This window comes from Pseudomonas sp. GL-B-26 (assembly GCF_019947405.1).
GTDB lineage: Bacteria > Pseudomonadota > Gammaproteobacteria > Pseudomonadales > Pseudomonadaceae > Aquipseudomonas.
This window is the reverse complement of sequence record NZ_JAGYGJ010000006.1, coordinates 114,637-172,307: the sequence shown is the minus strand read 5'-3', so window position 1 is coordinate 172,307 and position 57,671 is coordinate 114,637. Positions and strand designations below refer to the sequence as shown.

Here is a 57,671-nt window from a genome sequence, read left to right as displayed (position 1 = left end):
GGACTTGAACTCTTCGTGAACGATGCAGGCACCGTCCCACAGCAGCATGTCTGCACCGGTCTGGCGCTGGATGTAGGTGCCCAGGTGTTTGTCCGGGCCCCAGATGATGGTTTCGCCGTTATCCATCAGGCTTTCGACGATCTCCAGCGCACAGCTTGAAGTCACCACCCAATCCGCCCGGGCTTTGACCGCCGCCGACGTGTTGGCATAAACCACCACGGTACGTTCCGGGTGCTGATCACAGAACGCCGAGAACTCGTCCACCGGGCAACCCAGGTCCAGCGAGCAGGTCGCTTCCAGGGTCGGCATCAGGATGCGTTTTTCAGGGTTGAGGATTTTGGCGGTCTCGCCCATGAACTTCACACCGGCGACCACCACGGTCTTGGCCGGGTGAGCACTGCCGAAGCGAGCCATCTCCAGCGAGTCGGAGACGCAACCACCGGTTTCTTCGGCCAGGGCCTGAATGACCGGATCGCAATAGAAGTGAGCAACCAGCACCGCGTTCTGAGCCTTGAGCTCGGCAGCGATGGCGGCACGGTAATAGGCCTCTTCCTCGGCAGTCAGCGGCTTGGGCTGTTTGGCGTCGAGGTGGGCTTGAACCAGAAGGCGTTCGGAAATCTGCGTCATGTTCGCAAGACCTGCAGGCGCTTTCGCGCGAAAGTCGAGTATACACCCGGCTCCGACCCCTTCAGGGTACCGCCGGGAAAGTGAGTATCATCAGGCACGGACAACGTTGAAGCTGCGCAAGGCTACAGAATATCCCGTGGATGCAAAAGATGATTCTGACCTGCGTCACGGGCTGCAGCCCGGAACCGGGCAAGCTCAAATCGCGAGCAAAAAAAAATCCGGAAATCCTCACTTGCGTGGGCCTTCCAGACTTTTAAAACTGCTACAAAAATGGTGGGTCGTGTGGGATTCGAACCTACGACCAATTGGTTAAAAGCCAACTGCTCTACCAACTGAGCTAACGACCCGCTGTGTGGTGGCGCGTATAATACTGATTTTTAAGGACTATTCAACACCTAATTTGAAATAAATCAAAAATAAGGTGTTGGGTCGCTGATTCCGGCCGCCGCGAAGCCTTCTGCACGCAGGCGGCAGCTGTCGCATTTGCCGCATGCACGGCCGTTATCGTCGGCCTGATAGCAGGAAACAGTCAGCCCGTAATCAACACCCAGCTTCACGCCTGCCTGGACGATCTGTGCCTTGCTCAGGTTCTGCAGTGGCGCCTGAATACGGAAACCATTGCCTTCTACACCGGCCTTGGTCGCCAGATTGGCCATGCGCTCGAAGGACTCGATGAACTCGGGACGGCAGTCCGGGTAACCGGAGTAATCCACCGCGTTGACACCGATGAAGATGTCGCGGGCACCGAGCACTTCAGCCCAGCCCAACGCCAGCGACAGGAATACCGTGTTGCGCGCCGGCACGTAAGTGACTGGAATGCCCTCCCCCAGCTCCTCCGGAATGTCGATGCTGCTGTCAGTCAGTGCGGAGCCGCCCATACCGTTCAGGTTGAGACCGATCACCTTATGCTCGACCACACCCAGGTCACGGGCAACGCGTGCAGCGGCGTGCAACTCTGCTTGAGACCGCTGACCGTAATCGAAGCTCATGGTGTAGCAGCTGTAACCTTCAGCACGAGCCATCGCCACGACGGTCGCCGAGTCGAGGCCGCCGGACAGCAAGATGACTGCACGTTTTTCTGTAGTGTTCAGTTGTTCAGTCATTTCAGCGCCCCGGCTCGTCATTCCACAGATATTTATGCAACTGCAATTGCAGACGCACTGGCAGGTTGTCCGCCACCACCCAGTCAGCCAGATCCCGAGCATTAAGGTCATGGTGACTTGGCGAGAACAGGACTTCACCCGCTCGCTGATCCAGACCGTACTGGATCAGCTTGGACACAGCCCAGTCATAGTCTTCCCGCGAGCAGATGACAAACTTCACCTGATCGTTGCGCGTGAGCAGTTCGATGTTCTCGTAGCGGTTGCGGTGGGCTTCTTTCGAGCCTGGGGTTTTCAAGTCGACAACGCGACTGACCCGAGGATCGACCGCCGAGATATCCAGGGCACCGCTGGTTTCCAGCGAGACCTCGTAACCGGCGTCACACAACTGCTTGAGCAATGGGATAGCGTTGGGTTGTGCCAGCGGCTCGCCGCCGGTGACACAGACGTAACGCGGACGAAAGCCGGCCACTTGCTCAAGAATGTCGTCGAGCGTGCGAATGGTGCCGCCAGTGAATGCATAAGCGCTGTCGCAGTATTGGCAACGCAATGGGCAACCGGTCAGGCGCACAAAAACAGTGGGCAGCCCGGCAGTCCGCGTTTCACCCTGCAACGAGTAGAAAACTTCGGTGATTCTCAATGTGTCTTGCATAGTCGCCACGGGCATAACAGCTAAACAGGCTGTCCGCCTCCGTCAGGCACTTCAAGGAACCCCGCCACCGCGTAGATCCCAAAAAGCGTGTTTCATAAAAAGGGCGTGAATTCTAACGAAAAAACCCGCGACAAGCGCGGGTTTCTTCAAAACGGGTCAAGCTGCCCTTACATTTTTTGCAGATCACGCTGGGCCAGCTGAGCGGCGGAAGTGCCCGGATATTGGGACACAACCTGTTGCAGAATGCCTTTGACCTTGTCGGGATGACCGAGGCGGCGTTCTACATCAGCGAGCTTGTACAGCGAGTCAGGCACTTTTGGATGCTTGGGATACAGTTGCGAAACCTTGGCAAAAGCCTGACCTGCACCTTGCAGATCGCCTTTGGCCAAATTCACTTCGCCCAACCAGTACTGGGCATTACCCGCGTACTGACTGTTCGGGTACTTGCGCAGGAATGCGGCAAAAGCCTGGCTGGCCTTGTCGAAATCCTTGGCTTTGATCAGGTCGAAGGCTGCATCGTAATACAGTTTTTCCTTCGCCGGATCAGCCGGTTCGCTACCCGCGGCAGGTGCTTGAGCGGCTGCCGCTCCTGCGGCTGCGCCCGCTGCTGCACCGGGGGCATTCAAACTGCCACCGGTGGAAGAATTATCAGGAGTCGCGGCTGGTGCAACGCCGGTTCCTATGCGCCGATCAAGATCCTGATATCGCTCCAGGTTCTCTTGCTTCATGCGCGCTACATCATTTTGCAGAACTTCGATGATGCCTTGTTGGCGCGATATCTGCTCCTGCATTGATTGCAGTTGGTTGAACAGCTCGCCCTGTGCCGAGACAGGGGCCGAAACCCCTCCCCCGGCATAGGCGCCGTTCGTACCGTAACCCGCAGGCGGATTACTAGTCCCGCTATTGTTATAGCCGGAGTCGTTATCGACCACAGGAACCGCAGCCCACACCGCAAGCGGTGCGAGGCTGAGAGCCAAAACAGTTACAGCACGACGGCACGTTCGCATGACGAATTACTTACGCAGTTCGACGCGACGGTTTTGAGCCCAGGACTGCTCGTCGTTGCCGGTAGCAACTGGACGCTCTTCGCCGTAGGAAACCAGTTCCAGCTGAGCTGGGGAAACACCTTGCAGTACCAGGTAACGCTGAACGGCTTTCGCACGACGCTCGCCCAGTGCCATGTTGTACTCACGAGTACCACGTTCGTCGGTGTTGCCTTCCAGAACAACGCGAGCGCCGTTTGCTTTCAGGTCCTTGGCGTGAACGTCCAGAGCGCGCATGGCTTCTGGCTTCAGGTCCGAACTGTCGTATTCGAAGTAGAAAGTGGTGATTGCGCGCAGAGCAGCTTCTTCGCTCAGGGAGCCGTCAACTGCGCCAGTGTTTGCGCCGTAACCAGCGTTTGGATCTACAGCGCCTTCACCGGCATTGTCGCCGCCTTTGGACGAGCAACCTACAGCTACAGCCATGGCCAGAGCCAGCGCAGCAAATTTACCAAACTTCAGCATTTCCATCGTGAAACTCCTAATGAACCCCAATGTGTTAAGTACAACGTGTAGCGCCGCGTCAGTTCAGGTAAGGGGACCAGGAAGGTTCTCTGACTTCGCCTTGTGCGGTAGGAAGCGGGAGCCTTACGCGTCCATTAATGGACACGAGCATCAAGACTCCCCGGCCCTGCTGGCGGGTGGCGTAGATTACCATGGTGCCGTTGGGCGCAACAGTAGGCGACTCGTCCAGAGTGCTATCAGTGAGGATTTTTACGCTTCCGCGCTGCAAATCCTGGGCCGCCACCTTGAAATTAGTGAAACCTTCCTGACGATGGATCATCACCAGGGTCTTTTCGTCAGCCGAAAGCTTAGGGTTGGCGTTGTAGTTACCGATAAAGGTCACACGTTCCGCACCACCACCGCCTGCGCTGGTTTTGTAGATCTGCGGCTTGCCGCCACGGTCAGAGGTGAAATAGATGGTCGAACCATCTTTACCCCAGAACGGTTCAGTGTTGATGCCAGGACCGTTAGTGACACGCGTGATCTGACGCGAACCCAGGTTCATCACGTAGATGTCCGGGTTACCGTCTTTCGACAGTACGAATGCCAGACGATTGCCATCAGGCGACCATGCTGGCGCGCCATTCAGGCCTTCGAAGTTGGTGATCTGCTCACGGCGACCGGTGTCGATGTTCTGCATGAAGATACGCGGACGCTTCTGCTCGAACGACACATAAGCGATGCGCTTGCCGTCCGGTGCGAAACGCGGCGACAGGATCGGCTCGCGCGATTGCAGCAGGGTCACGGCACGGGCACCGTCATAGTCCGAACGTTGCAGCGTGTAGCGAGTGTTCTTCTCGGAGAAACGCTCAGCCGTCACGTACAGCAGACGAGTCGAGAACGCACCTTTGATACCGGTGAGTTTTTCGAACGACTGGTCCGCAATGTAGTGCGACATGTCGCGCAGTTGATCGACGCTACCCGACACGCTGCCGGTCAGCACTTGCTGCTCGGTGGCGACGTTGAACAGTGCATATTGGACCTGCAGGCGACCGCCCGCAGGAGCAATGCTGCCGACCATGACGTACTGGGCGCCCAGCGCCTTGAAGTCACGGAAGATGATTTCGCTGGCCTGGCTTGGCTGGCTGATCATGTTCTGTTTTGGAATCGGCGAGTAGTAACCCGAGTTGCGCAGGTCGTTACCGATGATTTCGGCCATGTCGTCCGGCAGCACGCTGCCGCCCTGGTTGCCAAACGGAACGACTGCGATCGGGGTGGCCCGATCACTGCCGCTGGTGACCAGAATGTTTTTTTCATCGGCTGCCGCTATCCCTGCCATGCAGCAGATAACGACAAGCATTCCTCGAAGAAGGTTTCTCACAAGGCTAGATCCTCAGGTGTGAATGTCATCTTGAATGAACGATACGGAGCGAAATCGCTCGGCTTCATTCCCTGCATTTCTGTCAAACGTCCAATATTCTTCACCGCTGCTACAGCCGAAGCGTCGAACGGACCATCGCCACTGGACTTGGCCACGCCGACCGAAGTCACCGTACCGTCCGGCAACATGCCGATTTGCAACACGACCGTCATGCCTTTGCGGGCCGAAGGTGGACGAGCCCAGCCTTCCGCTGCACGAGCACGGATCAGATCATCGAAACTACCGGCGACTTCGTCACCCTGCTCATCCGCCAAGGCCTGCTGACGCTGCGGCGTGTCGGAAAGCAAATCTGCCAGGGCCTGAGCCTTTTTCTCTTCGGCGGACTTACGCGACGCTTCCTGCGATTTTTTCTTCGCAGCATCGGCAGCAGCTTTCTTCTTCGCGTCTTCCGCGACTTTCTTCTTCGCGTCTTCAGCTTCAGATTTCTTCTTGGCGTCTTCCGCGGCTTTCTTCTTCGCGTCTTCGACGATCTTTTTCTTCGCTTCTTCAGCGGCCGCTTTCTTGGCCTCTTCTTCAGCTGCTTTCTTGGCTTCTTCTTCAGACTTCTTCTTGGCTATATCAGCCAATTGTTTCTCTTCGGCCTTTTTGGCTTCGGCGGTCTTCTTCGCTTCATCGGCTTTCTTGGCTTCATCAGCCTTTTTAGCCTCTTCCGCTTTCTTCGTCTCGTCGGCCTTTTTGGATTCTTCGGCTTTTTGAGCCGCATCTTCCTTCTTTTGTTCCGCGGCCTTGATCGCTTCCTGCTCGATCTTTTTCTGTTCCATCTGTTCGACTTCGGTCTGGCGCGCAGCAGATTTCTGCGCCTCACCCGCAATCTTCTGATTGGTCTGGGTGGTCGCCCGACTTTTCGATTTCAGCTGGTACAGGGTCGCCTGCACGATCGGCTTGGCCGGCGGCAGTTCGGGCGTGAAGGCGAAACTGACAAACAGCATGCCGAAAACCAGCACGTGCAAGACAAGCGCCCAGACACTAGGCCAGAAGTAGCTTTCCGAGGCGGACGGCTCTCGCATTTGCTGCATCAGGGTGCCTCGGTAATCAAGCCAACATTACCGACCCCGGCTTTCTGCAACCCGCCCATGGCGCCCATGACGGAACCGTAGTCGACGGTCTTGTCGCCGCGGATGAACACCTGGGTACGCTTGCCACCTTCAGTGCCGGCGCGAATGATTTTGGTCACGGCGTCAGTCATCTGCGGCAAGGTCATGGCCTTGTCCTGTTGCTTTTCAGTGTCGACTTCGCTGCCAAGATTCCAGTAGTAGGTCTTGTCAGCCTTGATCGAAATGGTCAGGACCTGGGTGTTGTTGTCCTGCGGCAAGGCTTCACTGGAAACCTTGGGCAGATCAACTTTCACGCCCTGATTGAGCATCGGTGCGGTCACCATGAAGATGACCAGCAGCACCAACATCACGTCGATGTAAGGCACCACGTTCATCTCGGCAACCGGCTTGCGCTTTTTGCGAGCTCGAGCGATTAAAGCCATTGGAAATTACCTGCTTATTCTTCGCTGGTGTGCACTTTGCGGTGCAGGATCGCCTGGAATTCATCGGCGAAGGTGTAGTAACGGCCCAGCAGGGTTTCACTGCGAGCAGCAAAACGGTTGTAAGCGATAACGGCCGGGATGGCGGCGAACAGACCGATCGCGGTTGCAATCAGTGCCTCGGCAATACCTGGAGCCACAGTGGCCAGGGTTGCTTGCTGGGCAGTTGCCAGACCACGGAAGGAGTTCATGATCCCCCAGACGGTACCGAACAGACCGATGTACGGGCTGACGGAACCTACGGTCGCGAGGAACGGCAGGCTCTGCTCGAGCTTTTCTTCTTCGCGGGAAATGGCGACGCGCATGGCACGGGCCACGCCTTCCATGACCGCTTCCGGGTCAACGCCTGGCTGCTGGCGCAGACGGGAGAATTCCTTGAAACCGGCACGGAAGATCTGCTCTACGCCCGAATCCGGATCAGGGTTGCTGCCGGCCTGACGGTAGAGTTTGGACAGGTCGATACCCGACCAGAAGCGCTCTTCAAAGCTCTCCAGGGCACGTCGACCGGCGCGCAGCAGGTTGCTGCGCTGAAAGATCATGATCCATGAGGTCACCGATGCGGCTACCAGGATCAGCATTACCAGTTGCACCACGATACTGGCATTGCTGACCAGGCTCCACATGGAGGAATGGTCGACGACGTTAGCTTCCACGCTTTATCTCCTGCTTTGAGTGTGTACCCGCGCCGCTCACGTCGGCAAAGGCCGCACGTAGAGCTTCGGGAATGGCCCGGGGTTTTAAACTTTCAGTGCGCACACAGGCCACCAGAAACTGCCCTTCGCAGAGCAGCGCATTATCCGTGGCTCGCCTGACCTGCTGTTTGAAGCGCAGGCTGACACGGTTCAATTCGATTACTTCAGCGCTTACCAGCAGTTCGTCATCCAGTCGCGCCGGCGCGTGGTAGCGCGCTTCGCTGGAATGCACGACGAACAACAGGTCCTCGCCTGCAAGCTGGGATTGGGCAAAGCCCAGCTCCCGGAGCCGCTCGGTTCGAGCCCGTTCCATAAACTTGAGGTAATTGACGTAATACACGATGCCGCCCGCATCGGTGTCCTCGTAATAAACGCGACAACGAAGTGCGAAAGGCTCAAGCCCGTTTTGCGCGCGCATACTCTAGTGCTTACTCCTCAGGTTGCCAATCCGGCCAGGCAACTGTTTTTCATTGATTCACGGCTTTCTGGCGAAAGTACGGTCCTGAGACCGCACAAACCCCGAATAAATCAGCGCGCAAAGGTTATTAATCGTCCACGGCATCGAGGAACTCGTCTACCACGGGCATCTCGCCCAATCGTGACGGAATGTTTAAACCGAAGTGCAGGTACGCATGCCGGGTCACCACCCGCCCCCGCGGCGTACGCATGATGTAGCCCTGCTGGATCAGGTACGGCTCCAGCACGTCTTCAATGGTGTGGCGCTCTTCACTGATGGCTGCGGCGAGGCTATCGACCCCGACCGGCCCACCGTCGAACTTCTCGATCATGGTCAACAACAGACGTCGATCCTGGTGATCGAAGCCGCGCTCGTCGACATCCAGCAGGTTCAATGCCAGGTCGGCGATCGGCTTGGTGATGTGGCCCTTGGCGCGAACTTCGGCAAAATCCCGAACCCGGCGCAGCAAGCGGTTGGCGATCCGCGGCGTACCACGGGCACGGCGGGCGATTTCGAAAGCACCTTCCGGGTCCAGGGGCAAGCCGAGGATATTCGCCGAGCGACTGACAATCGTTGCCAGGTCGGCGGTGTTGTAGAACTCCAGGCGCTGGACGATGCCGAAACGGTCGCGCAGCGGATTGGTCAGCATCCCCGCCCGCGTCGTCGCACCGACCAGGGTGAACGGCGGCAGATCAAGCTTGATCGAGCGCGCGGCCGGCCCTTCGCCGATCATGATGTCGAGCTGGAAATCTTCCATGGCCGGGTACAGCACTTCTTCGACGATCGGCGAGAGCCGATGGATTTCGTCGATGAACAGCACGTCGTGTGGCTCAAGATTGGTCAGCAGCGCAGCCAGATCACCCGGACGCTCAAGCACCGGGCCCGAAGTACTCTTGATCGAAACCCCCATTTCCTGGGCGATGATGTTGGCCAGGGTGGTTTTACCCAGACCCGGCGGACCGAAAATCAGCGTGTGGTCCAGGGATTCATTGCGCCCACGGGCAGCCTGGATGAACAACTCCATTTGCTCGCGAACGGTCGGCTGGCCAATGTATTCGGCCAGGCTGACAGGACGAATCGCCCGATCCTGGACTTCCTCGCGGTCACGAGGGCCAGGTGTGGCGGTAATCAGACGATCAGCTTCAATCACTTAGATCATTCCCTTCAGGGCACGACGAATCATGTCTTCACTGCTCAAACCTTTCTCCTTGATCGCAGAAATCGCCTTGCTGGCTTCCTGCGGCTTGTAGCCCAGGGAGATCAGCGCGCTGACCGCGTCATTTTCAGCGGTGGCGACCGGCGTCGTATCTGGCCCACCCGGCTGGTTTGGTACCAACGCGAACATCGCCGGTACAGTCTCCCACGCCTTGAAGCGATCCTTGAGTTCCACCAGCAAACGCTCGGCAGTCTTCTTCCCCACGCCCGGCACCTTGGTCAGTGCCGAGGTGTCCTGGGACTGTACGCAGCGGACCAGTTCATCGACTTCCAGGCTCGACATCAGGGCCAGGGCCAGTTTCGGCCCTACACCATTGAGACGGATCAACTCGCGAAAAAAGTCTCGCTCGCGCTTGCCGAAGAAGCCATAGAGTAACTGCGCGTCTTCGCGTACGACCAAATGGGTGTGCAAGGTCAGCGGTTCACCGACCGACGGCAAGCGATACAGCGTGGTCATGGGCACTTCCAGCTCATACCCCAGACCGTTTACATCCAGAATCAGGTGCGGCGGCTGTTTCTCAGCCAGTGTGCCGCGCAAGCGTCCAATCACGTTTCAGATCCTTGAGCGTTGGCCAGAGCAGTGCTGGCGACTGACAGAACAAGGGTTTACGCCGACGACACAGGCGCAAAACCCTCGTTCCATAAAAAATGATTGCTGATGCTATCAGAGACGCAGGCGCCCGCCACGACTGCGTGCCGTACCCAAGCCATGGGGTAACAGGCTGGAACGGGTGTGAGCATGGCAAATGGCAATGGCCAGGGCGTCCGAGGCATCGATTTGCGGTTTGCTGGTCAGTTTCAACATGTGCATGACCATCATTTGCACCTGTTCTTTATTCGCCGCGCCGGTCCCGGTCACCGCCTGCTTGACCTGGGTCGCGGTGTACTCAGCGATTTCCAGGCTTTCTTCAGCGCCGGCGACGATGGCTGCGCCGCGGGCCTGGCCAAGTTTCAGCGCAGAATCGGCGTTGCGCGCCATGAAGACCTTTTCGATGCCCATGGTCACCGGGCCGTAGGTCTGGATGACTTCGCGCACGCCACGATAGACGATTTGCAGACGTTCATGCAGCTCGCCGGAACCTGTGCGAATGCAGCCCGACGCCACGTACACGCAACCACGCCCGGTATCACGCACCACGCCATAACCGGTAATGCGCGAACCGGGGTCGATACCAAGAATTAAAGTCATAACGCCTGCGGATCAAGTAAAAGCACGATATTCAATACAACGAATAACAAATGTGGGAGCGGGCTTGCTCGCGAATACGGTTTCACATTCAGCAACTATGTTGCCTAAAAATCCGCATTCGCGAGCAAGCCCGCTCCCACATTGAATATTAGTTGCCCTTAACCGAGCTGTGCGGCCACCGACTCTGGAATGTCGGCGTTGGAATACACGTTCTGCACGTCATCCAGGTCTTCAAGCATGTCGATCAGCTTGAGAACCTTCTCGGCGCCTTCCAGATCCAGTTCGGCACTGGTCGTCGGCAGCATCACGATTTCCGCGTCATCACCTTTGAAACCGGCCGCTTCCAGCGCGTTACGCACCGAGTAGAAACCGGCGAACGAGGTGAATACGTCGATGGAGCCGTCTTCGTGGGTCACCACGTCATCGGCATCGGCCTCCATCGCCGCTTCCATCAGCGCATCTTCATCGACGCCCGGCGCGAAGGAAATCTGCCCCTTGCGCTCGAACAGATAGGCCACCGAACCGTCTGTACCGAGGTTGCCGCCGCACTTGCTGAACGCGTGGCGAACAGCGGCGGCGGTGCGATTGCGGTTGTCGGTCATGCACTCGACCATCACCGCCACGCCGCCCGGGCCGTAGCCTTCGTAGCTCAGCTCGACCATGTCGTCGGTATCGGCAGCACCGGCGCCGCGGGCGACTGCGCGATCAATAATGTCGCGGCTCATGTTCGCACCGAGGGCCTTGTCCAGCGCCAGACGCAAACGCGGGTTGGAACCCGGATCACCACCGCCCTGACGGGCAGCAACGGTCAGTTCACGAATCCACTTGGTGAAAATCTTGCCCTTCTTGGCATCCTGACGTTCTTTGCGGTGCTTGATGTTCGCCCACTTGGAATGACCCGCCATATCTCGCTCCGAATTCTCTTTGAAACATTGCCCGCCACGCCATGACGCGCCAGCCGGCAAATAAAAATCTCGACCACTCTATAAAGAAAGGGCGCATCCGAAGATGCGCCCTTCTGGTCAGCCTTACTCAGCTTTAGGCGTTTCGCGCAGACGAATGTGCAGTTCGCGCAATGCCTTGGCATCTACCACACCCGGCGCCTGAGTCATGACGCAAGCGGCGCTCTGGGTTTTCGGGAAGGCGATCACTTCACGGATCGACTGGGCACCGGTCATCAGCATCACCAGACGGTCCAGACCGAAGGCCAGGCCACCGTGCGGCGGCGCGCCGTATTTCAGGGCGTCGAGCAGGAAGCCGAATTTCTCTTCCTGTTCCGCCTCACTGATACCCAGCAGACGGAACACCGACTGTTGCATTTCCTTGCGGTGGATACGGATCGAACCGCCACCCAGCTCAGTGCCGTTCAGTACCATGTCGTAGGCACGGGACAGAGCGGTCGCCGGGTTGGCTTCCAGTTCTTGCGGGGTGCACTTCGGCGCGGTGAACGGGTGGTGCAAGGCAGTGAAGCTGCCGTCGTCGTTCTCTTCGAACATCGGGAAGTCGACAACCCACATCGGTGCCCACTCGCAGGTCAGCAGGTTCAGATCGTTACCGACCTTGATCCGCAGCGCGCCCAGGGCTTCGCTGACGATCTTGGCTTTGTCGGCACCGAAGAACACGAGGTCGCCGTCAACCGCGCCAACGCGATCAAGGATCACATTGAGGTTGGCTTCAGGGATGTTCTTGACGATCGGCGATTGCAGACCTTCAACGCCTTTGGCGCGCTCGTTGACCTTGATGTACGCCAGGCCCTTGGCACCGTAGATGCCGACGAACTTGGTGTAGTCGTCGATCTGCTTGCGCGGCATGCTTGCCGCGCCTGGAACGCGCAGAGCGGCAACGCGGCATTTCGGGTCGTTGGCAGGGCCACTGAACACCTTGAAGTCGACTTCTTTCAGTTGATCGGCAACGTCAACCAGTTCCAGCGGGTTACGCAGGTCCGGCTTGTCGGAACCGTAACGACGCATGGCCTCTTCGAAGGTCATGTGCGGGAAGTCGCCGAATTCCAGATCCAGCACTTCCTTGAACAGGTTGCGGATCATTTGTTCGGTGATGCCCATGATCTCTTTTTCATCGAGGAAGCTGGTCTCGATGTCGATCTGGGTGAATTCCGGCTGACGGTCGGCGCGCAGATCTTCGTCGCGGAAGCACTTGGCGATCTGGTAGTAACGGTCGAAGCCGGCGACCATCAGCAGCTGCTTGAACAGTTGTGGCGATTGCGGCAAGGCGAAGAAGCTACCTGCGTGAGTACGGCTCGGCACCAGGTAGTCGCGAGCGCCTTCTGGCGTGGCGCGGGTCAGAATCGGCGTCTCGACATCGAGGAAGCCGTTCTCGTCCAGGAAGCGACGGATGCTGGTGGTCATGCGCGAACGCAGACGCAGCTTCTCGAGCATTTCCGGACGACGCAGGTCGATGAAGCGATAACGCAGGCGGGTTTCTTCGCCGACGTCGGAGAACTCGTTGAGCGGGAACGGCGGGGTTTCCGCTTCGTTCAATACTTCCAGCTCGTAGCCCAGCACTTCGATCATGCCCGACGCCATGTTGGCGTTGCCGGCACCGGCCGGACGCAGGCGAACCTTGCCGGTGACCTTGACCACGTACTCGCTGCGCACACGATCGGCGGCGGCGAAGGTTTCAGCGCGGTCCGGGTCGAACACCACCTGGGCCAGACCGTCACGATCACGGATATCGAGGAAAATCACCCCACCGTGGTCACGGCGACGGTGAACCCATCCGCAAAGGGTAATTTCCTGGCCTTCCAGGCTTTCGTTCAGTTGGCCGCAATAATGGCTGCGCATCATGGTAGTGGTTTCGCTTCTCGTAATTCGAAATTCGGTTGGAGACCTTGCTCATATCCTGCCCTTGTGAAAGGCGCCAGATGATGCAAGAGCTCGCACGTGTCGTTCAACTCAGGTTCAAGACCCTAGTCAGCTTTGTCGCCGCCGGCCAGATTCTTCTTGGAACCGGTCTTGAAATCGGTTTCGTACCAGCCGGTGCCGCTAAGGCGAAAGCCCGGCATGGACAGCATCTTCTTAAGCTCTGGCGCCTGGCAGGCAGGGCAGTCGACCAGCGGTGCTGCGCTGATCTTTTGAATGGCTTCCAACTGATGACCACAGGAAGCACATTGATAGTCGTACATCGGCATGGGGGTTGTCTCGGCGATCAGATTGCTACCGCACACGCTGGGTTTTGCGGCAAAGAGCGGGATTATATCCATTAAATGCAGCCTGTGCAGCCGTAAGACTGCACAGACCGACACTCTACCCATTCCACCCCTGTGGCTAAGGCATGGCGACGCAGCCGCCTTCCTTCAGGCTGTGCACGACGCACACAACCCGCACCAGCCCGGTGAAGTTCTTGACCCCGCCGTGACGTAAATGCACCTCGCGGTCCACATGGGACAACAGCGCACTGACCGTACAGCAGTTGACCTTGGCCATGTCACCCAAAATATCCCAATAGACCTGCTCAAGCCGCAAACAGGTTGCAAAACCATTCAACCGCACTGATCGGGATAAAGGCTGGGCCAGGCCCATATCAAATTCACTGACAAATGGATCGATCCTTATCTCCTTGACCGGACCGCCACCCCCCTCGCTTCGCCTGTCTTCGTAATCCATATCGTTGACACTCCTTTGCCATCCTTGCTTTTTTATATGAGCAACAAGCTGTTTCTCTATAAAAGCGCAGGCGCAAAGTTATATCCAGATGACTTTATGACCATCAACGTAGGATAAGCCAACAACTGAAGGGCGATCATGGAGACCGTCCTACTCCAGATAATTTCCTACACGCCTGGGCGTAATATCATTCGACAGAAAGACATTTAAAGTCACGAGAAGACAGGGCGCGCAGCATCCACGCGGTTTTCTCGTGGACTTGCATACGCTGGGTCAGGCAGCCCGGAATTCTCCAGCTACCTGCGACAAATCGACCCTCACAGCACCGCTGGACTGCCTGATTTGAGTAGCCGCAGGCTTTGCTGTTAAATAGGCAGTGTGTCGCTACCGCCTATTTTCCGGGGGCTGCGCATAGGCTGGTACCGGGTACGTGTCCAACGCCTCTTATTGTTCTGAAGCGAACCGTGCTCAATCAGCTCTTCCTTGTGATCCGTCTTAACGTGAGTTACTCAAAATGTTGAAAATTGTCCACCTGCTAATGGGCGCAGCAGCCTTGCTGTTGTCCTTCATCCCTAGCCTGCGATCCGAAGCCGTACCTTACCTGCAACAACCTGATGCGCTGTACCTGGCCTTTTTCGGCCTGCTCAACCTCACCCTCGCTCCTGTTATCCCTTACTGGAACAAAGGCCCGCGTCATCAACTGCAAAACCTGGTCAGCGCCCTGCTGGTTCTGGCCGTCGTCCTGCAAACCCTGACGCTGATCGCGCCGATGCCTGTCATTGCCGGTCAACCTGCTGTTCTGTTCAGCCTGGTCGCTGCCCTGATTGCCGTTTTTCTGCACCTGGCCATCAGTTTCTACAAATCTTCACCGGCCGCCGCCTCGCCAAGCTATGACATGAGCAACCGCGATACCGGTACCGTAAAGTGGTTCAACACCTCTAAAGGCTTCGGCTTTATTTCCCGTGATTCCGGCGATGATATTTTCGTGCATTTCCGGGCCATTCGTGGCGAAGGTCATCGTGTTCTGGTCGAAGGCCAGCGTGTTGAGTTCTCTGTCATGAACCGTGACAAGGGCCTGCAAGCCGAAGATGTGATCGCCGCTCTGCCGCGTCGCTGATTCAAGGCTAAAAAAAACCGCGAACAGCCTGGCTGTTCGCGGTTTTTTGTTGCCCGTCTGCTGGTCACACTCAGTAGTGCGGCGGTGGCGCTTCTTCTTCAAACGTCTCGAATTGACCGGCCATTTCTTCTTGCCGCTTGAGCAATGCCGCCATTTGCAGTTGCAGGCGCTCAACCGCACGCTGCTGCGTCGCCAGCACATCACTCAATGCCTGGATTGTGTCATCCTGAAACGCCAGCTGGCTCTCCAGATCGGTAACGCGATCTTCCAGGCTCATGATTCAACCCTCCAGAAACGTAAAATCATCAGTCAATACCAGGCGCAACCGTTCGCGAATCAACGCGATCTGCTCTGAGTTATAAGGCTTGGCCGGGTGTTTACCCCAGACTGGCGCCGGCCAGGCGGCGTCCTCACGCTTGCGCACAATCACATGCATGTGCAACTGACTGACGACGTTACCCAGGGCCGCGACATTCAACTTGTCCGCGTCGAACGAGTCCTTGAGCATTTCCGCCAGTGCGGTCGTTTCCTGCCACAGCTGCTGTTGATCTGCGACATCCAACTGAAATATCTCACTGATATCGTCGCGACGTGGCACCAGAATGAACCAGGGGTAGTTCGAATCATTGGACAGCAGCAGCCGGCACAATGGGAAATCCCCGATCGGTAACGTGTCTTGTTGAAGTCGTGGATCTAAAGCGAACACTGCGCGCACTCCCGCCTGGTTATCATTTTCAGCTTAGCGTCCCTCCCGAGAGACGGCGCACCAAGCGACAGGACGGCAGCATACCTGCGAACGCCGCTGGCTTCACGACGAACCATTGTCGAAGCCACCCCGAGAAAACACAAACGACCGGTCGCGCGCCCCGACATGAGTCATTTTCGCGCAGGACGCACCATTACAGAACCGACGTCCACGCAAAAAGTACCGAACTGACTGATAAACAACGACGCGTTCGAATTTGGCAAACGGCCGCACTGTATGAATTCAGTACAGCGATTAAATTTTTTTGCACCAAAACCGCACAGTGCGTCTACGCTGAGTCGGTCAGGTATCCGCCATTTACTCACTGGCGGGGTGAACCGGTAACGTTTGGGGTTGTCACGCAGTCGACCACGAGGGTACAACACGATGCAAACCATGGCGTCAAGCCCGAACAAAACGTGCTTGAACACCCCGGTTTTATGAGGTTTTTACAGTGACAGGCAGGCTTTCAGAAAAAAAAACAGCAGGATTCTGATTTGTGCACGCTTGTTGCATTCACACCCACATCGCCTCTAAAGCGTCCGCTGGAAGTGGACGCCTTAAGGCAAATAAAAACAGTGGCAGGGTTGCCCGATGGAGATTCAAGCGTTTCACCAGGGACTCTTTTTACCGATGCTCAGGCCTTGGAAAACAACGTTAAAAGTTGTCAGTCCGCTTGCGTCGAGGCTGTAAATTTGCGACATCTACCAAGCCGTTTGCGACAGGGTCGTAAAGAAGCTGAAACGTTAGATGCGCAAGTATCGCCAACATGGTCGGCGTGATATAAGTTTGCGCCGACACAAAAAGAAAGAGCCGCCCAGATAATAAATCAGGTGGGACGGCAGTACTCTTCTAAAACCAAAGGAGCAAATCACGATGCGCGTGATGAAGTGGAGCATGATCGCACTGGCAGTTGCAGCAGCAGCCAGTACTCAGTTGGCAGTAGCCGCACCTTTCGTAAGCGACCAGGCAGAAGCCAAAGGTTTTGTTGAAGACAGCAAGCTCGACTTGCTGGTTCGCAACTACTACTACAACCGTAACAAGACCGACGGCGCAACCGACGACAAAGACTGGACCCAGGGCATTCAGGGCATGTTCAGCTCTGGCTACACCCAAGGTCTGATCGGTGTTGGCGTTGAAGCTTGGGGCCAACTGGCCATTAAGCTGGACGGTTCCGACAAATATGCAGGCACCGGTAACATGTCGGTGGACTCTGATGGCGAAGTCAACAACAGCCAGGGCAAAGCCGGCGCTGCCGCCAAGTTCCGCATCTCCAAGACCGAGCTGAAAGTCGGCGACATGCAGCCAAGCACCTCTCCGGTGTTCGCTGTTGGCGGTTCCCGTATCCTTCACCAAACTGCCAGCGGTATCCAACTGCAGAGCAGCGAAGTCAAAGACCTTGACCTCGAAGGCGGCCACTTCTACTCGGCGACCAGCCAGGACAGCAACGCCCGTGACGGCGACCTGTGGGCTACTTACGCTGGCGTGAAAGCCAACTCCATCGACTACTTCGGCGGCAAATATGGCGTTACCGACAACCTGAGCTTCTCGCTCTACGGTGCCAAGCTTGAAGACGTCTGGAACCAGTACTACGCCAACGCGAACTACACCCTCCCACTGGGTGGCGATCAGTCGCTGAACTTCGACGGCAACTACTACAACACCAAGGACACCGGTAACGCTAAAGCAGGCGAAATCAGCAACAACGCCTACTCCCTGGCTGCTGCTTTCTCGTTCCTGAAAGCGCATACCCTGACCCTGGGCTTCCAGAAAGTGAACGGCGATACCCCGTTCGACTACATCGGTGTGGGTAAAAACAACCGCGGTGGCGACTCGATCTTCCTCGCCAACTCCATCCAGTACTCTGACTTCAACGCCCCTGGCGAGAAGTCGGTACAAGCCCGTTACGACCTGAAAATGGCCGAATACGGCGTACCTGGTCTGAGCTTCATGACCCGTTACGTGAAAGGTTGGGACATCGACGGCACCAACACTCCAGCAGGCAGCGCTTACGCTGGTCTGTACGGTGCAGACGGCAAACACCACGAAACCAACGTGGAAGTTAAATACGTCGTTCAATCCGGCCCGGCTAAAGATCTGTCGTTCCGCATCCGTCAAGCATGGCACTCCGCCAATGCTGACGAAGGCGAAGGCGATATCTCTGAGTTCCGCCTGATCACCGACTACCCGCTCAACATTCTGTAATTGCAGAAAGTTAGTTCGCGGTAATCAAAAAAAGGCCCATCTTCGGATGGGCCTTTTTTCGTTGGCTACAAACAATGCGTTAAAACGATCAAATCCGTGAGGAACTTGCCTGACCAAAGAGTCAGACATGATCAAAAAACAATCACTGCACCGCAGACTCCTGAACCACACGAATCATCCGCTGTGGCAACGGAACATCAACACCGGCAGTTTTCAAACGATCACGGGACTGTTCGTTAAACATGAACATTACGTCCCAATAATCCGCAGTCTTTACCCAGACCCGAAGCGAAAGCGTGATTGAACTGTCACCCAGAGTAGAAACCACTGCTTGAGGTACCGGATCTGCCAATACGCGTGGATCTTTGGCCAGTTCCAACAACACCTCACGGGCCTTCTGCAAGTCCGCTTCGTAATCCACACCCACGTCGAACACTACTTTGCGCGTCGGTTGACGGTTAGTGTTGGTGATGATGCCGTTCGACAGGTTGCCGTTCGGCACGATGATGGTTTTGTTATCGCCGGTGCGCAGGACGGTGTGGAAGATCTGAATACTGTCGACAGTGCCGGCAACACCTTGAGCTTCGATCCAGTCACCAATGCGGAACGGGCGGAACAACAGAATCAACACACCACCCGCGAAGTTCGCCAGGCTGCCCTGCAAGGCCAGGCCGATGGCCAGACCTGCCGCACCGATGGCCGCGACGAACGAAGTGGTTTCCACCCCGATCATCGATGCCACGCTGACGATCAGCAGAACCTTGAGAATGATGTTTGCCAGGCTACTGATGAACCCTTGCAGCGCGAGGTCGGCGTTACGCAGCGCCAGCAGGCCGCCGAGCTTTTGCGCCACCTTGTTGATCAGCCACCAGCCGATGGCCAGGGTGATCACCGCCAGCAGCACGCGGCTGCCGTATTCCATGATCATCGGAATCCAGGCTTGAGACGCCTTGACCAGGTTGTCCACTTCAGTATTCAAATCCATCTACATTCTCCTGGGTTAAGCACAATCCGGGTGGGAGCGAGACCGGCTCGCCGGCGAAGAGGGCCGGTCTCGCTCCCACAAGGTTCCCGCCTGAAAGGTCAGTCGCGGAAGTTGTTGAACTGCAGCGGCATATCGAAAGTCTTGGCGCGCAGGGCCGCGATGGCTTCCTGCAAGTCATCACGCTTCTTGCCGGTAATGCGCACCTGCTCACCCTGAATAGCAGCCTGAACCTTGAGCTTGGCGTCTTTGACATGAGCGACGATTTTCTTCGCCAGCTCTTTGTCGATGCCTTCCTTGAGGACCGCTTCCTGCTTCATCAGCTTGCCCGACGCATAGGCATCCTTGACTTCAAGGCACTGCACGTCGATTTTGCGCTTGACCAGGGCCAGCTTGAGGATCTCAATCATCGCTTCGAGCTGGAAATCGGCTTCAGCGGTCAGGTTGACGGTCAGGTCCTTTTCCTTGAACTCGAAGGTGCCTTTGCCTTTCAGGTCATAACGACGATCGAGTTCCTTGACGGCGTTCTCGACCGCGTTGGTGACTTCGTGTTTGTCCAGTTCGGATACCACGTCGAACGACGGCATGTAATCTCTCCAATAAAAGGGCATGCTCGATCACGATGGAGCACGCCTGGCTTGCGGTTAAAATCCGCGCTGATTATAACGGGTCTTTCCCATCATTCACTGCGAGCCTCCCATGCGCGCGATAAACAGAGCAAAAAGCTGATGTCCACCACCTGGCATGTTCTGGGCGCCGGCAGCCTTGGCACCTTATGGGCCACTCGACTGGCGCGGGCCGGCGTGCCGGTCAAGCTGATCGTGCGGGACGCTGCACGCTTAGAGGCGTATGAGGCGACGGGTGGGTTGACGCTGGTCGAACACGGTAAAGCGCAGTGCTATCCGGTGCCCGCCGAGACACCCGACAGCGGTGAACCAATCAACCGCCTATTGGTGGCCTGCAAAGCCTACGATGCCGAGAAAGCCGTGGCCCAACTGGCACCGCGCCTGGCCCCCGACGCCGAGCTGATCCTGTTGCAGAACGGTCTTGGCAGCCAGGACGCCGTCGCCACGCAGGTGCCGCAGGCTCGCTGCATTTGTGCGTCGAGCACCGAAGGTGCCTTTCGCGATGGCGACTGGCGCGTGGTGTTCGCTGGCCACGGTTACACCTGGCTGGGGGATGCCGGGCATCCCGTGGCGCCGATCTGGCTGGATGACGTGAGCGCCGCCGGTATTCCCCACGAGTGGAGTACCGACATTCTGACCCGGCTGTGGCGAAAACTGGCGCTCAACTGTGCGATCAATCCGCTGACCGTGCTGCACGATTGCCGTAATGGCGGTTTACAGGAACACCACTGCGAAGTCGCCACCCTTTGCGTCGAATTGACCGAGTTGCTTGAGCGGTGCGGTCAGCCAGCAGCGGCCGAGGACCTTCAACAGGAAGTCGAACGGGTGATTCACGCGACCGCCGCCAACTACTCTTCGATGTACCAGGACGTCGCGAACCAGCGCCGAACCGAAATCAGCTATCTATTGGGTCATGCCTGCAAAGTCGCCGCGAGGCATCAGTTGAACCTGCCGCACCTCAATCAACTTGAGCAAAGGTTGATCACCCATCTGCACAGCCTTGGATTGCCCAGCGACTGAGCAGCGGCTACGCTGGCCACTTGTTCCTTTTCAGCGATGAACCTGATGCCATTGCGCCAGCGCCTTGAAAACCTTCCGGTCGGCCAGAAATTGCTGGCCGCCCTGCTGGTGCTGTTGACCACCGTCCTGTTGGTCGCCAACCTGACCTTTATCAGCGCCGCGTACTATATCTCCCAGGAAAGCATGGCACCTCAGGCCTTGCAGACCATCGGCCGCCTGGTGTCCAACCCCAGCCTGGTGTCCGAAGCCTTGCAGTCACCGCAAAGCGCCGAACGTCTGCTCAATGAACTCAACAGCTATTCACCGCTGCGCGCGGCGGCCCTTTATAACGGCAAGGGCGAGCGTCTGGCGCAGTTGCAGCATGGCGAAAATCTGAGCCTGCCGGAGCGCTACCGGCACATCGAATCCTGGCAGGCCACCGAGTTTCGCAGCAACCAAGTGATCACCCTGCCCCGCCCCGGCACCGCGCCCGGCCACCTGTTACTGGTGGCCAGCAGCGAACTCCCGATGGCGTTCTATACCGGCACCCTCACCGCCAGTCTCGGGATTCTGATCTTCAGCGTGCTGTTGTGGCTGGTGATCGCCCGGCAGATCAAACGCCTGATTACCCGGCCGATTCATCAGCTGGAAGAGTTGTCCCGGCAAGTGACCCGGGAAGAGAACTATGCCCTGCGCGCCTCCCGCGGCAACCATGACGAAATCGGCAGCCTCGCCGAGGCGTTCAACACCATGCTCTCGCGGATCGAGGCCCGTGAGCAGCAACTCAAACGAGCCCGGGACGATTCCCAGGCTGCGTATGACCAGGCTCAAGGCCTGGCCGAAGAAACCCGTCACACCAATCGCAAACTGGAACTCGAAGTTCAGGTGCGCAGCAAGATCGAGAAGAAGCTCACCGGTTTCCAGAACTACCTCAACAGCATCATCGACTCCATGCCCTCGGCGCTGATCGCCCTTGATGAACAGCTCTACGTGACGCAGTGGAATCAGGAGGCCAGCGCCCTCTCCGGTACACGCCTTGACGAAGCCTTGAACCAGCCGATTTTTCTCGCTTTCGAACCGCTCAAGCCGTTTCTGCCGCAACTCAAGCAAACCGTCGAGCAGCACACGGTGGCCAAGATCGAGCGTGTCACCTGGTTCAAGGACGAAGAACCCAAGCACTACGCGCTGACGTTCTACCCGCTGATGGGCGGTGCCGGGCGTGGCGTGGTGATCCGGATCGACGACATCACCCAACGCCTGTCGCTGGAGGAAATGATGGTGCAGTCGGAAAAAATGCTCTCGGTCGGTGGCCTCGCCGCGGGCATGGCCCACGAGATCAACAACCCGTTGGGTGCGATCCTGCACAACGTGCAGAACATTCGCCGACGCCTTTCGCCTGATCTGCCGAAGAATCTCGAACAAGCCGAGCAAACCGGGATCGCGCTGGATACGGTCAACAAATACCTGCAAGCGCGCGAAGTGCCGCAGTTGCTCGACGGCATTCAACAGGCTGGCGCCCGGGCGGCAAAGATTGTCACGCACATGCTCAGTTTCAGTCGCCGCAGTACCCGGCAAATGGCCCCGTGCGACCTGCCGGCGCTGATCGATCAGGCGGTGGAAATCGCCGGCAACGACTTCGACCTGGCGATCGGTTTCGACTTCAAGGGCCAGGCGATCATTCGCCAGTTCGATCCAGCGTTGGGCCCGGTGCCCGGGACCGCGAACGAACTGGAGCAAGTGCTGCTCAATCTGCTGAAAAACGCCGCTCAGGCGATTCACCAACGCGAAGACGACCGCGAGCCGGGACGGATCATTCTGCGCACCAAACTGAATCCGCCCTGGGCGGAAATCCAGGTGGAGGACAACGGCATCGGCATGAGCGAGAGCGTGCGCAAACGCACCTTCGAGCCGTTCTTCACCACCAAGGAAATCGGTCAGGGCACCGGCCTTGGCCTGTCGGTCTCGTATTTCATCATTACCAACAACCACAAGGGTCAGATGGAAGTGCAATCGACCCTGGGCCAAGGCACGTGTTTCACCTTGCGCCTGCCCTTGGCGGGCACCCCGCTCGTCTCTCAAGAACTCAATCAGCTATCGAGGTAACCATGGGCTTTCGCTTGTCGAAGATTTACACCCGCACCGGCGACAAAGGCGAAACCGGGCTGGGCGACGGCCGCCGCGTGCCCAAGGACCATCCGCGGATCGAAGCCATTGGCGAGGTCGATACGCTGAACAGTCAGGTGGGTGTGCTATTGGCCGGGTTGGCGGCGGAAAGTGGCGAGTATCCGGGGTTGAACGAAGTGATCGAGGTTTTGGCGCCTTGCCAACATCGGTTGTTCGACTTGGGTGGCGAGTTGGCGATGCCGGTGTATCAGGCACTGAACACGGCAGAAGTCGAACGTCTGGAGGCGGCGATCGATGTGTGGAATGAAGAGCTGGGGCCGCTGGAGAATTTCATTCTGCCGGGTGGTTCGGCGTTGATTGCCCAGGCCCATGTGTGCAGATGCCTGGCACGCAGTGCCGAGCGACGGTGTCAGCATTTGAACGCCGTCGAACCGTTGGCCGGGGTTGGGTTGGCGTACATCAATCGGTTGTCGGACTTGTTGTTTGTAGTGGCGCGGTTAATTGCCAAGCGGCAGGGGATTGCCGAGATACTTTGGCAGCCGGCGACCAAACCAGAGGTTTAATCGGCGGCTGTCAGGCCGCTTTCGCGAGCAAGCCCGCTCCCACAGTTGACCGAGTTCTTCCAGAAGGAACGCGATCCACTGTGGGAGCGGGCTTGCTCGCGAAGGGGCCAGCGGCTTCACCGCAGAATCAGGCCTGAGGCCAAAACGCCCGGATCCCCGCCGCACCCTGCGCGCCTGCTTCCCAGGCTTTCTGAAGATCCGCCGGGCCAACACCACCGAGCAAGAACACGGGTTTGCTGAAACCTTCGATCAACGCGCAAGCCTGCTCCCAACCCAGCGGCTGAGCCCCCGGATGAGTCAGGGTCGGCTGCACCGGTGACAGGGTCACAAAATCCACACCCATCTGCTCGGCCAACGCCAGCTCTTCAGCGTTATGGCAGGACGCCGCCAGCCAGCGCGACGCCGGTAACGGGCGGCCAGCCGCTGCGTGCTTGCGCAGTTGCGCGGAGGTGATGTGCCAACCGGCGGACGGGAAATCTCCCAGCCACTCGAACGGCCCCTTGATCATCAACTGCGCCTTGCCCGCACACAGCCCCGCCGCATCCACCGCCAGATCGCGGTACTTCGGATCGTAGCCGTTGGGTGCCCGCAACTGGATCAGCTTGATGCCGCCGGCAATGGCTTTCTGGATACCCCGCAGCAAGGCCGGGGTTTCCAGATCTTCCGGGGTAATCAGGTACTGCGCCGGTAACCGTGCAGCCGCAACGATCGGCTGGTTGGCCGCCGGAAACTCGTAGTTCAGCAGATCGCGGGGCGCGACCCATTCCAACGGCTGGCCTTCGGCGCCGTGCGGTTCGCCGGTAAAGGCCGACACTTCCCAAACGTCCAGCAACACTTGCTTGTCCGGGTAATCGTGCCGGACCTTGATCAGCGGGCGAGCCGCGTTGACCACGATGCCCAACTCTTCAAGGAGCTCGCGGGCCAGGGCGGTTTCGACGGATTCGTCGGCCTCGACCTTGCCACCGGGGAATTCCCACAGGCCACCCTGATGCTGGGTGTCGGCACGGCGGGCAATGAGGATTTTGCCACTGCCATCACGGATAACAGCTGCGGCTACGTGGACTCTTTTCACCGTTCTACTTCCTCCAGACCTGCCTTCTGCCACGCCTTGAAGGCTGGCCATTGGTAGATGGTTTCGACGTAGGCCGCGTCCGCTGCGGGCAGCCTCACCTGATAGGTGCGCAGGCGCACGGCGATCGGTGCGAAGAAAGCATCGGCCAGGGTCGCGCCGCCGAACAGGAACGGACCGGTTTCGGTGGCGGCAGCGCGGCACTCAGCCCACAACGCCAACATCCGCTCGATGTCGGCCTGGACGTCAGCCGGTGCTGGCGACAGCGCGGCGTCGTGGCTCAGGTCGAACGGCATGTTGCCGCGCATGGCGAAGAAACCGCTGTGCATCTGCGCGCAGGCCGAACGCGCCTGGGCGCGGGCGGCGGTGTCTTTGGGCCAGAGGCCGGCGTCGGGGAACTGCTCTGCCAGATACTCGGCAATCGCCAGCGAGTCGGCGATGGTGCCGTGTTCGGTTTTCAACAGCGGGACTTTGCCGGTCGGCGAGTGCTTGAGCAGACGCTCACGCGTATCCGGCTGGTTCAGCTTGATCAGTTCTTCGGTGTAAGGAACGCCGGCCAGGTCGAGAGCCAACGCGCCGCGCAGGGACCAGGAGGAAATCAGTTTGTCGCCGATGATCAGGTGCAAGCTCATGTTCGGGACCTTTTGATGAGGGATACAGGCCAGAATCTTTAGTGTCTGGAAGTCCGCTTTCGCGAGCAAGCCCGCTCCCACATTTGACCGAGTCCTTCCAGTAGAAATGCGATCAAATGTGGGAGCGGCGGTGCGACGATTCGACTTGCTCGCGAATGGAGCGACTCGGTCTAGCAGGTGGTTACGTGCGGTATTCGGCGTTGATTTTCACGTATTCGTGGGACAGGTCGGTGGTCCAGATGGTTTCGCTGCAATCACCGCGACCCAGCTCGATACGGATCGTAATTTCTTCCTGCTGCATCACGGCCGCGCCCTGAGCTTCGGTGTAGGTCGATGCGCGAGCGCCACGGCTGGCGATGCACACTTCACCGAGGAACACGTCGATCTTGCTCACGTCCAGATTCGGTACGCCGGCACGGCCGACGGCGGCCAGAATGCGGCCCCAGTTCGGGTCGGAGGCGAACAGTGCGGTCTTGATCAGCGGCGAGTGAGCCACGGTGTAACCGACGTCCAGGCACTCCTGGTGATTGCCGCCGCCGTTGACTTCAACGGTCACGAACTTGGTCGCGCCTTCGCCGTCACGAACGATGGCCTGAGCCACGTCCATGCACACTTCAAACACCGCTTGCTTCAACTTGGCGAACAACTCGCCTTCGGCGCGGGTGATTTCCGGCAGTGCAGCCTGACCGGTGGCGATCAGCATGCAGCAGTCGTTGGTCGAGGTGTCGCCGTCAATGGTGATGCGGTTGAACGACTTGTTGGCACCGTCCAGCAGCAGGTTTTGCAGCACGTCGCGGGAGACTTTGGCGTCGGTGGCGATGTAGCCGAGCATGGTCGCCATGTTCGGGCGGATCATGCCCGCGCCTTTGCTGATACCGGTGACGGTGATGGTCACACCGTCATGCTGGAACTGGCGGCTGGCACCTTTGGGCAGGGTGTCGGTGGTCATGATGCCGGTGGCGGCAGCTTCCCAGTTGTTGACCGACAGGTCGTCGAGGGCGGCTTGCAGAGCCCCTTCGATTTTCTCGACCGGCAGCGGCTCGCCGATCACACCGGTGGAGTACGGCAGCACCAGGCTGGCGTCGACGCCGGTCAGCTCAGCCAGCTTGGCGCAGGTGCGCTCGGCGGCGGCAAGGCCTGGTTCGCCAGTGCCGGCATTGGCATTGCCGGTATTGGTCAACAGGTAACGCACCGGACCTTGCACACGCTGCTTGGCCAGGATCACGGGAGCCGCGCAAAAAGCGTTCAGGGTGAACACGCCAGCGACCGTGGAGCCTTCGGCACAGCGCATGACCACAACATCCTTGCGCCCCGGGCGCTTGATGCCAGCCGAGGCGATACCGAGTTCAAAACCGGCAACCGGGTGCAACGTTGGCAAAGGACCAAGACCAACAGCCATGAATGCGCTCCTTAATAGATGATGTCAGCACCGTTTTCAGGAAGAACGGTGGTTTAAATGGCAAAACGCCGCGACGGCATAAGCCGGTCGCGGCGCGGGTATTTCAGCGTATGAAACGGGTTTTACTGAATCTGCCCGTGGCAATGCTTGAACTTCTTGCCCGAGCCGCAATAGCAAAGTTCGTTGCGGCCCAGCTTCTGTTCGTTGCGTACCGGAGCGATGGCAAGGGCGACATCGACCTCTTCACCCAGCAGTTCCGGTTGCTCAAGCCCCGGTGCTTCGTCGTGCTGGAACTGCATGCGTGCAGCCAGTGCTTCGGCTTCCTGACGCAGGCGTTGTTCTTCTTCGATCGGATCTTCGCGGCGAACCTGAACGTGGGACAGCACACGGATCGAGTCGCGCTTGATCGAATCCAGCAGCTCGGAGAACAGCGTGAAGGACTCGCGCTTGTACTCTTGCTTCGGGTTCTTCTGCGCATAACCACGCAAGTGGATGCCATGACGCAGGTGATCCATGGTCGACAAGTGGTCTTTCCACAGGTCGTCGAGCACACGCAGAACGATTTGCTTCTCGAAGGTGCGCAGCGCTTCGGCGCTCGCCTGCTCTTCTTTCTCGTTGTACGCGGCCAGCAGCTCGGCCATGAGCTTCTCGCGCAGGGTTTCTTCGTACAGGTGATCGTCTTCGTCGAGCCATTTCTGGATCGGCAGCGCCACGCCGAAGTCGCTCTGCAACGCCGCTTCCAGACCGGCCACGTCCCACTGCTCAGGCAGCGATTGCGGTGGAATGTGGGCGCTGACGGTTGCGTTGAGCACGTCCTGACGGAAGTCGGCGATGGTTTCACCGATGTTGTCGGCGGCCAACAAACTGTTACGCATGTGATAGATCACTTTACGTTGTTCGTTGTTGACGTCGTCGAACTCGAGCAGTTGCTTACGAATGTCGAAGTTGCGGCCTTCAACCTTGCGCTGAGCCTTCTCGATGGCGTTGGTCACCATGCGGTGCTCGATCGCCTCGCCAGGCTGCATGCCCAGGGCCTTCATGAAGTTCTTCACCCGATCAGAGGCGAAGATGCGCATCAGGCTGTCTTCCAGCGACAGGTAGAAACGGCTGGAACCAGCGTCACCCTGACGACCGGCACGACCACGCAGCTGGTTGTCGATACGGCGCGATTCGTGACGCTCGGAAGCGATCACCTGCAAACCGCCCGACTCGAGCACTTGCTGGTGACGTTTCTGCCAGTCGGCCTTGATCTGGGCAATCTGCTCAGGAGTCGGGTCTTCCAGGGTTGCCACTTCCACTTCCCAGTTACCGCCCAACAGGATGTCGGTACCACGACCGGCCATGTTGGTGGCGATGGTCAGTGCGCCTGGGCGACCGGCCTGGGCAATGATCTCGGCTTCTTTTTCGTGGAACTTGGCGTTCAGAACCTTGTGTTCGATGCCTTCCTTCTGCAGCAGCGCAGACATGTGCTCGGAAGTTTCGATGGTTGCAGTACCCACCAGCACCGGACGGCCCTGGGTCATGCATTCCTTGATGTCATTGATGATCGCCGCGTATTTCTCTTCGGCGGTCAGGAACACCAGGTCGTTGTAATCTTTACGCGCCAGCGGTTTGTTCGGCGGGATAACCATCACCGACAGACCGTAGATCTGGTGGAATTCGAACGCTTCGGTGTCGGCGGTACCGGTCATCCCGGACAGCTTGTTGTACAGACGGAAGTAGTTCTGGAACGTGGTCGAGGCCAGGGTCTGGCTTTCGGCCTGAATGTTCAGGTTTTCCTTGGCTTCGATAGCCTGGTGCAGGCCTTCGGACAGACGGCGACCCGGCATGGTACGACCGGTGTGTTCGTCGACCAGAACGACCTGGCCATCCTGCACGATGTATTCGATGTTGCGATTGAACAGTTTATGAGCGCGCAGACCGGCATAAACGTGGGTCAGCAGACCGAGGTTGTGCGCCGAGTACAGGCTCTCGCCTTCAGCCAGCAGGCCAATGCGGGTCAGCATGTCTTCGATGAACTGGTGACCGGCTTCGTTGAGCTCGACCTGACGGGTCTTCTCGTCGACGGTGTAGTGGCCGGCCTTGGTGACTTCGCCTTCCACTTCTTCGATGTGCAACTCAAGCTGCGGGATCAGTTTGTTGATCTCGATGTACAGCTTGGAGCTGTCCTCGGCCTGACCGGAAATGATCAGCGGGGTACGGGCTTCGTCGATGAGGATGGAGTCGACTTCGTCGATCACGGCAAAATTGAGTTCGCGCTGGAATTTTTCTTCCATGCTGAACGCCATGTTGTCGCGCAGGTAGTCGAAACCGAATTCGTTGTTGGTGCCGTAGGTAATGTCGGCAGCGTAAGCCAGACGTTTCTCTTCCGGCGGCTGGAACGGCGTGACAACACCGACCGACATTCCGAGGAATTCGTAGAGCGGACGCATCCAGTTGGCGTCACGACGGGCCAGGTAGTCGTTCACCGTCACAACGTGCACGCCCTTGCCGGACAGTGCGTTGAGGTAAACGCCCAGTGTTGCCACCAGGGTCTTGCCTTCACCGGTACGCATTTCCGCGATCTGGCCTTCATGCAAGGTCATGCCGCCGATCAGCTGGACGTCGAAGTGGCGCATACCCATGACGCGCTTGCCGGCTTCGCGGGCGACCGCAAAGGCTTCTGGCAGCAGCTTGTCTAGGGTTTCCCCTTTGGCGATGCGGGCCTTGAACTCGTCTGTCTTGGCACGCAATTGATCGTCCGAAAGGGCCACCATTTGCTCTTCGAAGGCATTGACGAGTTGCACCGTCTTGAGCATGCGTTTGACTTCACGCTCGTTCTTGCTTCCAAAAAGTTTCTTTAACAAAGGCGCAAACATATCGGCAGGATCTTCCACACTAAAGGGATGGAGGGCGGCCCCGTGAGTCGCCCGAGCAGCCCTCATGGCCGCATGCGAACGAGCATTCTACCCGGAAACGATGGTGAGGAAAGTGGCGTTGTTCCACGATGCTGGCACAGCGTTGTGACGGGGCTCACTTAAAATAAGGGCTTTTGGCTGAACTTCAAGCCATTCACGGCAGAAGTTACTTGTTGATTTAATGGGTAAAGCGCTCGCAAAGCAATGGCTCGGGTGCATCCGGTGCTTTCTGCTACCATGGCGGCTCTGTTACTTCAGGTGTCTGATCATGGCATTTCGCCCTCTTACGGCCAGAGCACCCGCCGTCCTGCTTCGCGAAGCCAAACCGCTGAAAGCCATCTTCGGCCACGCTCAACGCCTGGGTCATTTACAACGTCTGCTGGAAAGCCAATTGCAGCCCGCCGCCCGCGAGCATTGCCATGTGGCGTCGTGGCGCGAAGGCAGTTTGTTGCTGATAGTGACCGACGGTCATTGGGCAACCCGCCTGCGTTATCAGCAAAAGCGTCTGCAACGGCAATTACAGATGTTCGACGAGTTCGCCAGTCTGACGCGGATTCTGTTCAAGGTTCAGCCGCCCACGGTTCAGCAAGGGGCGGCTGGCCATACCATCAGCTTGTCGACCGATGCAGGCGCGACCATTCAGGCCACAGCCGACGGGATCAGCGATCCGAATCTGCGGGCGGCGCTGGAACGGCTGGCGGCTCACGCTAAACCGAAGGTTTAACGGCAAGATCAAAAGATCGCAGCCTTCGGCAGCTCCTACGTAGGAGCTGCCGCAGGCTGCGATCTTTTGCTTTTAGCGGCGCTTGCTGCCGCCGAGCAGCGAGCCCATCAAGCCGCGTACCAACTGTCGGCCCAATTGATTGGCCGCCTGGCGCATCGCTGATTTCAGTGCCTGCCCCGCCGCGGTGCCGAGGAACTCCCCGGCCTTGTCGGTGAAGCTTGGCTCTTCGGCTGCCGGTTTGCCCGCAGCAGCGTCAGGCTCTGGCGCCAACCCTTTGCGCCCCATCAACACTTCATAAGCCGATTCGCGATCAACGGGTTTGTCATACCGCCCCTTGAATGGAGACCCCGCGATCAGCACTGTGCGTTCAGTCTCGCTCAACGGCCCGATCCGCGACTGCGGTGGTGCGACTAATACGCGCTGGACGATCTCCGGTGTGCCCTTGTCCTGCAACGTGCCGACCAGCGCCTCGCCAATACCAAGCTCGGTCAGCACCGACAAGGCATCGAACGCCGGGTTCGGCCGGAAGCCTTCGGCCACCGCGCGCAGGGATTTCTGCTCCTTGGCGGTGAACGCGCGCAAGCCATGCTGAATGCGCAGACCGAGCTGAGCCAGCACGTCATCCGGCAGGTCGCCCGGCGATTGGGTGACGAAATATACGCCAACGCCTTTCGAGCGAATCAACCGCACCACTTGCTCAAGACGATCCTGCAAAGCCTTTGGCGTACCGGCGAACAATAAATGCGCTTCGTCGAAAAACAGCGCCAGCAGCGGTTTGTCCGAATCGCCGCGCTCTGGCAATTGCTCGAACAGTTCGGCCAGCAGCCACAACAGGAACGTCGCGTAGACCTTCGGCGCTTCGTGCACCAGGCGGCTGGCATCGAGCAAGTGAATGCGCCCGCGGCCCTCGGCGGTCGGCTGCAGAATGTCTTCGAGTTGCAGCGCCGGCTCACCGAACAGCGCTTCGGCGCCCTGCTGTTCCAGGGTCGCCAGACGTCGCAACAGCGCCTGACTGGAACCGGTGGTCAGCAGCGCGGCGTCGTCGCCGAGCAATTCGGGGTTGTCACGCAGGTGATTGAGCAGTGCCTTCAGGTCCTTGAGGTCCAGCAACAACAGCCCTTCTCGGTCCGCCACCTTGAACGCGGCGTACAGCGCCGACTGCTGACTGTCGGTCAGCTCCAGCAGGCTGCCAATCAATAACGGCCCCATTTCGCTCAAGGTTGTGCGCAACGGATGACCGGACTGACCGTGAATGTCCCACAGGGTTACCGGATACGCTTGAGGCGTGTGGTTCAGCCAGGGCATCCCGGCGATCCGCTCGGCGACTTTGCCTTGAGGGTTGCCGGCGGCGCCCAGACCACACAGGTCACCCTTTATATCCGCGGCAAACACCGCCACGCCGGCATCGCTGAATGCTTCGGCCATCCGTTGCAAGGTGACGGTTTTGCCCGTCCCGGTAGCGCCCGCGACCAAACCATGACGGTTCGCCAGACGCATGGCCTGGGCAATGGGCTGCCCGGCGAGGTCGGCACCGATAACGAGTTGTAATGAGTCAGGCATTTTGTCACCCATGGTTAATCTTTGATCCTTCACGGCCGATAGAAATAAGCGAGAGACCCAATTGAAAGCAAGGTCCGACATTCCCCTATGGAGAGCAGGAATTACCGACTCGCTCCATTGCGCACCCATTTTGCGCGCATTAGCAGCAACGCGCCCCGAACAATAAGACCTTAGCGGACCCCCCGAGCCATGAACAAAAATCTGCGCTTCAGCCATAAAATCCTGCTTGCCGCCGCCCTCGTCGTCATTGCCGCCTTCGCCTCGTTCACGCTGTACAACGACTATTTGCAGCGCAATGCGATACGCCGCGATCTGGACAACTACTTGCAGGAAATGGGCAGCGTCACCGCGAAAAACATTCAAACCTGGCTGGCCGGCCGCAGCCTGCTGATCGAAAACCTGTCGCAAACCGTTGCCTTGAACGCAGATACAGCCAATGTCTCCAACCTGCTGGAACAGAAGGCTGTGTCGTCGACCTTTATGGGCGCCTACCTGGGCAACAAAGATGGCACCTTCATCATCCGCCCGGACAGCAAGATGCCCGACGGCTATGACCCTCGTGCCCGCCCTTGGTACAAGAGCGCGCAAAGCACCAGCGGCTCTGCCCTGACCGAACCCTACATCGACCTGGCTTCTGGCCAGTTGGTGATTTCCATCGTTAATAGCGTACTCAAGGACGGTCAAAACATCGGCGTGGTGGGTGGTGACTTGAGCTTGCAGGTGATCACCGACAGCCTCAACGCACTGGACTTCGACGGCATGGGCTATGCGTTCCTGGTCGGTGCCGATGGCAAAATCCTGGTCCACCCGGACAAAGCGCTGGTGATGAAGTCCCTGAGCGAGGCGTACCCGAAAAACACCCCGCGCATCAGCAGCGACTTCAGTGAAGTAGACGTCGACGGCAAGACTCGCATCGTGACCTTTACACCGATCAAAGGGCTGTCCTCAGTCAATTGGTACATCGGTCTGTCGGTGGATAAGGACAAAGCCTTCTCCAAGCTCAGCGAATTCCGCGCGTCGGCGCTCGTTGCGACGGTCATTGCCGTGGCCATCATCATCGCCCTGCTGGGCATGCTGATCCGCATCCTGATCCAGCCGCTGCACGTCATGACCCGCGCCATGGCAGACATCGCCGACGGCGAAGGCGACCTGACCAAACGCCTGACCATCGTGAACAACGATGAATTCGGTGTCCTCGGTACCGCGTTCAACCGCTTCGTGGAACGTATTCACGGTTCGATCCGCGAAGTGTCGTCGGCCACCGGGCAAGTCAACGAAGTGGCCCTGCGTGTCGTGGCCGCCTCGAACTCGTCGATGTTCAACTCCGACCAACAGGCTTCGCGCACCAGCAGCGTGGCCGCGGCGATCAACCAGCTCGGCGCCGCCGCTCAGGAAATCGCCCGTAACGCAGCGCAAGCATCGAGTCAGGCCAGCGATGCCCGCAGCCTGGCCGAAGATGGTCAGCAAGTGGTGGACCGCAGCATTGTCGCGATGAATCAACTGTCGAGCATGCTCAGCGCCTCGAGCACCAACATCGAATCGCTGAACAGCAAAACCGTGAACATCGGGCAGATTCTCGAAGTGATCACCAGCATCTCCCAGCAGACCAACTTGCTGGCGCTCAACGCGGCCATCGAAGCGGCGCGCGCCGGTGAAGCCGGACGTGGCTTTGCCGTGGTGGCCGACGAAGTGCGCAACCTGGCGCACCGCACTCAGGAATCGGCGCAACAGGTGCAGACCATGATCGAGGAGCTGCAAATCGGCGCTCGCGAATCCGTCAGCACCATGAGCGACAGCCAGCGCCACAGCCAGGACAGCGTCGAAATCGCCAACCTGGCCGGCGAGCGTTTGAACAGCGTGACGTTGCGTATTGGCGAGATTGACGGGATGAACCAGTCAGTGGCGACGGCAACCGAGGAACAGACGGCGGTGGTGGAGTCGATCAACGTCGACATTACCGAGATCAACACACTGAATCAGGAAGGGGTGGAAAACCTGCAGTCGACATTGCGGGCGTGCTCGGATCTTGAGCAGCAGGCGGCGCGGTTGAAGCAGTTGGTGGGCAGTTTCCGTATTTAAACTTCAAAATCCACCCCTCATCGGAACGCCGCCCGCCCATCCCTCTCCCCAGTGGGGAGAGGGGAAAGGGAGCCGATCGCATGCTTATCAAAACCTGAGTTCGACTCGGACTTTCAGGTCGATGTAGCTCCAAGAACACCTCGGTCAGTCCCCTCTACCTCTGGGAGAGGGTTAGGGTGAGGGCGCGCGATCGACGCCCCGCCACAAAACCCCAACCGAACATCTATCCTTCATAAAGGTCAACCTAGGGAGAACAACGGACCGGAGGGATGTTCATCGTGCATATCGCTGACATAACCATGTTCTACGCCCCTGCCAGCGGTGGCGTGCGCACTTATCTGGATGCAAAGCACCGTCGCCTGAGCATCAAGCCGGGCATTCGCCACAGTCTGTTGATCCCTGGGGCTTACTTGAGTGAACAGGATGGCGTTTACACGGTTCCGGCCCCCGCCCTGCCCTTCGGCAAGGGTTATCGCTTCCCCCTCCGTCTCGCGCCATGGCGCAATGTTCTGCAGGATTTACAGCCCGACCTGATCGAGGTCGGCGACCCCTACCTCACCGCATGGGCGGCCCTCGACGCCCGGCGGCAACTCGATGTCCCGGTGATCGGCTTTTATCATTCGGACCTGCCGCTGCTGGTCAGCAATCGCATGGGCAACTGGGTCACCACCAACGTCGAAGCCTATGTCAGCAAGCTCTATGGCAACTTCGATCGGGTTCTGGCGCCCAGCCAGGTCATGGCCGACAAACTGATTGGGCTGGGGGTGAAGAACGTTTTCGTGCAACCGCTGGGTGTCGATTTGCAAACCTTCAATCCCACCGCACGAGACACAGGCCTGCGGGCCGAATTGGGCATTGATGAAAACACTCATTTGCTGATCTTCGCCGGGCGCGGTTCCAAGGAAAAAAACCTGCCGGTGCTGCTCGACTGCATGAAATGCCTGGGCCGACGTTATCACCTGCTGCTGGTAGGTTCGTCGATGCCGGCCGTGGTACCCGACAACGTTACCGTGATCGGTGAATTCTGTACGGCGGCACACGTGGCGCGATTGATGGCCAGCGCCGATGCGCTGCTGCACGCCGGCGATCAGGAAACATTCGGCCTGGTGGTTCTTGAGGCCATGGCCAGTGGCATTCCGGTGGTGGCCGTGGCGGCCGGGGCCTTTCAGGAAATCATCACCGATCAATGCGGCCGGCTCTGCCCGCCGAACAATCCATTGGCGATGGCCAACACGGTCCGCGAGCTGTTCAGTTCGGGCAGCGTGGTTTTAGGCAAACAGGCCCGCAGCCATGTCGAGCGGCATTACTCCTGGGACACGGTGGTCAACAGCCTGCTGGGGCACTATCACGCCGTGCTCGACAGCCACTGGCCGCTGACGGCCAATGGTTGAGCCCATGAACCCGCCCAGCCTGTTACTCGTGCTGCACGACGTCGCACCGCAAACCTGGGCCGATTATCAACCCTTTGTCGAAGCCGTCGACGCCTTGGGCGAGGTGCCGATGACCTGGTTGGTGGTGCCGAACTTCCACAAGCACAACGATCTGGAGGAGCATCCGGGATTTCGACGCTTGCTCGACAGTCGAATCGCCCGAGGTGACGAACTGGCATTGCACGGTTACTTTCATTGCGATGAAGCGCCCACTCCCACTACGCCACGAGACTGGTTCATGCGCCGGATTTACACCCACGAAGGCGAGTTTTATGGCCTGTCTCAAGCAGCCGCCCTCGCCCGCCTGCGCGCCGGCATCGAAATATTCCACCGTTATCAGTGGCCGCTGGAGGGCTTCGTCGCCCCGGCCTGGTTGATGAGCGAAGGGACGCGCCAGGCCTTGCGCCAGTTGCCCCTGAGTTACACCAGCGATTCGCAGCATCTGTATCGTCTGCCGGACTTTACCGCCGTTGTTGCGCCAGGGTTGGTCTGGAGTGCGCGCAGTGCCTGGCGCCGTGGGTTGTCGAGGCTTGTCAGTGATCAACGCGAACAACGCTGGCAGCAAGCACCGGTGATTCGTCTTGGCTTGCACCCGGTCGATATGCGCCACGAGTTCTCGCGCACTTACTGGCTGCAAACCCTCAAGCGCTTGCTCGACGAGGGACGTGTGCCGATGACCAAGGCACGCTGGCTGGCGCTGCAAAGCGACCGTATCGGCCGCGCCGCATGAGTCGCGGGATTCTGCTGCTCGTCGCGCTGCTCGCTGCGGTGCTGATTCCGTCGCTGCTGGGCGGTAACGAAACCTGGTATCGGCTGCGAAGCTTTCCGCTGACATGGTTGCTGATCATGTTCGGCATGATCCTGCTGTGCTGGGTGCTGAACACCATGCGCTTGCGCCTGTTGTTAGGGGATCAGCGCGACAAGGTGGGCCCGCTGAAAAGTCTCGGAGTGGTGATGGCCGCCGAGTTCGCCTATTGCGCAACACCGGGCGGCAGTGGCGGCCCACTGACGATCATGGCGTTGTTGGCGCGCAATGGCGTGCGTCCGGCCAGGGGCAGCGCCGTGTTCGCCATGGATCAGCTGAGCGATTTGCTGTTTTTTCTGTGTGCGCTGAGCGGGATCCTGATTTATGCATTGTTCCAGCACCTCAGCCAACGCATGGAATGGCTGCTGACCGTGAGCGCCATTTCGATGTTCGGCGGGTTAGTCAGTTGCGTGGTGGTCGCCCGCTACCATCGAATACTGATTCGCCTGAGCGGTCGGTTGCTCGCTCGCCTGAATGTCAAAACCACCACGCGCCTGCGCTGGGCGCGAAAACTCCTGCACTTTCTGGCAGCGTTCACGGACACATTGAAGCTGCCCTTTCAGACACTCATCACGGTGTTTGCCCTGACGTGCCTGCATTGGATCTTGCGCTATAGCGTGCTGTATCTGGCGTTGCGTGGGCTCGGGGCGGATTTGCAGTGGGCGTGGAGCTTTCTGATCCAGATGCTCTCACTAAGCGCGGGGCAATTCAGCCTGTTGCCGGGCGGTGCCGGGGCGGCAGAGTTGACCTCGGCGGCGCTGCTGGCACCGATGGTGGGAAAATCCACCGCGGCGGCGGCGATTCTGATCTGGCGGGCGGTAACCTATTACTTCTATTTGCTGGTGGGTGGCCCGGTGTTTTTGCTGATGCTCGGGCGGCCGCTGCTGAAGAAGTTGATGAAGTTCAAGCAGGCGTAGGTTTGTCGTCGGGTTCTTGCTGCAACTGTTCCCACAACTCGGCGGCACCGGGAAACTCTGTCCCATCTTCTGGGTTCATGTCATCCGGGTCGTAACGACTCAAACACCCCTCGCCCAACGTGGCAGGAGCCTTGGAGGTCGCTTTGTCCAATGGGTCGGCCATGGTCATGTCCTCAATGCAGCAACGGCGAAGGGCCTGAAGCGATTGAACGCCCAGGCCCTTCGAATTTCAACTGTGTTGAATGGCTATCAGAACACCACGGTTTTGTTGCCGTGCACCAGCACCCGGTCTTCCAGGTGATAACGCAGACCACGGGCCAGCACCATCTTCTCGACGTCCCGACCGAAACGCACCATGTCTTCGATGCTGTCACTGTGGCTGACGCGAACGACGTCCTGTTCGATGATCGGACCGGCATCCAGCTCTTCGGTCACGTAGTGGCAAGTAGCGCCGATCAACTTCACGCCACGCAAAGATGCCTGGTGATACGGCTTGGCACCGACGAACGACGGCAGGAAGCTGTGGTGAATGTTGATGACCTTGTGAGCATATTCGCTGCACAACGCGGGCGGCAGGATTTGCATATAGCGGGCAAGTACGATCACTTCGGCATCGTGCTGTTTGACCAGGCGCGAGACTTCAGCGAATGCCGGCTCTTTATCCTGCGGATTGACCGGTACGTGGTAATACGGAATCCCGTGCCACTCGACCATGCTGCGCAAGTCGTCATGGTTGGAAATCACGCAGGAAATTTCGCAATCCAGCTCATCACTGTGCCAACGATGCAACAAGTCGGCGAGGCAGTGAGACTCGCGACTGGCCATCAGCACCACGCGTTTTTTCTGCTCGGTATCGGTGATGCGCCAGTCCATCGAGAACTCTTCGGCAATCGGTGCAAACGCTTCGCGAAAGGCATCGATACCAAAGGGCAGCGAATCGGCACGAATTTCGTGACGCATGAAGAACCAGCCACTGAGATTGTCCGAGTGATGGCTCGCTTCAGTGATCCAGCCGTTATGTGACGCCAGAAAGTTACTGACTTTAGCAACGATGCCGACGCGGTCCGGGCAAGCAATCACCAGCCGAAAAGTGCGCATGAGGGTCAAACTCCAGAACTTCGCAAAGGCGGCCATTCTAGCGATTGCGCAGCAAAACTGCAGTATTGATGACGTTTGGCCCGACACAAAGGTAAGCGGCACAGGTTCTGGCAGCACCTGCAACCCACGCGATGGTGTTCCTGTTGCCAATCTTCAAGTGCTCAATTGTGAATATTCGTGATGACTGCATCACACTATTTAACTACACCGGCAATTTATGCCTATTCACCGTAACTAATTTAAATAAAACTCCGGTTAAATGTTTACTTGGTGAAACACCCTGACTATTATTGCCGCACTGTCACCTGCCATCCAGCGCCCCAACATAAGGTAGTCCTCATGTCCTTGATCAACGAATATCGCGCCACCGAAGAAGCTATCAAAGAGCTGCAAGCCCGTTTGAAGAACCTGTCCCAAGACGACAAACTGCAAACCGAGCTGGAATTCGAAGGCAAACTGCGCACCCTGATGGGCGAATACTCCAAGTCTCTGCGTGACATCATTGCGCTATTGGATCCAGAGTCCAAAACCAAAGCACCACGCGGCGGCGCAGTAAAAACTACTGGCACCAAGCGTGCTCGCAAAGTTAAGCAATACAAAAACCCGCACAACGGCGAAGTCATCGAAACCAAAGGTGGCAACCACAAAACTCTGAAAGAGTGGAAAGCCAAGTGGGGCGGTGACGTGGTTGAAGGCTGGGCTACCCTGCTGGGCTAAGCCGTAGCGCTTGTCGCAGACTCATCCGCGACAAAAAAGAACGCCAGCATCTGCTGGCGTTTTTTTATGCCTGGTATTCAGCCCCGAACATTTTCGATTTCAAAGACTCAAACGTTTGCGTAATCCTTCGACATAATTCTGCCATTCATTCAGCACCTCTCGCTGAAACGATGTAGCCGTAATACTCCATTGGGCTGCGGCTTCTACAAAAGTTTCCAGCGTATTTGGCGCCCCCCACTCGGGTGCTGACAAACGTTGCTGACAGAATATTCTCCAGCGTCCTTGCTCTTCGAAACTCAACGTATCGGGGAAGTTGCGTGCGCGATATCGAAACAATAATTCAGGTAATCGTTCATCGTCGAAAGGCCATTGTTGTTGCGCTAATTGAGCCGGGTCGGCAGACCTGACTTGCTCACAAAGACGCCGATCCCGATCACCGATAAAACCATCGTATAACTGTTGCTCAGGGTCTTGGCTCGAGGTGAAATCTTCGCTGGCGTAAATCGCCTGAACTTTATCTCGCCAAACTGTTTGTGCGTCACTTAGCCGCAGCGCGCGCTCTTGGTAGAGCGACATATCCAGCCCCAAACGTTGCTGATCTTCAGAGCGAAGTACCGACAACGGTGCCACCACCGGGCATTTATTGATGTGGATAAGTTTGAGCGGCACCGGCAACTCGCCCTCGGCCAAGTCATCGCGGCGGGTATACAGCCGTTGGCGCAAGGTGTCGGCATCAAGATCGAGCAAGCCCTGAGGGTCCAGATGCAGATCACAGACAATCAAGGCGTTCTTGTTGCGCGGGTGCCAGGCCAAAGGCAGCACCACACCGACATAATTGCGCGCCGCTGAAAAGCGCCCGGAGATGTGCACCATCGGCTGCAACAGACGAATCTGATCCATCACCTTTTGTTTACCGCGTAACTGAAACAACCAGTCAAACAACTTCGGCTGCTTTTCCCGGATCAGACGCGCCAGGGCGATGGTGGCGCGAACGTCCGAAAGCGCTTCGTGAGCGTTTCCGTGATCAATGCCATTGGCGGCGGTCAGGCGTTCGAGTTTGAGCGTTATACGCCCCTCGTCGTCCGTCGGCCAAACAATGCCGTCAGGGCGCAAGGCATACGCTGCACGCACCACATCGATCAGGTCCCAGCGGCTATTACCGCCCTGCCACTCGCGTGCATAAGGGTCGAAAAAGTTTCGGTAAAGACTGTAACGGGTCATCTCGTCATCGAAACGCAGCGTGTTGTACCCCGCCCCGCACGTGCCGGGCGCAGCGAGTTGGGCATGCACCCGGGTCATGAAATCGGCTTCGCTCAGGCCTTGTTCGGCCAGTCGGCCGGGCGTAATACCCGTGATCACGCAGGCTGCCGGATGGGGCAGGATGTCTTCACTGGGCTGGCAGTAAAGGTTGACCGGCTCGTCTATTTCATTGAGATCGAAGTCAGTACGAATCCCCGCCATTTGCAGCGGACGGTCGCAACGGGGGTTGATGCCAGTGGTTTCATAGTCGTACCAGAAGATAGAGGTCACGGGCTATTCCTGAACTGAAGATCGGCGAAGTCTAGGCGTTCACATCCCGCCCCGGCCAGTAATCTCGTCATTCAATCACCTCAAGCCTCTTACCGTGCAATACATAGTTATGTCGTTTTCACCCGAGAGGCTGCTAGCATCGGACGGACATCGAATCCCGAACAGGCCACATCAAGGTTGCCCATGCTCGAGACCACAGCACTGCCAAGGAAAGCGACGCTGTCCCCGCCACTGGATACGCGGTATCAAGTCGAAACGCCGGAAGGCATCGACTTGCCACTGCGCCCGGCCGGGTTGATGGTTCGTGCGCTGGCGTTCTCCATCGATCTCGGGTTGCGCGGGCTGATCGTTGGCCTGCTGTTTATTGTCCTGGCGTTCCTCGGGAAACTCGGTGCAGGGCTCGGTTCGATTCTGCTGTTCGTGGTGAGCTGGTGGTACATGGTGCTGTTCGAAGTGCTCAATCAGGGGCGTTCGCCCGGCAAGCAGTGGATGGGCCTGCGGGTGGTGCAGGACGATGGCACGCCGATCGGCTGGTCGGCTTCGCTGCTGCGCAACCTGCTGCGATTTGTCGACATGCTGCCGTTCGGCTATTTCCTCGGGGCCATCAGTTGCCTGCAACATCCCACCTTCAAGCGCCTCGGCGATCTGGCTGCCGGCACGCTGGTGATCTACCGCGAACAACCGCTCACCCGACCGCAACTGCCCACCGCTCAGCCCCGACGCCCGGCCTTTGCGCTGACGCTGACCGAACAACGCGCCATCCTCGGGTTTGCCGAGCGTCAGGGTGAACTCTCTGAAGCACGGGTCAAAGAGCTGGCGGCCATACTCGCGCAACCGTTGCAGGTGTCGGCGCCAGGGGCCGTGGACGAACTCAATGGCATCGCCCGCGGCTTGTTGGGCCCCACATGAAGCAAAGCCTTTTCGAAACTCGCCACAAGGCCGAATGGGAGCAATTTGCGCTCATGCTTGAACAGCTGGAGCAAGGCAAGGAAGCACAGCGAGTCGCCGGTTTCCCCAGCGATTACCGTCGTCTCTGCCAGCATCTGGCGCTGGCCCAGGAACGTGGTTACAGCAGCTTTCTGATCGACTCGTTACAGCAACAAGTGCTGCGCGGGCATCAACAGCTTTATCGCCACCGCAGTCGACTGGGTGCCAACGTGCGGGGCTTCATCCTGGCTGACTTCCCGCGACTGGTGCGCGAACAGTGGCGCTTCGTGTTCGCCGCCGGCCTGATGTTTTTTGGCAGCCTGATCGGCATCGCTCTGCTGGTGTACCTGTTCCCCGACCTGGTCTACAACCTGATCCCGGCCGAGCAGGTCAGCGAGATGCAAGGCATGTACGACCCCGAGGCCGGTCACCTGGGGCGCTCGGCAGAACGGGCGGCCAGTGAAGACTGGGTGATGTTCGGTTACTACATCATGCACAACATCGGCATCGCCTTTCAGACCTTCGCCAGCGGTTTGCTGTTTGGCCTGGGCAGTGCGTTTTTCCTGTTCTTCAACGGTTTGATGATTGGTGCGGTGGCCGGGCACCTGACGCACATCGGCTACGGGCAAACCTTCTGGTCATTCGTGGTTGGCCACGGCGCCTTCGAACTGAGTGCTATCGCCCTGGCCGGTGCCGCCGGCCTGCAACTGGGTTGGGCATTGATCGCGCCGGGACGCCTGCCCCGCTCCGAAGCCCTGCGATTGGCGGCACGCAAGAGCGTGCTGCTGATTTGCGGGGTCATGCTGTTTCTGCTGATTGCGGCGTTTATCGAAGCTTATTGGTCGTCCACGACAGGGGTCGCGCCAATGACCAAATACCTGGTCGGTGCAGCGCTCTGGTTGTTGGTGGCGACTTATCTGCTGTTTGCCGGACGGACCCGCCATGCGCCTGAGTGACGCCACGGTTGTCATCCGCCCGCGCACAACCTGGGAAGCCATGGACCTGGGCATCCTGCTGAGCCAGCGACATCGGCGCCTGCTGATGACCAGTTGGGCCATCGTGACCTTGCCGATTTTCGCCCTGCTCAGCTGGGTGCAGTGGGATTCGCCCTCCCTCGCCGTGTTCATCTTCTGGTGGCTGAAACCGGTGTTCGACCGCCTGCCGCTGTACATACTGTCCAAAGCCATGTTTGGCGAAACGCCCACGCTGAAGCAGGCGCTGCGCCAGTTTCCGCAGTTGCTCAAACCGCAACTGCTGGCGAGTCTGACCTGGCGACGCCTGAGCCTGAGTCGCAGTTTCCTCATGCCGGTGGTGCAACTCGAAGGGCTGAGTGGGCAGCCACGACAACAGCGCTTGCAGGTGCTGTTGCAGCGCAACGCCGGTGCCGCGCGATGGCTGACCATCATCGGCGTACACCTGGAAAGCGCGTTATGGATCGGCCTGATGGTGCTGTTCTACCTGTTCTTGCCGCAACAGGTCGAACTCGACTGGAACTGGCAGACCTTGATCACCGCCGCCACACAGGACTGGCGATGGCTGGAACACCTGACCAATGCCTTTTACGCACTGGTGCTCATTGTCTGGGAACCGGTTTATGTCGCCTGCGGTTTCAGCCTTTATCTGAATCGACGCACGGTGCTGGAGTCCTGGGATATCGAGCTGGTGTTCCGCCGCATGCGCCAACGCTTGAGCAGCGCCGCTGTCACCCTGCTGCTGGCGGCGTTCCTGTTGATGCCGACGGCGCAAACCGTCTGGGCCGCCGAGCCGGTCATTTCACCCGACAGCCCGCGTCTGCTGGACCAGCCGTTAACCAGTCAAGCGTCCCGGGACAGCATCAAGGCGATCCTCGATCAGCCTCCGTTCAAGAACAAGGAATCGGTCACGCGCTATCGGTTTGGCGAGGACAAACCCGCCACCGACACGGCGGACGATGACCCAACAACCGAATGGCTGGAGGCACTGCTCAAGCTGCTGGACAACCAACACTTCGGCACCGTGGCCTCTCTGATTGAGATCGTGCTGTGGGGGGTGTTAATCGGTGCCATTGGTTTATTGATCTGGCATTACCGTGACGGGTTGCAAGCCTTCGTCAGCCGTCGACCGATCTTGAACAGCAAGGTCGCGCGGCCGTTACCGCAACAGGCTTTCGGCCTGGACCTCAACCGCGAAACCCTGCCTGCCGACATCGCCGCCAGCGCCGAACGCCTCTGGCAAACCCACCCTCGCGAGGCCCTCGGATTGCTCTATCGCGGTCTGCTCAGCCACTTGCTGCACGACTTCAACATGGCGCTGAAACCCGCCGACACCGAAGGCCAGGTCCTGGAGCGCATCGAACACCTGCAACAACCTGCCTTGCTGGCCTTCAGTAAAAACCTGACCGGGCACTGGCAGAACATGGCCTACGGGCATCGCCTGCCTCCCGCACATTTGCAACAGGAACTCTGTGACGGCTGGCGAGCCTTGTTCGGCCCGGGAGCGTTGCGTTGAACCGGCAACGCTGGCTGGCGGTCGGCGTGTTCATCGCCGTGCTAGTGATCGCGCTGAGTGTTTATCTGTACGTCAAGGCGGTGCCCTATCAGGCAGACATCGATCACGGCCCCTCGCCCGAAGCCCAGGCCAATCCGTACCTCGCTGCCGAGCATTTTCTGAGCAAGCAGGGCCTGACCGTCAGCCACGCCAATAGCCTCGACATCCTGCCCACCCTGGAGCCGCATCAGCACAGTCTGTTGTTGCTCGGGGACCGGTACAACATGACCCCGCGCCAGATCGATCAGCTGTTGAACTGGACCCGGGCCGGTGGGCGTCTTTTGTTTGTGGCCCAGTCGTTGTGGGATGAAAAGACCGGCCAAAGCAATGACCTGTTGCTCGACCGGGTGCAACTGCACCAGTCGCTGAGCAAAGATCTCAAGGACCCGCCGCCCGCTATCGACGACGATCCTTATCCCAAGCTGACCAAGCTGTATCTGGAAGACGAAGACGCGCCGGCCTACGCCAGTTTCGATACCGCATTCCATCTCGAAGACCCGAAAAACCTCGCCCAGGCCTGGGCCAACAGCGGCAAGGCCACGCACATGATGCAGCTCAATCACGGGCTCGGTTCGATCACCGTGGTCACCGACGCCGACCTGTGGAAAACCCCGGCCATCGACCAGTACGACAACGCCTGGCTGCTCTGGTACCTGACCGCGGACACGAACGTGACCCTGCTGTTCAATACCGATCACGACAATCTGCTGACCTTGCTCCTGCGCTATTTCCCCCAAGCATTGGTCGCCCTTTTTGCCCTGATCGGTCTTGGCTTCTGGCACGTCGGCGTGCGCCAGGGTCCGCTGCTGGAACCGGCCCCAAGGGCCCGCCGGCAACTTCAGGAACACCTGCGCGCCAGCGCCGATTTCATGTTGCGCCGAAACGGTCAGCAGCACCTGGTGCAAGCCTTGCAGCACGACATCTTGAGGCGTGTGCGGCGCCGTCATCCCGGTTTCGAACAACTCGGCGTTGCCGAACAATGGCTGGTGCTCGCACGCCTGACCGGCCAACCCACACGCGCTATCAGCCAGGCCATGAGCCCGCGACCGAAACAGCGGCTGTCCAGCGCTGAATTCAGCCGTCAGGTCGCCCACCTGCAAACCTTGAGGAACGCCTTATGAGTGAACAGATCGAGCCCGGCACACTGAGCCACGCTATGCAGCAACGCCAGCGCGCCAGCCAACTGGCCCAAGCGGTACGGACCGAATTACAGAAAGCCGTGATCGGCCAAAACACCGTGATCGACGACGTCCTCACCGCGCTGATTGCCGGCGGCCACGTACTGCTCGAAGGCGTGCCGGGGCTGGGCAAGACACTGTTGGTGCGCGCCCTCGCCCGCTGCTTCGGCGGCGAGTTCGCACGCATCCAGTTCACCCCGGACCTGATGCCCAGCGACGTCACCGGGCACGCGGTGTACGACATGCAAACCGAGCAATTCAAACTGCGCAAAGGTCCGTTGTTCACCAACCTTTTGCTGGCCGACGAGATCAACCGCGCCCCGGCGAAAACCCAGGCCGCGCTGCTCGAAGCCATGCAGGAACGGCAAGTCACCCTCGAAGGCCGTGCCCTGCCCATCGTGCAACCGTTCATGGTGCTCGCCACACAAAACCCCATCGAACAGGAAGGCACTTACCCGCTGCCGGAAGCCGAGCTTGATCGCTTCATGCTCAAGGTGCGCATGGACTACCCCGACGCCGATCAGGAGCTGAACATGGTCCGCCAGGTCAGCCGCTCGACCCGCGCCGACATGCTCGACGTGCAACCGCTGCGCACGGTGTTGCAAGCCAAAGACGTGCTGGCCTTGCAACGCATCGCCAGCGATCTGCCGCTGGACGATCAAGTGCTCGATTACGCTGTGCGCCTGGCCCGCACCACCCGCAACTGGCCGGGCCTGATCCTCGGTGCAGGGCCCCGGGCCTCCATTGCTCTGGTGCGCTGTGCCCGTGCCCGCGCCTTGTTGCGCGGTGGCGAGTTTGTGATTCCGGATGACATCAAAGGCTGCGCCCTCGCGGTGTTGCGTCACCGGGTGCGGATTGCGCCGGAGCTGGACATCGAAGGGCTGGACGTCGATCAAGTGCTCAAGCAGCTGCTCGATCAAGTGCCGGCGCCACGCCTGTGAAACCCTCGCGCCTGCTGCTGATCTGGCTCGCATTGCTGCTGGCCATCGGCATCGTGCTGGGCGCGTTGCGAGCATTGGAATTCGCGGTTCCCTCGAGTCTGTTGTCGATCAACTGGGGATTGCTGCTGGCGCTGCTGGCCTTGGCAGTACTCGACGGTGTCCGTCTCAAACGACTGCCCTCGCCCCGCCTCCAACGACAAATGCCCGGTAGCCTTGCACTCGGTCGATGGGGTGAAGTGCGACTGGAGATCAAGCATGATTTTGAACAACCACTGACCGTACAGATTTTCGACCATGTACCGGAAGGTCTGAGCTTCGAAAACCTGCCCCTGTCGGTCGAATTGCAACCCGGCCAGCACAGCGAGATCGGCTATCGCCTGCGCCCGCTCAAGCGCGGTCATTTCACCTTCGAACACTGCGAAGTCAACCTGCCGAGCCCATTGGGTCTATGGTCCGACAAACGCCTGCTCAACGTGGCCGACAACACCCGTGTCTATCCCGACTTCGCTCGCCTCTACGGCGGCCAACTATTGGCGGTGGACAACTGGCTGAGCCAACTCGGCGTGCGCCAACGCCAACGACGCGGTCTGGGTATGGAGTTTCATCAGCTGCGTGAATTTCGTGAAGGCGACAGCCTGCGCCAGATCGACTGGAAAGCCACCGCCCGTCAGCGCACACCGATTGCACGGGAGTATCAGGACGAGCGTGACCAGCAAATCATTTTCATGCTCGACTGCGGCCGCCGCATGCGCAGCCAGGATGACGAGCTCGCGCATTTCGATCACGCACTGAATGCCTGCCTGTTGCTCAGCTACGTCGCCCTGCGCCAAGGCGATGCGGTAGGCCTGAGCACCTTCGCCTGCGACCGACCGCATTACCTCGCCCCGGTCAAAGGCACCGATCAACTCAAGGTCCTGCTCAACACCGTCTACGACCTCAACAGCACCCAACGCCCCGCTGATTACCAAGCCGCCGCCAGCCAACTGCTGGCCCGCCAAAAACGCCGGGCGCTGGTGGTGCTGGTAACTAACTTGCGGGATGAAGACGATGAAGAACTGCTGACCGCCGTCAAACGCCTGAGCAAACAACATCGAGTGCTGGTGGCCAGCCTGCGCGAAGACGTGCTCGACACGCTGCGGCACACGCCGGTGCAAACCTTGCCGGAGGCGCTGGCCTATTGCGGGACGGTGGATTATTTGAATGAACGGGCTGAACTCCATGAGCGGTTGAGTGCTCATGGAGTGTCGGTGGTGGATGCTCGGCCCAGGGAGTTGGGTAGCCAAATTGTGACGCGCTATCTGGCCTGGAAAAAAGCGGGAGCATTCTAGGCTCTAGAATCGAGGGCGTGAGTCAGTCATACAGGATGCCCAATGAAAACGGCTGCCGTGGCGACAGCTTAAGCAGAATGTCAGCCTCGGCAAACCAACTAAAACTTCCGTCCTTTATATTTCCACATTCAACGCCCCATGCCAGCCCAGCCATGCCCATCGGTCGTTTATCCCCCAGCACCGGTGCCACGGTTACGCTCAGGTCGTTCGGCAATGTCCCCGCCCAGCCCAACCTCACAAGGGTATCCATGAGTGGATTGTCGGCCGTTGTGGACGCAATGCTGTACGAATAATTGTTAGCGCGACGTGGAAACGCCGTTTTTTCCCCCAGTTTATTACCCGATTCGAGGGTTCGGTAAAAGACCACGCCCAGCCACGGGCTTGTCGGCAACGCGTCAACCTCCAGGGAAGCCGATGATGATTGCCCCGTGTAAGGGCTTTTTACCTCAGCCTTGACCTCAGCCGCGCCTGTGGTCTTCGGTTGATAGGCATAGGATGACCAGCCGTCCCCCCGAGTGGGCACGATCAACGCTTGCGCATCTTCCTTTCCTTTCCAGCTCACAGGAATATTCGCCACGGGGGCTTTTGTGTAAAACGAGCCCACTTGAACCCACACCCTGGCACTTTCATTCTCCGCCAGCACCGGTCTGATCGTCGCCTCACGCTGACCGATGATTTCCAGCCGGTTGTGCCCCAGCGACATGGCCATCGAAGTCGAGGTCATAGCCAGTTGAGACAACGTCAACTGCAGTGAGAAGTCGCCTGCATGCTGGCTGTTAGAGCAATCGAGCGACCATTGTGCCCCGCCCGATACGATCTCGACACCAGCGCCCACAGCAGGCCTGACGATCACGTTCAGTTGCTCAGCCGGTATGCCGTTCCAGACGAGTTCCATCGATAAACCGGACAGCGGTCCCAATGGATTGGGCAGGAATGAGAATGCATGATTCGCCCCCTGGCACGGGTACGACGACACAGCGGAAAGCACCGGGGTTGTATCCAGCGAGACGCGGCCCTCATCGGCAAGATTTCTGGAGATCAATCGGCCAGACAGCTGCAGGTCCTGACTGATCACCTCGAGAGCGCTCAGCTTCAACTCGAACCTGCCGCTCTTCGTTGCGCCGCCCGTGATCTCCCATTGCAGTCCGGCAGCGGTAAGCTTTTTTGGCACGCCAATGGGTGGGTCAAACGTCAGTCCCAGGCCCGGATCAGAATCCCGCCAGTCCAGCGTTACATCCTCGTCGAGCAACTTGCTGCCCGACTTGGGTGTAAGTGTCAGGATAACGGCCTCGCCACGCCAGCAGACAAAACCGAGCGCTGCGGGTACGTGCGACTTGTCAAATGTCCATTCAACCTCGGCCTTCCAGGGGTTCGTCGCCAAGGCCGTGAACGGGAATGTCTCTTCAAGCGTTTTTCCCTCCTCGCCGCGAACCTGGATTGTGGCGACAAGATCCTGATGGCCAGCTGCAGTCGGCTGATAGGACAATTCCGTCCAGCCCCCTTGGCCGGTGAGCGTCGTGACAGAACCGCCAGGCGTCTGCCATTCGACTTCCACGTTCTCCACGCCCTCCCGGGTCCCAGGTTCCACAAGCTGCAACAGCACCTGCACGCGCTCAGCTTGATCGATTACCGGGGAGCGATTGGCCTGGCGCGTATCACCGACAATGTACCGGTTGAGCCCCAGCGACATCCGATTGGAGCTGGACGTGTCTCGCAACCGTTCTGCCGCCAACAACAACTCAAACTCGCCGTCCTTCGTTGCATGGGTGCAATCGAGTGTCCAGACGACCTCCCCACTTGTCCAATCAACAGGCGTATTCAGTGGTGGATACACAGTGATGCCGAGCGACTCGGCCGATTCACCTTTCCAGATCAACATCAACGGATAGTCAGGCAGCTCGCTGCCCGGGGACGCACTCACGCGGACGGTGGACTTTCCCCCGCGGTGGGGATAGCCGGCCCTGCTACCCCAGGACGATTGTGCTCCACCCTCAAAAGCCACCTGTGCAGAGTCAAACGGATCAGCCACCAGCACTTTGACTTCCAGCGTTTCACTCAACACGCCGGACGTGTAATAGAGGCTATCGATAGCAATGTTGACCTGTTGCAGGCCGGCTACTGCAGGCGAGTATTCAACGCCGACACCACCGGAGCTGTCGGTGTGGGTGACTTGCGGCTTACCTTCCAGTGTCCAGACAACCTGGCGATTCACAAGGGGGAGTCCGGTGTAAAACGATTTCACCGTGCCTGTCAGACGGACTGACTGCTTATTGACGATCGGATCGAAATCACCGTTTTTGCAGTCTGCCAATGCGACGCGGTGATCGCCGATCGACAGTTTCAAAGGACAGGGTTCAGCATCCCACCTGCTGACAATCATCAGTTCAAGCTCACGCACAGATGCAGTGCCCGAGATACTGAATAGCCAATGGTTTTCCAGCACCTGCAATTTACCCAGTACGGGGTGAATGACCACATTGGGGTCAAGGTCCTCGTTTTCGTCAGCCATCGACAAGGCAACTTCGGAGCCTTGCCACGCCCCGCCAGCCGCCTCCTGGAACGTCAGCGTGTGCGCCTCGGCTCCCCAGCACAGATAAACGGTTCCATCGGCGTGCACCTGCTCATCGACCTGCACATGAAGCAGCTTCAAAGGCTCTAGTACAATCCCGAAGTGCACACGAGTAAAGCTCATTCCGGCGGGCTCGCTTCCGTTCGGAAAACCAAAAAGCACAGCAAGTGACTTGTTGCAGTCATCAGGCTGAAGGTCAACCACGTACTCGCGATACGTGGGAATGAAATCCAGAGGATCTTCTATCGACAGGATCTCGTTCGGCGGGTCGTCTGACGCCACCACGGTCCCGACCGGCAGTTCAATGTTCTCTCCCCATCCATCATCGCGGGCGATTCGGAAAAAGCCGCTTGCTCCCTTACTTTGATACAGAAAGCTCAATACATGAGTCACACCCTCGCTGTGCAGCCCCGGCAAAAAGAACTTTTGCTCGAGCGTTGCCTGATCGACCAGGCGCGCGACGTAGATCCTTTCCCCGTCATAATCGGGTTCCTCCAGGCTGGCAGCGTCGTGTGGGGGGGCACCCTTTTTCCACCCCTCAAACCAATCAGCTTTGTCAAAACTGCCATTGACTATCAGGCTCTCGCCTTTTCTTACGGATTTCTTATTCATGATGATCAAGTCCTTGTGTTCAACCAAAGTCGCCGACTGCGCAACCCACCGAAACCCCCTCACTGGAACTCACGGCGTCGACTCCGGGGGGGCGAGCAGCGTTTCCACTTCGCGTGCCAGGTCCGGTCCGCCATCCCTGGCCCGATAGCGGACGGTAAAAATGATGTCGCTGAGAGCCGCAAGCATTGACGCTTGTTCTTCCTTGCCATGCCGGGGGAAGCTCAACGTCCACTTCGACACTGCACCGGTACCTTCGAAGGGCAGGTAACGGTCGTCGGCCGCCATGTCGACCATGCCGTTATCGTCCAGGCCGGTGGAAACGCAAATCTGTTGGCTGTTGCGCACGTTGATCTTGATATCCGGCCCCGCCGCGCTGTCCTTCACCCGGTGCATGAACTGCACGGCTGAAAACAGTGGTTTGGTCAACGTATGGCTTCCACGCTGCACCAGAATCGCTCGCACGTCCTGGTAAGGCCCCACCAGTACCGGCAGCGAAACACTGACCGAAATGATCTGCCGGCAGTAATGCCCGGGGTAATCGAGGTCGAACAGCTTTTGGGTGAGGTTGAAGTTCAGGCTGCCCGACCCGTCGATGGGGTCAAATACCGCCAGGGCCTCCCGCCAACAGCCATAGTCCTGATCCGGCGCATGAGCCGGATTGTCGAACAGCTGTCGCAACGACACCGTCTTGACCAGCTCCAGCCGCCGTTCGTGCCGTTTGAGGTACTCGCTTTCCAGCAACAGCAAGTCCAGTTTCAGCGACTCGGCCGCCGTCAGGCCGTGGTACTTCTCCATCCACACTTCCGGGCGAATGAAGGACTTGGTGTCATAGTCGCCGGTTTCGTAGCGCATGCAGGTTTCAACGGTCTGACACAGTGAGATCACCGCATCATGGGCCGGAAAATAGAGGTTCTTCATCTGGCCCAGCATCCAGGAGCTGAGTTCGACCGTGGTCAAGCGCTCCTGTTTGTAAAACGTGTAAAGCGCCTGAGCCTGGGCACTCGCGGTTTCGGTTTGGCGCAGGCTGGCCGTGGCCGCGCTGATGGAGTGGTCTTGAGCCACCAGTTGCTGATCCATCGCCTGCAGTTCAAGCCTGGCCTGCTGGCTGTTGAAGTTCCAGTCTTGCTGGCGACGCCGGTAGTGTTCGGAGCTGGCCATGCGGTCGGCGTCCATGAGCAAGCCTTCCGAGATCACTTGCATCCCGTAACCTAAAGCACGAAAGGGGCTGCCAATCTGATGACCGCCATTGGCCACACCGAAGACATTGGGAAATGTATCGATAACGGCGCCCACGCCCATCAACCCGGTACTCGTGGCAGCAAATATTTTGCCAGCCAGTATTTGATCCATGACCTGGTATTCGGCCACCGACACATTCTCGCTGGATAACTGCTCGTAGTGCTCCATGCGTGCCTGCACCTGCCCCCGGGTTTGCAACAACGCATTCCTGGCCTCTTGCAACTGGCTGATGGTTTCCTTCTGAACATTTTCGGCAAAGGCACCCAACTCGATCAAATGGCTCTGTTGCAATTCCTCCTGCTGACCGCGATCACGCTGCTCCATATGAAGGCGCAATTGCTCGCCAAAACGCGCATGGATTTCCAGGGCACGCAAGGCCATTGCCAGCATCGTGTTGAACCGATGCGGCGGCACCACCAGTTGCCCCCCCATCCGTCGCGCCAGACCTTCGGTGCCGGCCGCTTGTGCCCGTAACAATTCCTGAGGGTCTGCTGGCGGCGCGTAAAGGGGCAGGGACAACGGTTTGCCATCCAGCGTCAGGTAATGACGCAGGTTGAACATTCGTTGACTGATTTCACGGTAAGTATTCAGCCACTCCTGATTAAGCGGTGCCCGAAAGACTTTGACCCCCAGCATCTCCAGTCGGGGTCGGGTGGTCGTGCCCTGGGGCCAGGCGTCCGCCGACAGCACGAATGTTTGCTCGAACTCCCTCAATGTCTGACGTTCGTCCAGTTCGCGAATCAGATCCTCGATGGGTTTGGGCACCCAATCGTTGGCCGTACCAAACTCAGGGGCTTCGCCCATCAGCGACTGCGCACGCAAGTAATGCAATTGCGCCGCCGCCAGACTGTCGCGGGTCAACTGCCGGTACAACCAGTCGCCCCATTCGATCAGCGTGCGTACATACCCCATGAACAAGGCAATCTGGTAGTGCCTGGGCCTGGCATAGGCAATGGCGTCCGGGTCATTGGGCAAGGCCAGTTCATGGGCAATGTCGCCAGGCAGGTTGAGCGGCCGGCAGCGCCAGTAGTCGGGGGCGTCCGGAACACCGGGTTCGATGTCCGCAAAAGACTGCGCCTTCAACTGCGGATCGAACAGGTAATGACTCCAGCGCTGAGCCTCAAGAAAACGCCCTTCATCGCGCAGGCGACGGGTGACCAGGTGCACCAGGTGAAAAAACAACTCCCAGAAGTACAGCCCATTGCTGCCGTCGAAGGGGCCATTGATTTCTACGGCACCATTGGGCAGCGCGGGTTCTGGCAAATGCTGGGTCGTCCAGTCCAGTACCGCCGCCACGGAAATATCCGCCCGGGCCACCAGTTGCGGGCCGATCAGCGTATTCAGGCGGGTATAACGGAATTTTTGCCCGTCGATCGCATTATTGAAGTCCAGAAACTGCGCCGCCGAGTCGGTGCTTCGATGGAGTTTTGGCACCTCATACATTTGCGGTGATGAGGAAAGCTTCACCTCGAAAGCGTTGCGACCGTGCCCCTCGGCCCCAAACACAAAAGGAATCGCCACTCCGATCGGTAATAAACCAATATCGCGTTTGATTTCCATCCACGGTGTGCGCAGATTTCCGTCGATCTTGAGCTTGCCTGTCCATTCCTTCTGGTCTTCTTCTGTCGCGGCGGTGAATTCAAGTTTGAACGTCGCCTCGACCCCGCCAAGGTTCTTGTCGCAGGTTCCCCGCACCCGCAGGACGTCCTTCAACGTGCCAGCAACCGACTCTCGCGCAACGGTCGCCTCCAGCTTGAGGTACGCATTCAGGCCTCCCTGCTCTTGGGTTTTACTGTCCACCGTCAACACAATTCGCTCCTGTGGCATGACGGTGTACTGCAACGTATCGCGGTCCTTGAACCGTACATGCGCCAACTCCAACAGGGCGGCCATTTCGTTCGGCCGCTTGCGAAACAGCGTGTCACGGATCTCGTAGATGGAAGGCTTGCCATCGTCATCCTCGCCCATCGACGAGACGCCGGTGAAACACACCGCCAGTTTGTCATCCGCGCCGCGTTGCTCGGCAAACACCACCGCTACCAGACGCCCCGTTAACGGTTCAAAGTCCTTGTCGTACTTCGACTGGTGCAAAGTCACCGGAGCGGACCATTGCCCACTGATCGTCACGAAAGACGCCAGCACGTCCAGCCGCGCCGGCTTCACCTGCTGACCTTCATCGTTAGTCAGCGCCTCGACCCAGGTGGCCCAGACCACGGACAGACGCCCCCTCCAGAACACCGGACGAATATCCAGCATCGTTCCAGTCAACGGAATATCGATCGCTTGCCACTCGCCCCAGGCCGTCGGGTTGACATAGCTCGGGTTGTCAGTGACATCGATCCGCGCCTTACGCCAGAAATACCGGTAAGGCGGAGTGCGCTCCCTGCCGATGAAATAATACGTGGCGTCCTTGAAGGCGCTGCGGTCGATATAACCGCTGAGCACCTCCAGGTCACAGGTTTCCTGGAAGGCACGCAAATACTCCTTGATCGCGCTGTGCACGGAATCTTCGGTGAGCCTCGTCTGGCTCAGGTTGCTTTCAAGGGTTTTGAACAAACTCGTTCGTTTGATCCGCAACGAGGGATCGATAAAATTTTCCGGGTAATCCTCGACCATTTGATTGGCGGCCCAGATATCAAAGCGACTTTCGATGTTCTGCCAGTACTCCACATCTTCAGGGTCGAAGCGCGCCTCGGAATAACCCGGTTCCATGCCGTTGTATACGCTATTGATGTACTGCTGGACGCTGGCGATCGCCTGCGCCACATGAGTGGTCCGAGGCTCGGCACTGACCTGCGGGTCGACGAATAACAGCTCGTACAAATCGTCCCGGATCACCGGTATTACACCACCCGGTTGTTTAATCAGTCGTGGATTACGCGCGAGGCTGGCGACGGCGTCGAGCAATGACTGAGCCATTGGGCCCTGGTTGGACATCGACATGTTGGACTCCCATCCTGATAACTCAATGCCTCAGCCCGACAGCGGGCGCCGGGGCAACCGTGGTGTACCGAACGCAAGGGCCTGATGGCCCCGGCGAGACATTCAGCTCGCGGCGGGCTTTCTCAACGTGCCCGGCAACAGAAAAATCTCGCTCACTTGCGAGCAATTGAGCGCTAACTGGAAATCGCCATCGCGCACATCGGCGCAATCGATGAGCCAGGACAACGGTTCGTCCGGTTTAAACGCTTCGGTAGCGGCAAGCCTTGGCGTGAACGTAATGCCCATTGCGGCGGCGCTATGGATGGCACTCCAGCCGACAACGGCGGTCGCCTTTTCCCTTTCGGGCAGCGCACTCACCGGCTCGATCTCCAGCCGGTAGCGACTGTTTCTCAGCAAGGGCAGCGTGTCGTTCACCTGTTCTACGGGGTATTCGACGCCGTTCTCCAGCCTGAAGAGCTTGACGTCCCATATAAAAGCCGCCTCGACGGTCAGGTCGAAAACCTGACTGGAGTGCTGGTTTTCCGGTTGAGCCGTTACCCTGTACACCCCTTCGGTACTGACCTTGAATGGGAACGTCGAGCGCCCGGTCGAATCGGTTTCGATCGTAATGCTTTGGGTGACGGCCCCTTTTTTCGAGATCAACTCACTACGCCATGTGACCGGGTAATTCGTGATCGGACGAGCGCCGTCCGAGTGGCTGTCCTTGAGCTCGATCCAAAGCATGCTCGGCTCACGCGCCCCGGCGACAGGGACCCTATAGTCGGTGGACCAATCCGTAATCAACACATTCTCAGCCACGAAGATCTCGATACGCTCCTGCAGACCGAGCGTGCCGACTTCCGCCGTCACCTCCGATTCACCCGCGTGGGCCAACAGGGACGTCCAGACAGCACGACCGTGCTCATCGGTCCTCGAGGTTCCCCCAACGGCTTCCACACTCCATCGAACCTCGTAGCCCGAATCCCCTTCACCGTCTAACCCGATCACATCACATACCAACCGTAACGACCGGCCAACCACGGCTGCCGAGTCGATATAAAAGGCTTTGATGCGGGGCTCATCGACATATCTGATGTCGGTGAACACTGTGGCCTCCCCGCTGAGCACATGCCGGGCAGTGACTCGCTCATTCCCCGGCTGCCGACTAGTCAAGTACACCCTGGCGATACCCTCGTTGTTGGTAAAGGTTTCTTCCGGACTGATCGTGCCCAACATCGAGGACCAGGAAATCGGCTTGCCGATGGCCAGGTTTCCATACTCATCGATGACCTGCACCGAAACCCTGGCGGTGTCTTTCCCATCGGCCAGCAAGTCGCGATCCGGCACGACCTCTTTGCTGAGCGTCTTAAAGTACAGAGCATCACCGCAATCGATCACTACGGTGCCCGCATGGACCTCTTCACGCATGTCCAGCCTATACGACACATGAGCAGCGCCCATTTCACTGTCGGCCAGCAATCGGGTCGACGTCTTGCCCTCATGGTCGGTACGGGTGGCGTAATCCAACAGCACCCCGACTCCGCTGTGGCTCCAGTACACATCGACATACTTCATCAACTCGCCGGCGAAGTTGCGCAGGACCAGAGTGAAGGTCGCCATTTCACCCGGCACATTGGCCACCAGTTTTTTGTTGTCCACCTGGCAACGTACATCGACGCTTTGGCCGAACTCGCCAAGGGGCTCGTCCTGTCCGCTCACAGACGCGCGCGACAGGCTTTCCAGCGCACGTTCTGCAGCCTCGCGATAGGCTTCATCGCTGCTTTTAGGCGTCAAACGGCCCAACGTCAGCAACGTTGAGAACCCCATGCCTGTCAGCTCCTCGCCTTCCAGTAACCGCAGCAGCAACGCCAGTTGCGGCAGATTGCGGATCAGCGGTTTGGGTGCCCCGGATCCGTCCTGCGCAAGCGGGTTGACATGGACGGCGCACTCCAGAACGTCTCTGATGCCACAGCCGAAAAAGTCGGCCAGCTTCCCGGCCGCCGCATCACGTACCAGGCTCAGGGCATCCTCGGAGAGCTCCTCGGGCAGTTGATTGACCATTTTCAAGTAGTCGAGCAGTTTCTCAGCCGGTTGCCTGGCCAGTTTCACGGCCCGACCGTACAGGGTCAGATAGAAGATGGTTCTCAGTGACAGCTCGCTTCTGTCCTCCACGCCGAACCAGGTCGATTGCCCACCTTCCAGGTACTGCACCAACATCGCTGAACTGAGCTTGAGCTCGCGGGCCACACTACTGCGCCGGCGCAATTCGACCAGCAGCCGCAAAAATTCCCGTTGCTCGGACTCCTCAGGATCAGGGGGCTCAACCGGCTCCTCGGCGGCGTCCGCCAGCCGGCCTGCGGGAATGGCCTTGATCGCCTGGCCAAGGAGTTGATACGCATTACCGCCCGACCAGTCGATAACCGGCAGTACCAGGTCCGAAGGCAACTCCAGATACACCGCAAAACTTTCCTGCACCACCGAGCGCTGTCCCGTCCGGGTCTTCAACACCGCCGTCAGGATGGTGTCTTCTATCCAGGGCCTGCTCTCTGGCGGAACGTCGGCGACCTTCACTGCCGCCTTGATTTCCACACTCGCGCGATCCCGGTAACTGTTTTCGGACTCCCCACTCCGGCCGATAATCAGCCCGGCATCGTCCACCAACTCTGCAAGCAGCTGCATCCAGCCTCGAAGGGTCTTGTCGGGTGGTACCCCTGCGTCCAGCAGTAGTGCTTCGCTCATGCGTACCGGTTGCAGTTGGGTACTCAATTGCTCCAGCAACTTGAGTTCCGCATCGGCCGCCGCCACCGGCACCTGCACCGGCTGCACATGCTGCACATGCTGCATCAGCCACATTGCGCTCAACTGTTCGTGCCGGCTCCAAAACACTGCCGTAAGCGCTGCATGGATAACACTCAACGTATCGGTCTGCGTCGTGAATTTGTGCAGGGCAACCTGCGTAGGCCCCGCCAACCGGGCGAGCCAACCATCGTTTTCGCTATCCAGAAAATCCAGCAGCGCCACCCCTTCCAGCGGGCTGATGCCAAGCAAGCGAGGCAACCGCACCAGTCGATAAAAACTCGACAGCACCGAGAGGCTGCGCTTGAGCTTCATGGCCGACATGCCGGCCCCCGGGTCATGGGCAATGGCAATCAACACGGCCAGATACCGGTAAGTGCTGAAGGTAATGCCCAGGGCCG

The 57,671-nt window shown here is 58.6% G+C and carries 49 protein-coding genes and 1 tRNA gene (2 of these 50 only partly in view); 17 read left to right on the top strand and 33 right to left on the bottom strand.

The features are described 5' to 3' along the window. From nadA to KGB23_RS06175, 18 genes are all read right to left on the bottom strand, one after another. On the bottom strand, positions 1-627 hold the 5' portion of the coding sequence (gene nadA, locus KGB23_RS06260; RefSeq protein WP_223430316.1) for a quinolinate synthase NadA. It extends 432 nt beyond the left edge of the window; the window shows 627 of its 1,059 coding nt (coding positions 1-627); the start codon lies at positions 625-627; its stop codon lies off the left edge, out of view. Between the two features lie 271 nt (positions 628-898). Then, positions 899-974 (bottom strand) — tRNA-Lys (locus KGB23_RS06255). A gap of 63 nt (positions 975-1,037) precedes the next feature. Next, on the bottom strand, positions 1,038-1,730 hold the full coding sequence (gene queC, locus KGB23_RS06250) for a 7-cyano-7-deazaguanine synthase QueC (protein WP_046049656.1): 693 nt from the start codon (positions 1,728-1,730) through the stop codon (positions 1,038-1,040). Position 1,731: 1 nt separating this feature from the next. Further along, positions 1,732-2,379: a 7-carboxy-7-deazaguanine synthase QueE gene (queE, locus tag KGB23_RS06245; protein ID WP_129437837.1), complete on the bottom strand. Its 648-nt coding sequence runs from the start codon at positions 2,377-2,379 to the stop codon at positions 1,732-1,734. 167 nt (positions 2,380-2,546) lie between these two features. Next, the gene (gene ybgF, locus KGB23_RS06240; protein ID WP_223430315.1) at positions 2,547-3,386 is read right to left on the bottom strand and encodes a tol-pal system protein YbgF; all 840 of its coding nucleotides are present in this window, start codon (positions 3,384-3,386) and stop codon (positions 2,547-2,549) included. 6 nt (positions 3,387-3,392) lie between these two features. After that, positions 3,393-3,890 (bottom strand): peptidoglycan-associated lipoprotein Pal, encoded by a 498-nt coding sequence (gene pal / locus KGB23_RS06235; RefSeq protein WP_003178634.1) that lies wholly within the window; start codon positions 3,888-3,890, stop codon positions 3,393-3,395. Positions 3,891-3,942: 52 nt separating this feature from the next. Further along, entirely contained in the window at positions 3,943-5,223 is a 1,281-nt protein-coding gene (gene tolB, locus KGB23_RS06230; RefSeq protein ID WP_166675809.1) for a Tol-Pal system beta propeller repeat protein TolB, read from the bottom strand. Between the two features lie 17 nt (positions 5,224-5,240). Then, positions 5,241-6,320, bottom strand: coding sequence for a cell envelope integrity protein TolA (gene tolA / locus KGB23_RS06225; protein WP_223430314.1), 1,080 nt, complete (start codon positions 6,318-6,320; stop codon positions 5,241-5,243). Next, positions 6,320-6,772, bottom strand: coding sequence for a protein TolR (gene tolR / locus KGB23_RS06220; RefSeq protein WP_161807482.1), 453 nt, complete (start codon positions 6,770-6,772; stop codon positions 6,320-6,322). The genes tolA and tolR overlap by 1 nt, the downstream gene beginning before the upstream one ends. A gap of 23 nt (positions 6,773-6,795) precedes the next feature. Beyond that, positions 6,796-7,491 (bottom strand): protein TolQ, encoded by a 696-nt coding sequence (gene tolQ / locus KGB23_RS06215; RefSeq protein WP_008147369.1) that lies wholly within the window; start codon positions 7,489-7,491, stop codon positions 6,796-6,798. Further along, positions 7,481-7,948: a tol-pal system-associated acyl-CoA thioesterase gene (ybgC, locus tag KGB23_RS06210; RefSeq protein ID WP_084318967.1), complete on the bottom strand. Its 468-nt coding sequence runs from the start codon at positions 7,946-7,948 to the stop codon at positions 7,481-7,483. Before ybgC ends, tolQ begins: the two co-directional genes overlap by 11 nt. 127 nt (positions 7,949-8,075) lie before the next feature. Then, entirely contained in the window at positions 8,076-9,137 is a 1,062-nt protein-coding gene (gene ruvB / locus KGB23_RS06205) for a Holliday junction branch migration DNA helicase RuvB (protein WP_046049660.1), read from the bottom strand. Then, positions 9,138-9,752: a Holliday junction branch migration protein RuvA gene (gene ruvA, locus KGB23_RS06200; protein ID WP_046049661.1), complete on the bottom strand. Its 615-nt coding sequence runs from the start codon at positions 9,750-9,752 to the stop codon at positions 9,138-9,140. Between the two features lie 114 nt (positions 9,753-9,866). Then, the gene (ruvC, locus tag KGB23_RS06195; RefSeq protein WP_008147379.1) at positions 9,867-10,391 is read right to left on the bottom strand and encodes a crossover junction endodeoxyribonuclease RuvC; all 525 of its coding nucleotides are present in this window, start codon (positions 10,389-10,391) and stop codon (positions 9,867-9,869) included. 158 nt (positions 10,392-10,549) lie between these two features. Then, the gene (locus tag KGB23_RS06190) at positions 10,550-11,296 is read right to left on the bottom strand and encodes a YebC/PmpR family DNA-binding transcriptional regulator (RefSeq protein ID WP_056741401.1); all 747 of its coding nucleotides are present in this window, start codon (positions 11,294-11,296) and stop codon (positions 10,550-10,552) included. A 123-nt stretch (positions 11,297-11,419) separates the two neighbouring features. Then, positions 11,420-13,195 (bottom strand): aspartate--tRNA ligase, encoded by a 1,776-nt coding sequence (gene aspS / locus KGB23_RS06185; RefSeq protein WP_223430313.1) that lies wholly within the window; start codon positions 13,193-13,195, stop codon positions 11,420-11,422. Between the two features lie 122 nt (positions 13,196-13,317). Further along, complete coding sequence (locus KGB23_RS06180) at positions 13,318-13,539, bottom strand: FmdB family zinc ribbon protein (RefSeq protein ID WP_010457489.1); 222 nt, start codon at positions 13,537-13,539, stop codon at positions 13,318-13,320. 136 nt (positions 13,540-13,675) lie between these two features. Then, positions 13,676-14,014, bottom strand: a complete 339-nt coding sequence (locus KGB23_RS06175) for a ribbon-helix-helix domain-containing protein (protein ID WP_150658533.1) — start codon at positions 14,012-14,014, stop codon at positions 13,676-13,678. Between the two features lie 514 nt (positions 14,015-14,528). Here KGB23_RS06175 and KGB23_RS30220 point away from each other — a divergent pair. After that, a complete protein-coding gene (locus tag KGB23_RS30220; protein WP_056741398.1) occupies positions 14,529-15,131 on the top strand; it encodes a cold-shock protein in 603 nt (200 codons plus the stop codon). Positions 15,132-15,201: 70 nt separating this feature from the next. On the opposite strand, the gene KGB23_RS06165 is transcribed toward KGB23_RS30220, so the two are convergent. After that, a complete protein-coding gene (locus KGB23_RS06165; protein WP_056741397.1) occupies positions 15,202-15,408 on the bottom strand; it encodes a SlyX family protein in 207 nt (68 codons plus the stop codon). 3 nt (positions 15,409-15,411) lie between these two features. Then, complete coding sequence (locus tag KGB23_RS06160; RefSeq protein ID WP_150658534.1) at positions 15,412-15,837, bottom strand: HIT domain-containing protein; 426 nt, start codon at positions 15,835-15,837, stop codon at positions 15,412-15,414. 915 nt (positions 15,838-16,752) lie between these two features. On the opposite strand from KGB23_RS06160, the gene KGB23_RS06155 reads away from it, so the two are divergent. After that, positions 16,753-18,081, top strand: a complete 1,329-nt coding sequence (locus KGB23_RS06155) for an OprD family porin (protein WP_150658535.1) — start codon at positions 16,753-16,755, stop codon at positions 18,079-18,081. Positions 18,082-18,223: 142 nt separating this feature from the next. Here KGB23_RS06155 and KGB23_RS06150 read toward each other — a convergent pair whose 3' ends face one another. Beyond that, positions 18,224-19,066: a mechanosensitive ion channel family protein gene (locus KGB23_RS06150; RefSeq protein ID WP_223430312.1), complete on the bottom strand. Its 843-nt coding sequence runs from the start codon at positions 19,064-19,066 to the stop codon at positions 18,224-18,226. A 98-nt stretch (positions 19,067-19,164) separates the two neighbouring features. Further along, positions 19,165-19,650: a YajQ family cyclic di-GMP-binding protein gene (locus tag KGB23_RS06145; protein ID WP_007906601.1), complete on the bottom strand. Its 486-nt coding sequence runs from the start codon at positions 19,648-19,650 to the stop codon at positions 19,165-19,167. 141 nt (positions 19,651-19,791) lie between these two features. Here KGB23_RS06145 and KGB23_RS06140 point away from each other — a divergent pair, with 141 nt between their 5' ends. Genes KGB23_RS06140 through KGB23_RS06130 form a run of 3 tightly spaced genes read left to right on the top strand, consistent with a single transcriptional unit; the run spans position 19,792 to position 23,375 of the window. Continuing rightward, positions 19,792-20,709, top strand: a complete 918-nt coding sequence (locus KGB23_RS06140) for a putative 2-dehydropantoate 2-reductase (RefSeq protein WP_223430311.1) — start codon at positions 19,792-19,794, stop codon at positions 20,707-20,709. Between the two features lie 45 nt (positions 20,710-20,754). Continuing rightward, positions 20,755-22,791, top strand: a complete 2,037-nt coding sequence (locus KGB23_RS06135; protein WP_095132743.1) for a sensor histidine kinase — start codon at positions 20,755-20,757, stop codon at positions 22,789-22,791. A gap of 2 nt (positions 22,792-22,793) precedes the next feature. Beyond that, positions 22,794-23,375 (top strand): cob(I)yrinic acid a,c-diamide adenosyltransferase, encoded by a 582-nt coding sequence (locus tag KGB23_RS06130; protein ID WP_223430310.1) that lies wholly within the window; start codon positions 22,794-22,796, stop codon positions 23,373-23,375. Between the two features lie 127 nt (positions 23,376-23,502). On the opposite strand, the gene KGB23_RS06125 is transcribed toward KGB23_RS06130, so the two are convergent. The 4 genes from KGB23_RS06125 to secA form a co-directional block, all read right to left on the bottom strand. Beyond that, positions 23,503-24,447, bottom strand: coding sequence for a Nudix family hydrolase (locus tag KGB23_RS06125; RefSeq protein ID WP_223430309.1), 945 nt, complete (start codon positions 24,445-24,447; stop codon positions 23,503-23,505). Beyond that, positions 24,444-25,076: a glutathione S-transferase family protein gene (locus KGB23_RS06120; RefSeq protein WP_223430308.1), complete on the bottom strand. Its 633-nt coding sequence runs from the start codon at positions 25,074-25,076 to the stop codon at positions 24,444-24,446. The genes KGB23_RS06125 and KGB23_RS06120 overlap by 4 nt, the downstream gene beginning before the upstream one ends. Positions 25,077-25,257: 181 nt before the next feature. Further along, positions 25,258-26,475 carry a bifunctional glutamate N-acetyltransferase/amino-acid acetyltransferase ArgJ gene (gene argJ, locus KGB23_RS06115; RefSeq protein WP_095132706.1) on the bottom strand — a complete coding sequence of 406 codons (1,218 nt, stop codon included), beginning with the start codon at positions 26,473-26,475 and terminating at the stop codon, positions 25,258-25,260. Between the two features lie 122 nt (positions 26,476-26,597). Then, positions 26,598-29,333 (bottom strand): preprotein translocase subunit SecA, encoded by a 2,736-nt coding sequence (gene secA, locus KGB23_RS06110; protein ID WP_223430307.1) that lies wholly within the window; start codon positions 29,331-29,333, stop codon positions 26,598-26,600. A gap of 307 nt (positions 29,334-29,640) precedes the next feature. On the opposite strand from secA, the gene KGB23_RS06105 reads away from it, so the two are divergent. Continuing rightward, positions 29,641-30,096: a DUF721 domain-containing protein gene (locus KGB23_RS06105; RefSeq protein ID WP_007945864.1), complete on the top strand. Its 456-nt coding sequence runs from the start codon at positions 29,641-29,643 to the stop codon at positions 30,094-30,096. Between the two features lie 72 nt (positions 30,097-30,168). Here KGB23_RS06105 and KGB23_RS06100 read toward each other — a convergent pair whose 3' ends face one another. Then, positions 30,169-31,656, bottom strand: coding sequence for a helicase HerA-like domain-containing protein (locus KGB23_RS06100; protein WP_223430306.1), 1,488 nt, complete (start codon positions 31,654-31,656; stop codon positions 30,169-30,171). Positions 31,657-31,845: 189 nt separating this feature from the next. Between KGB23_RS06100 and KGB23_RS06095 the strand changes: the two genes are divergently transcribed. The 4 genes from KGB23_RS06095 to KGB23_RS06080 all read left to right on the top strand — a co-directional run bounded on the left by KGB23_RS06095 (position 31,846) and on the right by KGB23_RS06080 (position 36,887). Beyond that, positions 31,846-33,735, top strand: coding sequence for a methyl-accepting chemotaxis protein (locus KGB23_RS06095; RefSeq protein WP_223430305.1), 1,890 nt, complete (start codon positions 31,846-31,848; stop codon positions 33,733-33,735). Between the two features lie 269 nt (positions 33,736-34,004). Further along, entirely contained in the window at positions 34,005-35,126 is a 1,122-nt protein-coding gene (locus KGB23_RS06090) for a glycosyltransferase family 4 protein (RefSeq protein ID WP_223430304.1), read from the top strand. Next, positions 35,119-35,895: a DUF2334 domain-containing protein gene (locus KGB23_RS06085; protein WP_223430303.1), complete on the top strand. Its 777-nt coding sequence runs from the start codon at positions 35,119-35,121 to the stop codon at positions 35,893-35,895. Before KGB23_RS06090 ends, KGB23_RS06085 begins: the two co-directional genes overlap by 8 nt. Beyond that, positions 35,892-36,887: a YbhN family protein gene (locus tag KGB23_RS06080; RefSeq protein ID WP_223430302.1), complete on the top strand. Its 996-nt coding sequence runs from the start codon at positions 35,892-35,894 to the stop codon at positions 36,885-36,887. The genes KGB23_RS06085 and KGB23_RS06080 overlap by 4 nt, the downstream gene beginning before the upstream one ends. Here the strand turns inward: KGB23_RS06080 and KGB23_RS06075 are convergent. Together KGB23_RS06075 and purU are read right to left on the bottom strand one after the other, a co-directional pair. Next, positions 36,874-37,050 carry a hypothetical protein gene (locus KGB23_RS06075; protein WP_223430301.1) on the bottom strand — a complete coding sequence of 59 codons (177 nt, stop codon included), beginning with the start codon at positions 37,048-37,050 and terminating at the stop codon, positions 36,874-36,876. The two genes, KGB23_RS06080 and KGB23_RS06075, sit on opposite strands and share 14 nt — an antisense overlap. Before the next feature lie 86 nt (positions 37,051-37,136). Further along, the gene (purU, locus tag KGB23_RS06070; RefSeq protein ID WP_223430300.1) at positions 37,137-37,985 is read right to left on the bottom strand and encodes a formyltetrahydrofolate deformylase; all 849 of its coding nucleotides are present in this window, start codon (positions 37,983-37,985) and stop codon (positions 37,137-37,139) included. Between the two features lie 339 nt (positions 37,986-38,324). Here purU and mvaT point away from each other — a divergent pair, with 339 nt between their 5' ends. Continuing rightward, complete coding sequence (gene mvaT, locus KGB23_RS06065) at positions 38,325-38,702, top strand: histone-like nucleoid-structuring protein MvaT (protein WP_007933316.1); 378 nt, start codon at positions 38,325-38,327, stop codon at positions 38,700-38,702. A gap of 99 nt (positions 38,703-38,801) precedes the next feature. On the opposite strand, the gene sbcB is transcribed toward mvaT, so the two are convergent. Further along, positions 38,802-40,232, bottom strand: coding sequence for an exodeoxyribonuclease I (sbcB, locus tag KGB23_RS06060; protein WP_223430299.1), 1,431 nt, complete (start codon positions 40,230-40,232; stop codon positions 38,802-38,804). Positions 40,233-40,415: 183 nt separating this feature from the next. Between sbcB and KGB23_RS06055 the strand changes: the two genes are divergently transcribed. Genes KGB23_RS06055 through KGB23_RS06030 form a run of 6 tightly spaced genes read left to right on the top strand, consistent with a single transcriptional unit; the run spans position 40,416 to position 47,132 of the window. After that, a complete protein-coding gene (locus tag KGB23_RS06055) occupies positions 40,416-41,141 on the top strand; it encodes an RDD family protein (protein WP_223430298.1) in 726 nt (241 codons plus the stop codon). Next, the gene (locus tag KGB23_RS06050; RefSeq protein ID WP_223430297.1) at positions 41,138-42,115 is read left to right on the top strand and encodes a stage II sporulation protein M; all 978 of its coding nucleotides are present in this window, start codon (positions 41,138-41,140) and stop codon (positions 42,113-42,115) included. Before KGB23_RS06055 ends, KGB23_RS06050 begins: the two co-directional genes overlap by 4 nt. Continuing rightward, the gene (locus KGB23_RS06045; protein ID WP_223430296.1) at positions 42,102-43,646 is read left to right on the top strand and encodes a DUF4129 domain-containing protein; all 1,545 of its coding nucleotides are present in this window, start codon (positions 42,102-42,104) and stop codon (positions 43,644-43,646) included. The genes KGB23_RS06050 and KGB23_RS06045 overlap by 14 nt, the downstream gene beginning before the upstream one ends. Next, positions 43,643-44,806, top strand: a complete 1,164-nt coding sequence (locus KGB23_RS06040; protein WP_223430295.1) for a DUF4350 domain-containing protein — start codon at positions 43,643-43,645, stop codon at positions 44,804-44,806. The genes KGB23_RS06045 and KGB23_RS06040 overlap by 4 nt, the downstream gene beginning before the upstream one ends. Further along, the gene (locus KGB23_RS06035; protein WP_223430294.1) at positions 44,803-45,804 is read left to right on the top strand and encodes an AAA family ATPase; all 1,002 of its coding nucleotides are present in this window, start codon (positions 44,803-44,805) and stop codon (positions 45,802-45,804) included. The genes KGB23_RS06040 and KGB23_RS06035 overlap by 4 nt, the downstream gene beginning before the upstream one ends. Then, a complete protein-coding gene (locus KGB23_RS06030) occupies positions 45,801-47,132 on the top strand; it encodes a DUF58 domain-containing protein (protein WP_223430293.1) in 1,332 nt (443 codons plus the stop codon). The genes KGB23_RS06035 and KGB23_RS06030 overlap by 4 nt, the downstream gene beginning before the upstream one ends. Positions 47,133-47,154: 22 nt before the next feature. Here KGB23_RS06030 and KGB23_RS06025 read toward each other — a convergent pair whose 3' ends face one another. The 3 genes from KGB23_RS06025 to KGB23_RS06015 all read right to left on the bottom strand — a co-directional run. Continuing rightward, on the bottom strand, positions 47,155-50,313 hold the full coding sequence (locus tag KGB23_RS06025) for a hypothetical protein (protein ID WP_223430292.1): 3,159 nt from the start codon (positions 50,311-50,313) through the stop codon (positions 47,155-47,157). 69 nt (positions 50,314-50,382) lie between these two features. Next, complete coding sequence (locus KGB23_RS06020; protein WP_223430291.1) at positions 50,383-54,495, bottom strand: neuraminidase-like domain-containing protein; 4,113 nt, start codon at positions 54,493-54,495, stop codon at positions 50,383-50,385. Positions 54,496-54,597: 102 nt separating this feature from the next. Next, positions 54,598-57,671, bottom strand: partial view of a Tc toxin subunit A gene (locus KGB23_RS06015; RefSeq protein ID WP_223430290.1) — the 3' portion only. It continues 1,654 nt past the right edge of the window; only the last 3,074 of its 4,728 coding nucleotides appear in the window; the start codon falls outside the window, past its right edge; its stop codon occupies positions 54,598-54,600.

Bases quoted from the DNA above. Each gene is read 5' to 3' on its own strand.
- queC (WP_046049656.1), bottom strand. From the start codon at position 1,730: ATGACTGAACAACTGAACACTACAGAAAAACGTGCAGTCATCTTGCTG.
- queE (WP_129437837.1), bottom strand. From the start codon at position 2,379: ATGCAAGACACATTGAGAATCACCGAAGTTTTCTACTCGTTGCAGGGT.
- ybgF (WP_223430315.1), bottom strand. From the start codon at position 3,386: ATGCGAACGTGCCGTCGTGCTGTAACTGTTTTGGCTCTCAGCCTCGCA.
- pal (WP_003178634.1), bottom strand. From the start codon at position 3,890: ATGGAAATGCTGAAGTTTGGTAAATTTGCTGCGCTGGCTCTGGCCATG.
- tolB (WP_166675809.1), bottom strand. From the start codon at position 5,223: ATGCTTGTCGTTATCTGCTGCATGGCAGGGATAGCGGCAGCCGATGAA.
- tolA (WP_223430314.1), bottom strand. From the start codon at position 6,320: ATGCAGCAAATGCGAGAGCCGTCCGCCTCGGAAAGCTACTTCTGGCCT.
- ybgC (WP_084318967.1), bottom strand. From the start codon at position 7,948: ATGCGCGCGCAAAACGGGCTTGAGCCTTTCGCACTTCGTTGTCGCGTT.
- ruvC (WP_008147379.1), bottom strand. From the start codon at position 10,391: ATGACTTTAATTCTTGGTATCGACCCCGGTTCGCGCATTACCGGTTAT.
- KGB23_RS06190 (WP_056741401.1), bottom strand. From the start codon at position 11,296: ATGGCGGGTCATTCCAAGTGGGCGAACATCAAGCACCGCAAAGAACGT.
- aspS (WP_223430313.1), bottom strand. From the start codon at position 13,195: ATGATGCGCAGCCATTATTGCGGCCAACTGAACGAAAGCCTGGAAGGC.
- KGB23_RS06180 (WP_010457489.1), bottom strand. From the start codon at position 13,539: ATGCCGATGTACGACTATCAATGTGCTTCCTGTGGTCATCAGTTGGAA.
- KGB23_RS06175 (WP_150658533.1), bottom strand. From the start codon at position 14,014: ATGGATTACGAAGACAGGCGAAGCGAGGGGGGTGGCGGTCCGGTCAAG.
- KGB23_RS30220 (WP_056741398.1), top strand. From the start codon at position 14,529: ATGTTGAAAATTGTCCACCTGCTAATGGGCGCAGCAGCCTTGCTGTTG.
- KGB23_RS06165 (WP_056741397.1), bottom strand. From the start codon at position 15,408: ATGAGCCTGGAAGATCGCGTTACCGATCTGGAGAGCCAGCTGGCGTTT.
- KGB23_RS06155 (WP_150658535.1), top strand. From the start codon at position 16,753: ATGCGCGTGATGAAGTGGAGCATGATCGCACTGGCAGTTGCAGCAGCA.
- KGB23_RS06150 (WP_223430312.1), bottom strand. From the start codon at position 19,066: ATGGATTTGAATACTGAAGTGGACAACCTGGTCAAGGCGTCTCAAGCC.
- KGB23_RS06145 (WP_007906601.1), bottom strand. From the start codon at position 19,650: ATGCCGTCGTTCGACGTGGTATCCGAACTGGACAAACACGAAGTCACC.
- KGB23_RS06140 (WP_223430311.1), top strand. From the start codon at position 19,792: ATGTCCACCACCTGGCATGTTCTGGGCGCCGGCAGCCTTGGCACCTTA.
- KGB23_RS06135 (WP_095132743.1), top strand. From the start codon at position 20,755: ATGCCATTGCGCCAGCGCCTTGAAAACCTTCCGGTCGGCCAGAAATTG.
- KGB23_RS06130 (WP_223430310.1), top strand. From the start codon at position 22,794: ATGGGCTTTCGCTTGTCGAAGATTTACACCCGCACCGGCGACAAAGGC.
- KGB23_RS06120 (WP_223430308.1), bottom strand. From the start codon at position 25,076: ATGAGCTTGCACCTGATCATCGGCGACAAACTGATTTCCTCCTGGTCC.
- argJ (WP_095132706.1), bottom strand. From the start codon at position 26,475: ATGGCTGTTGGTCTTGGTCCTTTGCCAACGTTGCACCCGGTTGCCGGT.
- secA (WP_223430307.1), bottom strand. From the start codon at position 29,333: ATGTTTGCGCCTTTGTTAAAGAAACTTTTTGGAAGCAAGAACGAGCGT.
- KGB23_RS06105 (WP_007945864.1), top strand. From the start codon at position 29,641: ATGGCATTTCGCCCTCTTACGGCCAGAGCACCCGCCGTCCTGCTTCGC.
- KGB23_RS06100 (WP_223430306.1), bottom strand. From the start codon at position 31,656: ATGCCTGACTCATTACAACTCGTTATCGGTGCCGACCTCGCCGGGCAG.
- KGB23_RS06095 (WP_223430305.1), top strand. From the start codon at position 31,846: ATGAACAAAAATCTGCGCTTCAGCCATAAAATCCTGCTTGCCGCCGCC.
- KGB23_RS06090 (WP_223430304.1), top strand. From the start codon at position 34,005: ATGTTCATCGTGCATATCGCTGACATAACCATGTTCTACGCCCCTGCC.
- KGB23_RS06085 (WP_223430303.1), top strand. From the start codon at position 35,119: ATGGTTGAGCCCATGAACCCGCCCAGCCTGTTACTCGTGCTGCACGAC.
- KGB23_RS06080 (WP_223430302.1), top strand. From the start codon at position 35,892: ATGAGTCGCGGGATTCTGCTGCTCGTCGCGCTGCTCGCTGCGGTGCTG.
- KGB23_RS06075 (WP_223430301.1), bottom strand. From the start codon at position 37,050: ATGGCCGACCCATTGGACAAAGCGACCTCCAAGGCTCCTGCCACGTTG.
- purU (WP_223430300.1), bottom strand. From the start codon at position 37,985: ATGCGCACTTTTCGGCTGGTGATTGCTTGCCCGGACCGCGTCGGCATC.
- mvaT (WP_007933316.1), top strand. From the start codon at position 38,325: ATGTCCTTGATCAACGAATATCGCGCCACCGAAGAAGCTATCAAAGAG.
- KGB23_RS06055 (WP_223430298.1), top strand. From the start codon at position 40,416: ATGCTCGAGACCACAGCACTGCCAAGGAAAGCGACGCTGTCCCCGCCA.
- KGB23_RS06050 (WP_223430297.1), top strand. From the start codon at position 41,138: ATGAAGCAAAGCCTTTTCGAAACTCGCCACAAGGCCGAATGGGAGCAA.
- KGB23_RS06045 (WP_223430296.1), top strand. From the start codon at position 42,102: ATGCGCCTGAGTGACGCCACGGTTGTCATCCGCCCGCGCACAACCTGG.
- KGB23_RS06035 (WP_223430294.1), top strand. From the start codon at position 44,803: ATGAGTGAACAGATCGAGCCCGGCACACTGAGCCACGCTATGCAGCAA.
- KGB23_RS06025 (WP_223430292.1), bottom strand. From the start codon at position 50,313: ATGAATAAGAAATCCGTAAGAAAAGGCGAGAGCCTGATAGTCAATGGC.
- KGB23_RS06020 (WP_223430291.1), bottom strand. From the start codon at position 54,495: ATGTCGATGTCCAACCAGGGCCCAATGGCTCAGTCATTGCTCGACGCC.